The sequence below is a fragment of the Amycolatopsis sp. cmx-4-61 genome, assembly GCF_046548775.1.
Lineage (GTDB): Bacteria > Actinomycetota > Actinomycetes > Mycobacteriales > Pseudonocardiaceae > Amycolatopsis.
The window spans coordinates 114234-169554 of record NZ_JAEBEI010000004.1 but is presented as its reverse complement, the minus strand read 5'-3'; the positions used below and the strand labels follow the sequence as shown (position 1 = coordinate 169554).

Genomic DNA, 55321 nt, shown 5'->3' with positions numbered 1-55321 from the left:
CAGCTGCTTCATCGGATTTCCTCCCGCACAAAGGTTTCGAACGATCGGGCCGGCCGCCCGGTGACCTGCTCGACCACCGGGGTGACGCGGTCTTCGGCGCCGCGGCGGATGTCTTCGTCGAGGGCGGCGAGCACGCGGGCGAACTCGGCCGGAATCCCCGACGCCGTCACGCGCTCGGCGAACTCGGCGGTGGTGACCGCGCGGTGGCGCACCGGGCGACCGAGGTGCGCCGAGACGATCGCGGCGGCTTCGGCGTAGCTCAACGCGGCCGGTCCGGTCAGGACGTGGTCGGTGTTGTGCGGCACCGGATCGGTCAGCGCGCGGACGGCGACCGCCGCGATGTCGCCGGCGTCGACGAACGCGACCCGGGCGTCGCCGGTGGCCGTGACGATTTCGCCGTCCCGCACGCCCTGGGCGACCAGGTGCGCACCCGTGAAGTTCTGCATGAACCAGGACGGCTTCAGCACCGCCCACTCCGGCACCGCACGCACCAGCCGCTGCAGGTCGCCCAGGCCCGGGGTGTCCGACGTGACGGCCGACGAGCTGAGCAGGACGACCCGCCGCACGCCCGCGTCGAGGGCGTCGGCCAAGAAAGGCCGCACCAGCCGCACGGGGTCGACTTCGCCGATCGGGGGCAGCAGGTACACCCCGGAGACACCGCGCAACGCGTCGGCGTGGGTGGCCCGGTCGGTCCAGTCGAACCGGACTTCGCCGGGTTCGCCCGGTTTGCGGGTGGCGGCCCGCACCGGGACGCCGTTCGCGCGCAGGCCCGCGACGACCCGGCGGCCGGTCGTGCCGGTGCCCCCGAGGACCAGGACGTCAGCCACCGAAGGCCGCCGTCAGCTCTTCGACGCCGCCGAAGATCTTTGCCGCCGCGAGCGGGCTCCAGTAGTCGCGGTAGTGGCGGATCTCGCCGTCCTCGACGGTGATCACGGCGATGTACGACAGTTCGTACGGCTTCTGCGTGGCCACCACGACCCCGGCGACGGTGAACTCGCCGACGACCACGGCCGGGTCGGTGGTTTCGTGCACGGTCTTCGCCGTGATTTCGCGGATGTCCAGCAGGTTCGGGTAGTCGCGCAGGTATTCGCGGATCGCGTCGCGCCCCTCGACGCGCTGGGGGTAACCGGGCGCGGCGAACGGGAACTCGAGGACGCCGTCCTCGGCCCAGAGCTCGGCGAACCCGGCCATGTCGTGCTTCAGCAGCAACTCCAGCGCGTGGTCGACGAAGTCACGCATCACAGCCTCCTTCAACGTTTGGACGATACGGTACCGTCCCGACGTAAGCCTAGACGGGACGGTACCGTCCCGTCCACCCGCTAGACTGCGCTCCATGGCACGCACCCCGACCGGCGCCGCGGTCCTCCAGCCCGAGGTCACGCAGGCGATCACCGACGCCGTCCTGCAGGAACTGGCCGGCCAGGGCTACGGCCGGCTGTCGATGGAGGCGGTGGCGAAACGCGCCGGGGTCGGCAAGAGCGCGCTCTACCGGCGCTGGCGGTCGAAGGACGAAATGATCGCCGCGGTGGTCACGGAGTTCAGCGTGACCCGCGCGGCCGTGGTCGACACCGGATCACTGCGCGGCGATCTCCGCGAAACGATGCAGGCCCTCATCGACTGGCTGACGCACCCGCTGTTCTCGCGGATCCTGCCGGACCTCGTCGCGGAGGACGCGCGGAACCCGGAGCGCAACCGCACCGTGCGCGAGCAGATCGGCAGATCGCGGCGTGAGGTCGGCGAAGTGATGCTGCGCCGGGCCGTCGCGCGCGGCGAGCTGCCCGGAGACCTCGACCTGGAGATGGCGCTGGACGTGCTGGCCGCACCGATCTACTGGCGCCTGATCGTCCGGCAGGCACCCGCCGAGCCGGACTACGTCGACCGGCTGGTCGAGTACGCCCTGCGCGCACTGGGCGCGCAGGGCTGAGACAACCGGGGCTCCGCCCCGGGCCGGGGCCACCCGGAGCCCCCGGCCCGGGGGTGACTCACGTCCGGTCGGGGTCGCCGGTGACGCGTTTGATGTTCGCGCCCAGGCGGTTCAGGTTCTCGACGAAGTGCGGGTAGCCGCGGTCGATGTGGAAGACGTCCCAGACCTCGGTGACGCCCTCGGCGCACAGGCCGGCCAGCACCAGGCCCGCGCCCGCGCGGATGTCCGACGCCCAGACCGGCGCGCTCGAGAGCCTCTCGACCCCGCGGACCACCGCGTGGTGGCCGTCCGTGCGGGCGTCGCCCGACAACCTGATCATCTCCTCGATGAACCGGAAGCGCGCCTCGTAGACGTTCTCCGTGATCATCGACGTGCCTTCCGACACCGCCGACAGCGCCACCGCGAACGGCTGCAGGTCGGTCGCGAAACCGGGGTACGGCAGCGTCACCCAGTCGACCGCCTTCGGGCGCTCGGGCTGGACCACGCGGAAACCCTTGTCGTGGTAGGTCTCGACGTGCGCGCCGGCCAGCTGCAGCTTGTTCAGCACCAGGTCGAGGTGGTGCGGGTTGACCCCGCGCACGGTGATGTCCCCGCGGGTCATCGAGGCGGCGAACGCCCAGGTGGCGCCGACGATCCGGTCGCCGATCACGCTGTGGGTGGTCGGGTGCAGCTGCTCCACGCCGTGCACGGTCAGCGTCGAGGTCCCGGCACCCTCGATCTTCGCGCCCATCTCGGTGAGCATCGTGCAGATGTCGACGATCTCGGGTTCGCGCGCGCAGTTGTCGATGACCGTGGTGCCCTCGGCCAGCACGGCCGCCATCAGGATGTTCTCGGTCGCGCCGACGCTCGGGAAGTCCAGCCAGATCTGCGCGCCGACCAGCGTCTCCGCCTTCGCGACGACGCAGCCGTGCTCGATCGTGCTCGTCGCGCCCAGCTTGCGCAGGCCGTTCTGGTGCATGTCCAGCGGGCGCGAACCGATCGCGTCGCCGCCCGGCAGGGCCACGACGGCCTGCTTCAGCCGGCCGACCAGCGGCCCCAGCACGCAGACGGACGCGCGCAGCTTCCCCATGGCCGCCGAGTCGGCGCGGTGCGACAGCTCGGTCGGCGTCGTGATGGTGGCGGTGTCGCCCTCGATGACGACCTCGCAGCCGACGCTCCGCAGCACGTCGCCCATCAGCGGGACGTCGAGGATCTGCGGGCAGTTCGTGATGGTCGTGGTGCCCTCGGCGAGGAGGGCGGCGGCCATCAGCTTCAGCACGCTGTTCTTGGCGCCGACCACGTCGACCTCGCCGACCAGCCGGGCTCCGCCATGCACGTCGAAGTGCTCGCTCATGGCCGCCAATCATGCCCTCTCGCCCGGATTCGGCCCGGGCGGGGGCCGCTATGGTGGGGTCCATGGTCGTTCGCATCAACCGCGTGTACACGAAGGTCGGCGACAACGGCACGACCGCGCTCGGCGACGGGTCCCGCGTGCCGAAGACGTCCCCACGGCTGGGCGCGTACGCGGACACCGACGAGACGAACTCGGTGCTCGGCCTGGCGATCGCGGTCGGCGGGCTGCCGGCCGAGGTGACGGACGTGCTGCGCACGGTGCAGAACGACCTCTTCGACGTCGGCGCGGACCTCTGCCTGCCGATCTCCGACGACCCGCCGTACCCGCCGCTGCGGATCACCGAAAAGTACGTCGAGCGGCTCGAAGGCTGGTGCGACGAGTTCAACGAGCGCCTGCCGAAGCTGACGTCGTTCATCCTGCCGGGCGGCACGCCGGGTGCGGCGTTCCTGCACCAGGCCCGCACGGTGGCGCGCCGGGCGGAGCGGTCGGCCTGGGTCCTGCACGAAGCCGAGCCGGAGACGACGAACCCGGTGGCGATCAAGTACCTGAACCGGCTGTCGGACCTGCTGTTCATCCTGGCCCGGCTGGCCAACCCGGACGGCGACGTCCTGTGGCAGCCGGGCGGGCAGCCCGCCTAGATCCCCCAGCTCTGCCGCAGGGTCCCCAGCGCCTGGTGGAAGCCGGGGAAGGTCTTCTTCACGCAGTCCGGGTCGTCCAGCGTCACGCCCTCGGTCAGCAGGCCCGTGATGCTGAACGCCATCGCGATCCGGTGGTCGCGGCGGCAGGCCACCAGGGTGCCCGTGGGCTGCCCCGGCTGGATTTCGATCCAGTCGCGGCCCGTCTCGACCTCGATGCCCATCGCGCGCAGGTTCTCCTCGCACGCGTCGAGCCGGTCGCACTCCTTGATGCGCGTGTTGTAGACGTCCTCGATGCGGACCGGGCCCGAGGCGAACGGCGCGATCGCCGCCAGGGTCGGGACCGTATCCGAAATGTCGCGCATGTTCACCGTGATGCCGCGCAGGCCGTCCGACGGCCCCGCGACCGTCACCGAGTCCGGCGTTAGCTCAACGTGCGCGCCCATCTCCCGCAGCACGTCCGCGAAGCGCACGTCACCCTGCAGCGCGTCGGAACCCAGACCCGGGATGGTCACCGTGCGGCCGGTGACCGCCGCCGCAGCGAGGAAGTAGCTCGCCGTCGACGCGTCCGGCTCCACCGGGTACTCGGACGCTCGGTACGGCTGCGCCGGGACCACGAACGTCTGCCCTTCGCGGCGGACGTCGACGCCGAAGCGGCGCATCATCTCCAGCGTGATCTCGACGTACGGCACCGACACGAGGTCGGTCACCGTGATCCGCAGGCCCTCCGCGGTCAGCGGCCCGACCAGCAGCAGCGCCGTCAGGAACTGCGACGACAGCCCCGCGTCCAGGGTCAGCGAACCGCCCTTGATGCCGTTCGCGCGGACCGTCAGCGGGTGGTGGCCCGGCTCGCCGCCGAACTCGAGGTCGACGCCCAGTTCCTGCAGGGCGTCGGTCAGCGGCCCGAGCGGGCGGCGGCGCATCTGGCCGGACGCGTCGAAGCGGAACGTCCCGGTGCCGGCCGCGGCGAGTGCGGGCAGGAACCGGGCCGTCGTGGCGCCGTCGCGGCAGAAGACGTCGGCTTCGGCGACGCCCGGGCCCGCGGGGCGGCCCTCGATGGTCCAGGCGTCGGCCTGCCGGTCGACCCGGTAGCCGAGCTTGACCAGGCCCTCGGCGAAGCCCTCGGTGTCGTCCGAGTGCAGCGGGCGGCCGAGGGTCGTGGTGCCGTGCGCGGCGGCGGCCAGGAACAGGCCACGGGCGGTGACGGACTTGGAACCGGGGATCTCGACGAGGGTCACACGGCGAGTTTAGTGCGGGGAGATCTCGGCCATCGGGCCCCAGTCCGAGGCGTCCTGGACGTTGATGATCCGCGGGTTGTCGGAGATGTACTCACCCAGCGTCGCGACCGCCGTCTTGAAGTGCTCCGAGCCGACGTGCGCGACGGCCGCGTCCTGGCCCTCGAAGCCCTCGACCAGCACGTACGTGTTCTTGTCGTCGACGCTGCGGGACCACTCGAAGAACTTGTTGCCCGCCTCGGCCCGGGTGCTGCGCGTGAAGTCCCCGACGATGTCCAGCCAGGAGTCCGCGTACTCGGGCTTCACCGGCCACTTGACCACGATGAGAATCATGGCCTCCACGGTAAGCCCGCGAGGCGCGGACGACCGTCTCGGAATGAGACAGCGTTCAGGAGGCTCGCGGGAGGCGGTGTCCGGGCGGGGCGGACTCGAGCCAGGAGAGGAACCCCGTCAGCGCGCCCGGGCCCATGGCGATCTCGATCGCCTCCTGGGTTTCCGACTCACAGCGCAGCACGGTCGAGCCCTCGGGAACGGCGTAGGCCTCGGTGCCGGACGGGTCCCGGCGATCGGCGATCTGCATGCTTTCGCGCTGGAAGACGCGGTCGGCGCCGGTCCGCAGGCTCCACACGCGGTACCAGACGAACTCGTCGCCTTCGTAGCGGCCCAGCCCCAGGTGCCAACTGGACCGCGGGTTGTCCGGACGCCACCGCAGCGCGACGCTCACGCCCCCGCCGCGGCGCATCCGGATCCACCGCTGGCCGTACCAGGCGGCCAGCACCGCGAGCACGATCAGGAGCCCTGCTACGACCACGGTGATCTTCACGGCCCGGCTCCTGCCCGTCTCGCGCTCAGGCCGACTGGCCCGCGGCGCGGAGCTGGGCCGAGGCCCTCGCTCGCTCGGTCTCATCGTCCCCGGTCAGGGCCGCCTTGGCCGCCTCGACGTCGATCTCGTCGGAGAGCTCGGCGCTCTCGGCGAGGATGCTCACCCCGGTGCCGGTCACGGAGAGGAACCCGCCGTGCACGGCCGCGCAGACCGTCTCGCCGTCGGCGGTCGTCACCTTGACCACGCCACCCTCGACGAGCTGCCCGAGCACGGGTTCGTGACCGGCCATGATGCCGATCTCGCCCTCGGTGGTCTGGGCCACCACGAAAGTGGCAGTACCCGACCAGAGACGGCGCTCGACGGCCACCAGCTCCACGGACATCTCAGCCACGTAGCACTCCTTAACTCGGGGTGTTGCCACCGAGTGTAATAGGTCTGACTCAGACTACGAGAACGGCGGGGGCCTGAGTCCACATAGGACACTGCCCCCGCCGCCCTCGGGAAGTCACTTCTTGGTGATTTCCTTGTACTTCTTCTCCAGGTCTTCGAGGCCACCGATACCCAGGAACGCCTGCTCCGGGTAGTGGTCGAAGTCACCCTTGGTGATGCGGTCGAACGACTCGATGGTCTCCGAGAGGGGCACCGTCGAGCCCGGGATCTGGGTGAACGCCTCGGCGACCAGCATGTTCTGCGACAGGAACCGCTCGATGCGGCGCGCGCGCTGAACGGTCAGCTTATCCTCTTCCGAGAGCTCGTCCATACCGAGGATCGCGATGATGTCCTGCAGCTCCTTGTACTTCTGCAGGATCCGGATGACCTCGGAAGCCACCCGGTAGTGGTCCTCACCGACGATGGCCGGGTCGAGGATCGTCGACGTCGACGCCAGCGGGTCCACCGCCGGGAAGATGCCCTTCTGGAACACCGACCGGGAGAGCTCGGTGGTGGCGTCCAGGTGGGCGAACGTCGCGGCCGGGGCCGGGTCGGTGTAGTCGTCCGCGGGGACGTAGATCGCCTGCATCGAGGTGATCGACCGACCCCGGGTCGAGGTGATCCGCTCCTGCAGCTGCCCCATCTCGTCGGCCAGCGTCGGCTGGTAACCCACGGCGGACGGCATGCGGCCCAGCAGGGTCGACACCTCCGAGCCGGCCTGGGTGAACCGGAAGATGTTGTCGATGAACAGCAGCACGTCCTGGTTCTGGACGTCGCGGAAGTACTCCGCCATGGTCAGCGCGGACAGCGCGACGCGCATGCGCGTGCCCGGCGGCTCGTCCATCTGGCCGAAGATCAGGGCGGTGTCGTTGATGACGCCGTCCTCGGACATCTCCAGGAAGAGGTCGTTGCCCTCACGGGTGCGCTCGCCGACGCCGGCGAACACCGAGGTACCACCGAAGTTCCGGGCGACGCGGGTGATCATCTCCTTGATGAGCACCGTCTTGCCGACGCCGGCGCCGCCGAACAGGCCGATCTTGCCACCCTGGACGTACGGGGTGAGCAGGTCGACGACCTTCAGGCCGGTCTCCAGCATCTCGGTCTTGCCCTCGAGCTGGTCGAAGGACGGCGCGTTGCGGTGGATGCCCCAGCGCTCGAGGTCCTCGCCGTAGCCGGGCTCGTCGAGGCACTCGCCGAGGGCGTTGTAGACGTGGCCCTTGACCTTGTCGCCGACCGGGACCGTGATCGGGCCACCGGTGTCGGTGACCTCGGCGCCGCGGACCAGGCCGTCCTGCGGCTGGAGCGAAATCGTGCGGACGAGGTTGTCGCCCAGGTGGCTGGCGACCTCGAGGGTCACCGTCTTGCGCAGCTGCTCGAACTCGATCTCGACCTTGAGGGCGTTGAACTGGTCGGGCACGGAACCGCGCGGGAACTCGACGTCGACGACCGGACCGGTCACCGACACGATGCGCCCCTTGGCGCGCGGGGCTTCAGTACTGGTCATCAATCATCACTTCCTGCTGCGGTGAGCGCGTTCGCGCCACCGACGATTTCGGAGATCTCCTGGGTGATCTGCGCCTGGCGGGCCTGGTTCATCTCCCGCGTCAGGTTGCCCACGAGTTCGTTCGCGTTGTCCGACGCGGCCTTCATCGCGGTCCGGCGGGCGGCCAGTTCGGACGCCGCGGACTCGAGCATGGCCGCGTAGAGCCGCGTGTTGATGTACTTCGGCAGGAGGGCGTCCAGCAGCTTGTCGGCACTCGGCTCGAACTCGTAGCTGGGGAGCAGCTCGCCGGGCTCCGGCTTCCGCTCCTCGCCCTCCTCCGTGTACTCGACCTCGAGCGGCGCGACGCGCTTGGCGGTCGGCCGCTGCGTCAGCATCGACACGAACTCGGTGTAGACGATGTGGATCTCGTCGACACCCGCGACGCCGTCGGCGTTGCCGTCCGCGTCGTCCGCGCCGCGCATGAACGACTCCACCAGCGCTTCGCCGACGGCGACCGCGTCGGCGTAACCCGGCTGGTCGGAGAAGCCCGTCCAGCTGTTCACGACCGGGCGGCCGCGGAACCGGTAGTAGTTCAGCCCCTTGTTGCCGGTGACGTAGACCTCCGGCTCCTTGCCCTCTTCGCGGAGCAGGGCGAGCAGCTCTTCGGTCGCGCGCAGCACGTTGGAGTTGTAGCCACCGGCCTGGCCCTTGTCGCTGGTCACGACCAGGACGGCGGCCCGCTTCGGGTTCGGGCGCTCGACCAGCATGGGGTGGTCGAGGTTGGCCGCCGCACCGGCCAGCGCCGAGAGCACCTTGGTGATCTCGTCCGCGTACGGCCGGGAAGCGGCGACCTTCGCCCGCGCCTTGGTGATGCGCGCGGTGGCGATGAGCTCCATCGCCTTGGTGATCTTGCCGATCGACTTGGTCGCCTTGATGCGCGACCGGAGTTCCCGGAGTTGTGCGGCCATGAGCTATCAGCTCACTTCTTCGGGGCGGGCTTGTTGACCTTGACGGTCTCGTGCCCGACCTTGTCGGCGTCCATCGCGTCGGCGTCCGCCTCGACCAGGGACTTGCCCTCGGAGGTGGTGAACTCCTTCTTGAACTCGTTGACCGCGGCGACCAGCTTGTCGGCCGTCTCGTCCTCGAACTTCCCGGAGTCGCGGATCGCGCCCAGGATGTCGTCGTGCTTGCGGCGGGCCGAGTCCAGGAACTCCTGGTTGAAGCGGCGGACGTCCTCGGTCGGGACCGAGTCGTAGTGGCCGTTCGTGCCCAGCCACACCGTGCAGACCTGCTCCTCGACCGGGATCGGGGAGTACTGCGGCTGCTTGAGCACCTCGTACAGGCGGGCACCGCGCTCGAGCTGCGCCTTCGAGGCGTCGTCGAGGTCGGAGGCGAAGGCCGCGAAGGCCTCCAGCTCGCGGTACTGCGACAGGTCGATGCGGAGCGAGCCGGAGACCGACTTCATCGCCTTGACCTGCGCGGCACCACCCACGCGGGAGACCGAGATACCCACGTCGATGGCCGGGCGCTGGCCGGCGTTGAACAGGTCCGACTGGAAGAAGCACTGGCCGTCGGTGATCGAGATGACGTTCGTCGGGATGTAGGCCGACACGTCGTTGGCCTTGGTCTCGATGATCGGCAGCCCGGTCAGCGAGCCGGCACCCAGCTCGTCCGACAGCTTCGCGCAGCGCTCCAGCAGGCGGGAGTGCAAGTAGAAGACGTCGCCGGGGAACGCCTCGCGGCCCGGCGGGCGGCGCAGCAGCAGCGAGATCGCGCGGTAGGCGTCGGCCTGCTTGGTGAGGTCGTCGAACACGATGAGGACGTGCTTGCCCTCGTACATCCAGTGCTGGCCGATGGCCGAGCCGGTGTACGGCGCGATCCACTTGAAGCCGGCGGAGTCGGACGCGGGCGCCGCGACGATGGTGGTGTACTCCAGCGCGCCGGCGTCCTCGAGGGACTTCTTCACGGCGGCGATCGTGGAGCCCTTCTGGCCGACCGCGACGTAGATGCAGCGGACCTGCTTCTTCGGGTCGCCGGTCTCCCAGTTGGCCTTCTGGTTGATGATCGTGTCCACGGCGACGGCGGTCTTGCCCGTCTTGCGGTCACCGATGATCAGCTGGCGCTGGCCGCGGCCGATCGGCGTCATCGCGTCGATGGCGGTGATGCCGGTCTGCAGCGGCTCCGACACCGGCTGGCGCTCGACCACCGAAGCGGCCTTCAGCTCCAGGGCGCGGCGGGTGCTGGTCTCGATGTCGCCGAGGCCGTCGATCGGCTGGCCCAGCGGGTTGACGACGCGGCCGAGGTAGCCGTCGCCGACCGGCACCGACAGGACCTGGCCGGTGCGCTTGACCTGCTGGCCCTCTTCGATGCTTTCGAAGTCACCGAGGATCGCGGCACCGATGGAGCGCGCGTCCAGGTTCAGGGCGACGCCCAGGACGCCGCCGGGGAACTCGAGCAGCTCGTTGGCCATGGCCGAGGGCAGGCCCTCGACGTGGGCGATGCCGTCACCGGCGTCCACCACGGTGCCAACTTCTTCCCGGCTCACGTCCGGGGCGTAACTCGAGACGTAGTTCTCGATCGCGCTACGGATCTCATCCGAGGAGATCGTCAGCTCGGCCATGTCTTTCCCGCTCTCGCTTCGTTCTTGCCAGTATGCAAAGTCTTGTGTGACCCCGGCGCTATGCCCGGGCCAGCCGCCTGCGCAACGCCGCGAGCTGGCCCGCCGCGCTCCCGTCGATGACCTCGTCGCCGACGCGGACGACGAGCCCGCCGCCGAGCCGGGGGTCGACCTCGACGTGCAGCGCGATCGGCCGCCCGTAGATGGCGTCGAGCTTCGCGCTCAGCTGAGCGACCTGCTCGTCGGACAGGGCGCTCGCGCTGGTCACGTACGCGACCGAACGCTCACGCCGCTCCGCGGCCAGCTGGACCAGCTTGTCGAGCCCGACGCCGACGCCGCGGCCCTTGGCCCGGCGCACGACCTGCTCGACGAGGGTCTCGGTGACCACGTCCACCTTGTCGGCGAACAGCCCGCGCACCAGCGTGCGCTTGGCGTCGGCGGGACCGGTCAGGTCCGACAGCGCGGCCTCGAGCTCGGGGTGGTGGGCCACCACCCGCGCGACCTGGAAGAGCTGGGATTCGACGGTGTCGACGTTCCCGGTCTTCTCCGCCGAGGTGAGCAGGGCCGAGCGGCCGAGCGACTCGAGCCCGTCGGTCAGCTCACGGGGGCTGGACCAGCGGCTGCCCGCCACGGCGTCGAGCACCTTGAGGGCCGGTTCGGACAGCTTGCCGTCGAACAGCCGGCGCACCAGCGAGGTGCGCGCTTCCGGCGTCGCCGAGGCGTCGCTCACCGCCCGGCGGAGGCCGATCTCCCGGTCCAGCAGGTCGACGACCGAGAGCAGCTCGTCGCCGACCGTGGCGGCATCGGCTCCCGCGTCGGCCAGAACCTCGCCGAGGCGTTCCTCGGCGAGGCCGAGCGCTTCACGGCTCGCAGCATGCAGCGTCATCGTTGGTCTACTTCCCCGCTCCGTTGGAGGCACCGGCGGTCTCCAGCTCCGCCAGGAACCGGTCGACGGTGCCGCGGCGGCGCGCCTCGTCCTCGAGCGACTCGCCGACGATGCGGCTGGCCAGCTCGACGGCGTTGCGGCCCATGTCGGCCCGCAGCTCCGCGATGATCTGCGCCTTCTGGGCCTGCAGCTGGGCCTGGCCCTGGGCGACGATGCGCTGGGACTCGGCTTCCGCCTCGGCCCGCAGCTCCGCCTTGATCTGCTCGGCTTCGAGCCGGGCGTCGTCGCGGATCTTCGCGGCTTCGGTCCGGGCCTCATGCAGCTGGGCCTTGTACTTGGCCAGCGCCTCTTCGGCCTCGGCCTGGGCCCGCTCGGCCTTCTCGATGCCTCCCTCGATCTTCTGCGCACGCTCTTCGTACGCGGCCTCGAAGCGAGGGACGACGTACTTCTTGAGGATGAACAGCAGGATCAAGAAGGCGACGATGCCGAGGATCAGTTCCGAGATGTCCGGAATGATCGGGTTGTGCGCCTTACCCTCTGCGGCGAGGACCAAAGCACTGTTCAGCACGGCGTCTCCTTAAGCGAGATGAGCGGAACTCAGCCTGCGGAGGCGATGAAGTAGATGACGATGCCGATCAGGGCGAGCACCTCGGTCAGGACGAAGGTCGAGAAGCCGATGCCCTGCAGCTTGCCCTGCGCCTCCGGCTGGCGGGCGGTGCCGTTGATGACGGCGGCGAAGATCAGGCCCACACCGATGCCCGGGCCGATCGCGCCCAGGCCGTAACCGATGGCGGCGAGGCCGGGGTTGATGTTGACGGCCTGCTCCGCGGCCTGGGCCAGAACGATGTTGCTCACGTGCATTTCCCTTCACTTCGGTCCACGCGCTCGCGTGGATCGGGGGCTTGTGTTCTCAGTGCTCCGACGCCAGCGCGGCGCCGATGTACCCGGCCGACAGCAGGGCGAAGATGTAGGCCTGCAGCACCTGGATGAAGGCCTCGAGGAACGTCATCCCGATGGCGAAGATCCACGCCACCAGGGAAACCGGCTTCAGCGCCCAGCCCGAGGTCTCGGTCAGCAGGAAGGTGCCGCCGAGGGTGAACACCGCCAGGATCAGGTGACCCGCGAACATGGCGGCGAACACACGGATGGCGAGCGTGAGCGGGTTGAGGAAGAACTTCTCCGCGAACTCGATGAGCGCGAAGAGCGGCAGCACCGGGCCCGGCACGCCCGGCGGCGCGAGTTCCTTCTTGAAGTACCCCTTGAAACCGTGCCGCTTGAACCCGACGAAGTGGTACACCGGGTAGACGACGAGGACCGACAGGGCGACCGGGAAGCCGAAGCGCGCCATGGTCGGGAACTGCAGGAGCGGGATGATCCCGTAGAGGTTGTTCACCAGTACGAAGGTGAACAGCGCGAAAACGAGCGGTACGAACGGCTTGAAGTCCTTCGAACCGATCTGTTCGCGCGCGATGTTGTTGCGGCTGAAGTCGTAGATCGACTCCGCGATGAACTGCCCCTTGCCCGGCACGACCTGCAGCTTGCGGGTCGCCAGCAGGAAGTACGCCGCGATGATGACGACCGAAAGCACGACGAGCAGCATCGGCTTGGTGACTCCGCCGAACAACGCCGGCAACTCGAAGCTTTCGGCGCCGGGCGGCGCGAACGTCGCACCCTCGGCCAATACCAGCGCGCCCACTGGGCTCCTTCCGGTTCTCCCGGCCGGCGTTCACTCCGCCGGGGGAATCGTCACGATCTGGACTTAACGTACCCGATACGTATCGGGACGTCGGAGGCGGCTACCCCACAGTTCGCAGAACACGCCTTCACGTTCTGCACACGGGGTTGTCTCGCGTGAACACTGCCCTGCGGTCTACTTCGGACCAGCGGCCGGACGGCGGAACTACACGGTCGCCACACTGCTGATCGCGGTTCGTCTCGGGAAGCGCGCGGCCGAGGCCGCCACCCTTGACGCGGACCATACCAGCAGGTCAATCACTGCCGGACAGCCGTACTCCTAACCCACCGATCAGCCCAGGACTTAGGTCCCGGGTCGGCCCGGGACCCAGGTCCGGTGCCGGCCGGGACCGGCTCCGGATCGCCGCAGGCGGCGGGTCCCGGTCACCGTGCGCAGCAGCGCACGGAAGCGCACTTTTGTGGTCCCGGTCACACTCAAGCGGCCGCAGGCGGGTGCACGAAGAGTAGCGAAACCGACCGCGTCAGGACGGGATGATCGTCGGGATCTTGGTCTTGCGGAAGGCGGCGAACTCGGCCGCGGCGGCGAGCAGGATGGCCACGATCATCGTGATGCCGAGCGACATCGGGTGCAGCGCGGTGACGCCCTTCAGCAGCGTCAGCGCGCCGAAGAGCAGCACGACCTTCACGACGTACCCGCCGAGCGCGATGACCATGACGAACATCGGGTCCTGGCCCGCGCTGAACTTCATCATGCCCAAAGTGGACAGCGACGCCAGCATCGCGAGCACCCCGCCGACGAGCGAGCCCAGGAAGCCGGGCAGGCCGTTGAGGATGCTGAACAGGGCGATGCAGACGATCACCGCGGGCGGGGTCACCAGCAGCGAGGCCTTCGTCATCGCGCGGGCCGCCCGCAGCACCACCTCGGCGTGCGGGTTCTCCTGCTCGTGCGTTTCGGCTTCGCTCACACCTGGCTCCCTGCTCGGTTGACCCCCGAGTGTAGAGACCCCCGCGGGTCAGGTGCCCGGCTGGTTGCGCGAGCGCAGCCGCGGGACGATCGAAACCACCGCCGCGACGACCAGGCCGATCCCGATGATCCACAGCGCCGCGGCGTCGTCGAACAGCGTCACCGACACCGCGCCGAAGGCCAGGATGCCGGCCCACAGGTAGATCAGCATGACCGCGCGGCGCTGGGAGTGGCCGATCTCCAGCAGCCGGTGGTGGAGGTGCATCTTGTCGGCGGCGAACGGGCTTTCCCCGCGGCGGGTGCGGCGGACGACCGCCATGATCAGGTCCAGCATCGGCACGAACAGCACGGCCGCCACCACCACCAGCGGCGAGAGCAGCGCGATCGCGTCCTTGGCGCTGAACTGCGTGTACGGCACGCGCCCGGAGGCCGACGTCGTCGCGCCCGCGAGCATCAGGCCGATCATCATCGAGCCGGAGTCGCCCATGAAGATCTTCGCGGGCTGGAAGTTGTACGGCAGGAACCCCAGACAGGCGCCCGCGAGGGTGGCCGCGATCAGCGCGGGCGGGTACGTGCCGACGTCGCCGCCGGAGCTGTCGAGCAGGCCGAGCGAGAACGCGCACGTGGCGGCGGCGGCGATGAAGCCGAGGCCGCCGGCGAGCCCGTCGAGGCCGTCGACGAAGTTCATCGCGTTGACCATCACCACGACCATGACGACGGTGAGCAGCGCGCCCTGGTTCTTGTCGAGCACCAGCACCGAGCCGAACGAACCGCCGGTGCCGCCCCACGGCACCCAGAACGACACCCACTGCACACCGAAGATGACGAGGATCCCGGCGCACATGACCTGGCCGGCCAGCTTCGTCCAGGCGTCGAGTTCGAACCGGTCGTCGAGCGCGCCGATGAGGGAGATGACGCCGGCGGCCAGCAGCACGCCGACCGAGTCGAAGGAGGCGTCGAAGCCGTGCGACAGCGCGGGCAGCTGGTGGGCCAGGCCCATCGCGCCGGCGACGCCGAGGTAGATGCCGACCCCGCCCATCCGCGGGATCGGGGCGACGTGCACGTCGCGGGCGCGCGGGTTGGCGATCGCGCCGACGCGGATCGCGACCCGGCGCACGACGCCGGTGAGCAGGTAGGTCACGGCCGTCGCGGTCAGCGCGACGAGGATGTATTCCCGGATGGGGAGCAGACCGGATGTGGGCGGCACGGGGACGTCACGCTCGCGGGGTCGGGGTCACCCGCGACACGCTATCGTGTCGCGGTTTCTGCCGTGATCCGGCTTCAGGCCAAGGATTCCGCGGGCACACCGAGCACCTCCGCGATGGCCTCCTTGCCCACGGCGCCCTCGCGCAGCACGACCGGCTCGGCGCCGGTGAGGTCCACGATGCTCGACGCGACGAGCGCGCCGCTCGAGCCGCCGTCGAGGTAGACCGCGACCGAGTCGCCGAGCTGTTCCTGCGCCTCCTGCGCCGTGCTGGCCGGCGAGCGCCCGGAGACGTTCGCGCTCGAGACGGCCATCGGCCCGACGTCCCGCAGCAGTTCGAGGGCCACGGGGTGCAGCGGCATCCGGAGCATGACGGTGCCGCGGGCTTCGCCGAGGTTCCACTGCAGGCTCGGCGCGTGCGGCAGGACGATGGAGAGGTCCCCGGGCCAGAAGGCTTCGATGAGCGCCCGCGCCTGCGGCGGCACGCCGAGCACCAGGCCGTCCACAGTGGACCAGGAGCCGACGAGCACGCCGACGGGCATGTCCGGCCCGCGGTTCTTGGCGCGCAGCAGCGCCTGCACGGCACCGGCGTCGAAGGCGTCGGCACCGATCCCGTAGACGGTGTCGGTCGGCAGGACGACCAGCCGGCTCGACCGGACCGCCCCGGCCGCGGCGGCGAGCCCATCGGCCCTGGTCTCCCGCTTGCTGCAGTCGTAGACCACGCTCATGGGGGCCAAGGGTAGTCCGGGGGCCGCCGGGGAGGTTCGCCGCGTCACACCGCCCTGGGGTGTGGGGCGGGGAGCGCGCGGACGGGGGTGAGGCGAGGGGCGGGCCGTCTCGCCGTGCGGCGGCCTCGGGGGCGCCCCCCGTCTTCCACGCTACCGGCCACCACCGACAGTTTCCGGCGCTCCCGGCGCGCGCGGCCGGAGTTGTCCACAACGCTCCCCCGCCCGCCCGGGCCTGATCGAGCGTGATCGAGCCGCCAGACTTTCGTCGTGGGGCAAGCGGGTAAACCTCGCCGCGAGGACGAACCGCGACACCGTGGCTCAATACGGTCGATCTTCGGGAACCACCACCCCCGTGGGTTCCCAGTGAAGGAGCCGCAGATGCGCCGCAGAACCCCGAAAGCGCTCGCCCTGCTCGCCGCCGTCGCCGTGCTGTCCGGGCTCGGTGCCGGTACCGCCGCCGCGGAGCCGCTCACCCGTGGCTGGCCCGCCCCGATCGACGCCGCGCACTGGGAGAACCAGGACCACATGACCTGGTCCGACTACCGCAAGGTCCCCGGCACGAACTGGGCCGATCCGAACCTCAAGCCGACCCAGCGCACCTTCAAGGGCGCCATCGTCCTCGCCGACTACCCGGACCAGGACTTCGTCGTCACGAAGCCGGCGCGCTCTACCGTGTTCGGCAACCCCGCGCCGACCGCCGCCGACATCCCGCGGGCGAACGTCGCGCAGTACTACCAGGACTTCCTCAACAAGCCCGAGGCCCTCAACAACGGCCACACGATCAACGAGTACTGGATGGAGGACTCCGGCGGCCGGTTCGGCGTGCAGCTGACCGCCTTCGGGCCGTACCGGATGCCCGGGAAGTCCTACGAGTACGGCATGGAGTTCCAGCCCGGCGCCTGCCCGCCCGGGGCGGACTGCAGCCGCGACCTCCGCAAGGACGCCGGGGACGCCTGGCGCGCCGACGTCGGCGACACCGCGAAGCAGTTCGACTTCGTCTTCTACCTCTCCGCCGGCCAGGACGAGAGCTCGACCTGGCAGGAGTTCGGCGAGATGAAGTTCGGGACGAAGGAGAACGTGCCCGACAGCTTCGGCCCGCCGAACCACGACCTGCCCAACTACGCGGCGACGCGGTACGTGCCGTGGACGTCGTGGGCGTCGGCCGCCAGCATCTGGCCCAACGCCCAGGACGGCAGCTCGGTGCAGGCCGAGAGCTCCGGTCAGTCGACCTACGCCCACGAGTTCAGCCACATCCTGGGCATCGGCGACAACTACAACAACCCGTTCGGGACCCCGCCGTCGCGCTCCTACAGCGGGCCGTGGGACATGCTGTCGCGCGGGACGTTCAACGGGCCCGGCGGCCCGCACACCCGGTGGCAGATCCCGGCGACGCAGGGCAGCTCGATGGGCGCCCAGCACCAGCTCCGCAACAAGCTGAAGCTCGGCATCGTCGACCCCGCCGACGTCCTGCAGCTCGACCGCGACGCGCTCGCTTCGACGGGTCCGGTGTCGGCGCGGCTGACGGCCCGCGAGACCGAGGCGCAGCCCGGCGCGTTCACCGGCCTGAACATCAAGCTCACCGGCGGCGACAAGGCGCCGAAGTGCGACCGGTCGAAGGACCCGTTCTGCGACGGCGGCGGCTACGACAACTACACCGTCGAGGTCGTCGACCGAATGGGCTCGGACTCCTTCGCTCCGGATTCGGGCGTGCTGATCACGAAGACGAAGAACAAGGACAACGCCCCGTTCGACTGGGTGATCGACGCCAACCCGGCCGACATCGGCATCACCGACTACACGAAGCCGGACGGAACGCCGGTGAAGATCACCATCGGTGACTACCGGCAGCTCAACGATGCCCTGTTCAAGGCGGGCACCGAAGCGGCGGCCCCGTACGAATACACCGACACGGCGAACCGCCTGCGGTTCCTGATCACCGACGTGGCCCGCGACCGCCACGGCGTCCTGTCGTACACGGTGACGGTGGCCTCGCTGGACGGCTCGGGCAGCCAGGCCCGCGGGGCGGCGCTGACCCCGGCCCTCCCCGCGATCGCCCACGGCGGCCTCGCGACCTGCGAGTTCGGCTTGCTGAACACGGGCTCGGCCCGCGGCGCGAATGCCCCGTACGACACGGACACGTACCGGCTGAGCGTGTCGACGGACGCCCGCGGCTGGGAGGTCCGCCTCCCGAACGAGCTGGCGACGGCGAAGTTCGGCGGGTTCGCGAAGGTCCCGGCGTACGCGAAGCGCACCCAAGGCGCGGATCTAGCGGCAAGGGTGAAGCTGACGGCGACGTCGGTGAGCGACCCGTCCAAGACGGCGACGGCGAGCTGCACGGCGTTCGGCTTCTGACGGTCGGTCCGGTGGGGCTGTGGACAACTCGTCCACAGCCCCACCGGACCACCGCGAACTGTCGGTGCTCCCCGGTAGCGTGGAAAACGGGGGCTGCTCAGTCCGCGTCAGGCGCGGCTTCGGCCTCCTCGACCATCTCCACGAGCTCGGCGACGTTCCGCCGAGCCCCCTCGTCCCCCGGGAACCACTCCTCGACCGCGCCCGGCAGCGACTCCCGGATCACCATCATGATCTCGGCCGCCTGCGCCTTGGAGTAGCTGGCCAGCGAGAAGAACGCGTAGCCCCCGGCGACGAACTCCCGCAGGTCGCCGGCCAGCGCGGGGTCTTCGACCTCGTCGGCGACGAACTCGAGGACCCGGCGCAGCAGCCCGCGGCTCGGCATCCAGTCGAGGAAGTCCAGGTCGGCCTTCCCCGGCGGATTGACGATGAAATCTCCCGACACGTTTCCCCCTCGGTGTCAGTGGGCCGCTCAGTCCGCGTCCGGCGCGGCTTCGGCCTGCTCGACCATCTCCACCAGCTCGGCGACGTTTCGCCGAGCCATGATGCTTTTCGGGTTAGGTGCTCAGCGAGCTGAACCCGTGATTCCCGGCCACGAAGTCCCGCAGGTCCGCGGCGAGATCCGGGTCATCGACCTCGCCGGCCAGGAACTCGAGCCGGACATTGCTCACCTCGGCATGAACAAAGCCCGTGAACTCGACGAAAAGAGCAGCAGAGACGCTCAGCCCAGCCGGCGGGCGGTGACGAACCGGGCCCGGCCGGTCAGGTCCGCGTGGTCCTCGACGCCGGTCAGCACCCGCCGGGCCCGGACCAGTGCCGGGACCGCCGAACCGTGCGTGTCGTCGTGTTCGATCGCCAGGCCGCCGCCCGGGCGCAGCAGGCGGGCGCCCGCCGCGATCGCGTGGCGGATCACCGCCAGGCCGCTCTCCTCCGCGAACACCGCGCGGGGCGGGTCGTGCTCCGCGACCTCCGGGGGCACCGGCGTGCCCTCCGGGACGTACGGCGGGTTGCACAGCACCAGGTCGACCAGGCCGTCGAGCTCGGCGAACATCGTCGGGTCGCCGATGTCGCCCGAATACAGCCGGATCGGGGTGTTGCCGGCGTCGGCGTGCACGTCGGCGTTGTGGCGGGCCCAGGCCAGTGCCTGCGGGTCGATGTCCACCGCGTAGACCACCGCGTCCGGGCGGGCGTGGGCCACCGCCAGCGCCAGCGCGCCGGAGCCCGTGCACAGGTCCACCACCACCGGGAACTCCCGGCCCTGGAGGAACTTGACCCCCCATTCGAGCAGCAGTTCGGTCTCCGGCCGCGGGACGAACACCCCGGCGCCGACCGCGACCGTGATGTCCCCCAGCGCGGCCCAGCCGGTCAGGTACTGCAGCGGGATGCGCTTCGCGCGCTGCTGGACGAGCTGGCCGATGGCCTCGATGACCGGCGGGTCGACCAGCGGCACCATCGGCAGCCTGCCGCGTTCGACCCCGAGCACGTGCGCGGCGATCACCTCGGCGTCGAACCGCGGCGAGGCGACGCCCGCGCGCTCGAGGATGTGGGTGGCCTCGATGATGGCCAAGCGCAGCGGCTGCCGGTTCACTCGTCGTCCTTCACCTCGTCAAGCCTGGCACACCAGGCGGAACTGCCCCGTGAGGACACGCGCCGGTCCCACGCCGTCCAGCGTATCGAGGCACCCCCGGTCCGCGGGCGACAACTACCCGCCCGGCCGGGTGCCGGGACCGTGAGCGGCCCGATCTTCTAGGATGCAGGTCACCGGATCGGGGATCCGCCTGCTCGACGGCGCCGCCCGACCCGTTCCGCACCGAAACTCCGGGGAGCCCCGCAGTGCCCACAGAGCCGATCACCCGCCGGGTGGCGTTCATCTTCCCGATCTACAACGAGGAAGAGAACATCGACCTGCTGCACCGGACGGTGGACGAGGTGACCACCCCCCTGGCCGGCAAGTACGACTTCAGCTTCCTCTACGTCGACGACGGCAGCCGGGACGGCTCGCTGGCCAGGCTCACCGAGCTCAGCGCCCGCGACGAGCGGGTCACGGTGGTCGAGCTGTCCCGCAACTTCGGCCACCAGATGGCGGTCACCGCCGGGCTCGACCTGGTCGACGCGGACGCGGTGATCATCATGGACAGCGACATGCAGGACCCGCCGCGGGTCGCGCTGGAGCTGATCGAGAAGTGGGAAGAGGGCTTCGACGTCGTCTACGCGCAGCGGCGCTCGCGGCAGGACTCGGCGTTCAAGAAGCTCACCGCCGGCGGGTTCTACTGGTTCCTGCGGAAGATGGCCGCGGTCGACATCCCCAAGAACACCGGCGACTTCCGGCTGATCGACCGCAAGGTGGTCGACGAGCTGCGCAAGTACCGCGAGCGCGACCGCTTCCTGCGCGGGCTGGTCAGCTACATCGGCTTCAAGCAGACGGCCGTGCTGTTCGACCGCGACAAGCGGCACGCCGGCGTCACCGGCTACCCCCTGCGCAAGATGCTGCGCTTCGCCGCCGACGGCATCCTCGGCTTCTCGGTGACGCCGCTGCGGATGATCACGCGCATGGGGTACCTGATCTCGTTCCTGAGCTTCGTCGGGATCCTGTACGTCGGCGGCGTCAAGCTGTTCGCCCCGGAGACCGCGGTGCCCGGGTGGGCGTTCCTCGGGATCGCGATGTTCTTCCTCGGCGGGATCCAGATCATCATGCTCGGCGTGCTCGGCAGCTACATCGGCCGCACGTACTCCCAGGTGCAGAACCGGCCGCTGTACGGCGTCGCCTCGGTGCGCACCGGGGTGCCGGCCGAGGCCCGGGAGGGCGCCGAAGCGGGAAGAGGCACCCGGTGAAGCTGATCTCGGCGACCCAGCTGCGCTTCGGGCTGGTCGGTGTGGCGAACACGCTCGTCGACGCCCTCGGTTACGCGTTGCTGGTGACGCTGGGCGTCCCGCTGTTCGTGGCGAACTTCATCTCGACGTCCACGGGCATGCTGCTCAGCTTCACGCTGAACCGGAACTTCACGTTCCGCGCCAAGGACGGCGACGTCCGCCGCCAGGCGCTGCTGTTCTTCGCCGTCACCGCGTTCGGGCTGTGGGTGGTGCAGGCGGCGATCATCTTCGCGGTCACCAGCGCGTTCCCCGGGGTGCACGTGCTGGTCCCGAAGTTCGCCGGGATCGCGGTCGGCCTGGTCTGGAACTACGTGCTCTACAACAAGGTCGTCTTCCGGCAGCGGCCCGCGAAGGTGCAGGGGCCGGTCCCGGAGGTTACGCATGACTAGCACGGCCGTCCCGTCCCGGGCCGCCGACCGGGTCGAGCCGGAGCGCCCGGAGGAGTCCCGCGCCGGCCGCTGGGCGTGGCTGCACAGCGACTACGCCCGCGTCTTGGCCGTGGTCGTGGCCTGGAACGTGGTGCTGGTCGCGGTGGCGTACCTCTTCGCGCCGTCCAGCCCGGTCGACGAGGGCATCCCGAAGACCGGCATCGGTTCGACGATGAGCCTGCTCGCGCACACCTACCGCTGGGACGCCGGCAACTACGGCCAGATCGCCATGCACGCCTACACCGGCGACTACGCCCCGACGCGGGCGTTCTACCCGGTGTTCCCGATCCTGGTCTGGCTGGTGCAGACGATCAGCTTCGGCACGCTCGGCCTGCTCGTGGCCGGCTTCCTGGTCAACGTGGTGGCCACCTGGCTGGCCGCGGTGGCGCTGCTGAAGATCGCCCGGCACTTCTTCGACGGCGAGCGGGCCCCCTGGCTGGTCGTCGCCGCCTTCCTCACCGCGCCGGCCGCGTTCTTCCTGCACTCGTTCTACAGCGAAGCGGTGTTCTGCGCGCTGGGCTTCTGGGCCTACCTGTTCGCGCTGCGCCGCCAGTGGCTCTGGATGGGACTGACGCTCATCCCCCTGACGGCGTCCCGCATCACGGCGGCGGTGTTCGTCGGCCTGTGCTTCCTGGAGTTCTGGCGGTCGAAGGACTGGAAGCTGCGCGGCCTGCTGTCGTGGAACCTGCTGTGGTTCCCGGCCGCGTTCGCCGGTCTCGCCGCCGTGATGGTCGCGATGAAGATCCAGACCGGCGACTTCTTCGGCAGCTTCAACGCGCTCAAGGGCGTGAAGGCCTGGGCGTACCACAAGTTCAACCCGAACATCTTCGAGACGCTGTGGAACGAAGCCAAGATCACCGGCCACGCCCTGCTCGGGGACACCCGCATGGACGCGTGGACGCTGATGAGCCACGTGCTGCCGATGATCGGCCTGACGCTGCTGTTCGTGTCGTCGGTGTACGTCCTGGTGGCGCTGCGCGCGAAGGGTGTGCCGCTGGCGCTGTTCGGCTTCGCGTCGATCGTGATGCTGACGATGAACAGCAACGTCGTGTCGGTGCACCGCTACCTGCTGCCGTGCCTGGTGATGTACGTGGCCCTGGTCCTGTTCGGCGAGCGCCGCCCGAAGCTGCGCGGCGCGGTGCACGTGGTCCTGTACGCGAACGCGCTGGTCTGCGGAATGATCTACCTGCGCTTCATCACGGGTTTCTGGTCCGGCTGATGCGGATCAGGTACCAGGTCGTCACGTTCGACGCGGCCGACCTCGCGGCCGAAAGCCGCTTCTGGGCGGGCGTCCTCGGCGGCGAGGTCGACGACGACGGTGACTGGCACATGGTGCTGGTGGACGGCGCACCGCGGATCGGCGTGCAACTGGCCCCCGACCACGTGCCGCCGGAGTGGCCCGACGGCCCGACCAAGCAGCAGATCCACCTCGACCTGTGGGTCGAGGACTTCCCCGAAGCGCACGAGCACGTCATGGCGCTCGGCGCGCGGGTGCTGAAACCGGCGGCCGGGAACACGACGGGGGACGACTTCCAGGTGTACGCCGACCCGGCGGGGCACCCGTTCTGCCTGTGTTGGCTGGTCCCGGGCCAGCCGGCACAGGCAAGCTGAGGTGGAAGCAGTCGTCGCCGAAGCGCGGCGGATGATCGAGGGCCGGCGGAGCCTGTTCGACCTCCTCGGCTTCCTGCGGGGAGCCGGCTCCTTCAGCTGCACGCCGTTCAACTTCCTGCGGGTGCTCCGCGAGGCCGCCAGCATCTCCCTGACCGACTCCCGGGAGCTCATGTCGATGTTCGATCCCGGCTGGCGGCCCAACGCCCCGGCAGCCGAGGTCGAACAGAAGTGGGTGGCGGTGCTCAGCGGCCGAAGCTGACCCGCCCTCCGCCCGGGTAAACCGGAGCCGGCTCTCGGGCGTGGTGGCAGCGTGTTCCCGGGGCCCGCCCGGGAGCGCGCCCCCAGGGAGGCAGCAATGCAGTCGTTCATCAAGCGGTTCGCCGTCGTCGCCGGGGTGGTGGCCGCCGCACTCGCCGTGGTGCCCGCCACGCAAGCCGTTGCCGCGCCGGTCGCGACCTGTCCGGGTACCGAAATCCACGACTACGGGTTGCCGAAGCCGCTGAGCAACTCGATCGGGGAACAGGCCGGCGTCCTCCGCCTCTGGTACTCCAGCGCGAACGGCGGCACCAACTGCGCCAAGGTCTACGACAACGTTTCCGGGTCGCACCCCATGTCGGTCAGCATCCGCACCGAACGGATGACCACGCCGGTGACCGACTCGGGCACGTACTCCACCTACGCGGGCGGGGTCGTGGTGACCCACACCGACGGCCTGTGCATCTACGTGTCCGGCACCCTGTCGCTGGGCAGCGGCTCGGTGAACCAGTTCCGCGCCTCCGCAGGGCCCGTGGCCTGCGGCTGACTCCGCCGCGAGCCGCCGCGGGGGGCGGCTCGCGGTCAGCCCGACTGGGACGCCAGACGCTCTTCCCGGTCCGCCGTCGCCAGGGCGTCCAGCACGCCGTCGAGGTCGCCGTCCAGGACCTGGTCGAGGTTGTACGCCTTGTAGTTCACCCGGTGGTCGGAAATGCGGTTCTCCGGGAAGTTGTACGTCCGGATCCGCTCCGAGCGGTCGACCGTGCGGACCTGGGACTTGCGGGCGTCCGACGCCTTCGCCGCCGCCTCCTCCTCCGCGATCGCCTGGAGGCGGGCCTGCAGCACCTGCAGGGCGCGGGCGCGGTTCTGGATCTGGGACTTCTCGTTCTGGCAGGAGACCACGATGCCCGTCGGCAGGTGGGTGATCCGGACCGCCGAGTCCGTCGTGTTGACGCTCTGGCCGCCCGGGCCCGAGGACCGGAACACGTCGATGCGCAGGTCGTTCGGGTCGATCTCGACCTCGACCTCCTCCGGCTCGGGGTAGATGAGCACCCCGGACGCCGACGTGTGGATGCGGCCCTGCGACTCGGTCGCCGGCACGCGCTGGACGCGGTGGACGCCGCCCTCGAACTTCAGGCGGGACCACACCCCGTCGACGTCGGCCGCCTTCGTCTTGATCGACAGCGTGACGTCCTTGAAGCCGCCCAGGTCGGAGTCCACCGAGTCGAGGACCTCCGCCTTCCAGCCGTGGCGCTCGGCGTAGCGCAGGTACATGCGCAGGAGGTCGCCGGCGAACAGGGCCGACTCCTCGCCACCCTCACCGGACTTGATCTCCATCACGACGTCGGAGCCGTCGTACGGGTCGCGCGGGAGCAGCAGCTCGGTGAGCTTCGACTCCAGCTCGGGGACCTTCGCCGCCAGCTCCTCGGCCTCGGCGGCGAACTCCGCGTCCTCCCCGGCCATCTCCCGCGCGGCCGAGAGGTCATCGCGGGCGGTGTCGAGTTCGCGGAAGGCCTTCACCACCGGCGTCAGCTCGGCGTAGCGGCGGCCGAGCTTGCGGGCGCGTGCCTGGTCGGCGTGCACCGCGGGGTCCGCCAGCTGCTGCTCCAGCTCCGCGTGTTCGGCGAGCAGCCCCTTGAGCGAGCTCGAATCCACCTCAGCCACCTCTCAGCCCGGAAACCAACGACAAGAAACGGCGCCCACCCGGAAGTCCGGGTGGGCGCCGTGAAAAAAGCTACTTGGCGTCGGCTTCCTTCTTCTGCCGCTTGCCGTAGCGAGCCTCGAAGCGCGCGACCCGGCCACCGGTGTCCATGATCTTCTGCTTGCCCGTGTAGAACGGGTGGCAGTTCGAGCAGATCTCGACGTGGATGCTGCCGCTGGTCTTCGTGCTGTGCGTGGTGAAGCTGTTCCCGCAGTCGCAGTTCACTTCGGTGACCACGTACTCGGGGTGAATGCCGCTCTTCATGGTGTCCTCTCTCGTTGGCTCCGGGTCCCCAGTCGTTCCCACGGGGTGAACCGGCGCCGGACTTCAGCGGGTAATTCTGCCAGACGCGCTGACGAGTACTGGAACGCACCCCGCTGACCAGCTATTCCCGACGTGGAAGGGGCCTCCCCGGACACCCGGGGAGGCCCCTGCCACAGCCAGGACTCAGTCGTCTTCGCCGCCGCCGAGGGCGGTCTTCGAGACCTGCATGAGGAACTCGACGTTGGTCTTGGTCTTGCGCAGCCGCGAGATCAGCAGGTCGATGGCCTGCTGCGAGTCGAGCGCGTGCAGCACCCGGCTCAGCTTCACGGTGACCGCGAGCTCGTCCGGCGAGAGCAGCAGCTCGTCCTTGCGGGTGCCGGACGGGTTGACGTCGACCGCCGGGAACACGCGGCGCTCGGCGATCTTCCGGTCGAGCTTGAGCTCCGCGTTGCCGGTGCCCTTGAACTCCTCGAAGATGACCGTGTCCATCGTCGAGCCGGTCTCGACCATCGCCGTGGCGAAGATGGTCAGCGAGCCGCCGTTCTCGATGTTGCGGGCCGCACCCAGGAACCGCTTCGGCGGGTACAGCGCCGTCGAGTCGACACCACCGGACAGGATCCGGCCGGACGCCGGGGCCGCCAGGTTGTACGCGCGGCCGAGGCGGGTGATCGAGTCGAGCAGCACGACGACGTCGTGGCCCATCTCGACCAGGCGCTTGGCCCGCTCGATCGACAGCTCCGCGACCGAGGTGTGGTCGGACGGCGGCCGGTCGAAGGTCGAGGCGATGACCTCGCCCTTCACCGAGCGCTGCATGTCGGTGACCTCTTCCGGACGCTCGTCGACCAGGACGACCATCAGGTGGCACTCGGGGTTGTTCGTGGAGATCGCGTTGGCGATGTCCTGCATGATCGTGGTCTTACCGGCCTTCGGCGGCGACACGATCAGGGCGCGCTGCCCCTTGCCGACCGGCATGATCAGGTCGATCACGCGGGTGGTGAGCTTGTGCGACTCGGTCTCGAGGCGCAGCCGCTCGTTCGGGTACAGCGGGGTCAGCTTGGTGAAGTCGGGGCGCCGCTTGGCCTCGTCCGGCTCCAGGCCGTTGATCGAGTCGACGCGCACCAGCGGGTTGAACTTCTGCCGCTGCTGCTCGCCGTCGCGCGGCTGGCGCACGACACCGGTGATGGCGTCACCGCGGCGCAGGCCGTACTTGCGGACCAGCGACAGCGAGACGTAGACGTCGTTTGGGCCGGCGAGGTAGCCGGAGGTGCGGACGAACGCGTAGTTGTCCAGCACGTCCAGGATGCCCGCGACGGGCAGCAGGACGTCGTCCTCGCGGATCTCGGTGTCCGGCGAACCGCCTTCGGCCCGGCCTCCGCCGCTGCCCCGGCGACGGCGGTCGCGGAAGCGACGGCCACGACGGCCGCCTTCCTCGTCGTCGTCCGGCTGGGCGCGGTTGTCGCGGTTGTCCTGGCCGCGGTTGCCGTCCTGCTGGTTGTTGCGCTGGCGGTTGCCGTCGCGGCCGCTGTCCTGGCGGTTGCCGTCCCGGTTGTCACCACGGTTGTCCCCGCGGTTGTCACCACGGTTGCCGCCGCCCTGGCGCTGCTGGTCGCGGTTGCGGTCGCCCTGCTGGCGGTCGCCGCCCTGACCCTGCTGACGGTCGCCCTGCTGGCGGTCGCCCTGCTGACGGTCACCCTGCTGACGGTCACCGCCCTGCTGGCCGTCGGGCGCCCCGGCGGCGCGGTTGGACCCGCGGCGACGCCGGCTGCGGCCGCCCTCCTCGGGCTGGCCGTCCTGGCCCTGGGGGCCGTCCTGCCGGTCCTGCTGCGGGCGCTCGGCCTGCGGCTGGGTGTCCGACGGCGCGGCGGCGGGCGCCTCGGCCTTCGGCTCCGGCCTGGTCTCGGCAGGCGCGGGGGCTTCGGTCTTCGCTTCGGCCTTGGCGGCCTTCGGCGGCTCGCCGACGCCCTCGAGCGGCAGCGTCTCGGCCGCCGCGCGCGGCTTGCGGGACTTGCCCTGGCGCTCGCGGATCGCGGCGATCAGGTCGCCCTTGCGCATGCCCGTCGTCTCGCCGACGCCGAGCTCCCCAGCCAGCGAACGCAGTTCGGCGACGGTCTTACCGGTCAGCCCGCCGACCGCCCGCTTGGGAGCGGGGGCCGTGCCGTTCGATCCGGCCGTGTCGCTACCCACGTCGCTCAAAAGATCGGTGTTGCTCACACATGTCCTTCCTGACCGATCCACGCCTCCAGGCGGATCAGCGGACTGCCGCTCGCTTCTGATCGCGAACCGGCGTATCTGCCCCCCGATACGGGAGATGAGCTCTTCGGCCGTGCGGAACACAGCTGGAGCGCCTCCACCACAGGGGTTTGCATCCTCCATTCGGAGGACACGGAATTCGGCACCGCCGAGACCGGAAACCCGCCTGCGTCCCTCCGCGTTACCCCGCGTGCCAGGCGGTGCGGATTCGGCGGATCGACGAAGGATGCGGATCCGGGGATTCCCCGGGACCGGCATCGGGTGCGGAAACGCACGGTGATCGAACGCCCCCGAGGGTAGACCGCGGCGGTGCCGGGTGCAACAACCACCCCCCGCGTGGCGGGCGTGGCGGCAGGCACGTGACCCAGCCTTTACTGAGCCGCAACCTGCACACCCGTGAGATCCACGGGCAGCTCGAGGACGTCGAAGCCTCCAACGTCGACCCCTGGCGGCAGTATTCCCGTGGTGGTCAGCGCGAGCACCGTGGGACCGGCGCCGGAGACCGCGGCCGCCACTCCCTGTGCACGCAGCGTCGCCACCAGCTCGCCGCTGGCCGGGTACGCCGGGGCCCGGTAGTGCTGGTGGAGCCGGTCCTCGGTGGCCGGGAGCAGCAGCTCCGGCTTCGCGGTCAGGGCGTGGACGGCGAGCGCGGCGCGGCCGGCGCTGTGCGCGGCGTCGACGTGCGGCACGGTCGCCGGCAGCAGGCCGCGGGTGGTCGCGGTGGCCGAGCGCACCGAGGGCACGGCCACGACCGGCTGGATCGACGGGTGCGGCGTCAGCCGTTCGGCGTGGAACTCGCCCCCTGCACACCAGGCCAGGACGAACCCGCCGAGCAGGCTGGCGGCCGCGTTGTCGGCGTGGCCCTCGAAACCGGCGGCCAGCTGCAGGGCGCCGTGCTGGTCGAGCTCGCGGCCGGCCAGCGCGTACCCGGCGGCGACGCCCGACACCACCGCGGCCGCGGACGAGCCCAGGCCGCGCGCGTGCGGGATCGCGTTGAAGCAGCGCAGGTGCAGGCCGGGCGGCTCGACACCCAGGTGCGCGCAGGTCTTCCGGATGGCCCGCACCACCAGGTGGGTTTCGTCGGTGGGGACGTCCTCGACCCCGCCCGCGCCGGCGTCGATGACCTCGACCTTGAGCCCGGTGCCGGTGACCCGCACCTCGACGGTGTCGTACAGGCTCAGCGCCATGCCGAAGGCGTCGAACCCGGGACCGAGGTTCGCCGTCGACGCCGGGACGGTGATCCGGAAACCCACCGCCGACGTACTTTTTCCCGCGGAGGCGGCGTCGGGCACAGTCACCGAAGGTCCAGCGCCGCCGCGACGGCCGAGGGGTCGACGGCGAGGGGTTCGACCTCGACGTTGCCCGCCAGGGCCGTCTGCGGGTCCTTCAGGCCGTGCCCGGTGACCGTGCAGACGACCCGCGACCCGCGCGGCAGCCGGCCGTCCGCCGCCGTGGCCAGCAGGCCCGCCACGCTGGTGGCCGACGCCGGCTCGACGAAGACGCCTTCACGGCCGGCCAGCAGCCGGTAGGCCTCGAGGATCTTCTCGTCGGTGACGGCCTCGAAGAGCCCGTCCGACTCGTCCTTCGCCTTCACCGCGGCGGTCCACGACGCCGGGCTGCCGATCCGGATCGCCGTCGCGATCGTGTCCGGGTCGCGCACCGGTTCGCCGTGCACGAGCGGTGCCGCGCCGGCCGCCTGGAAGCCGAACATCCGCGGCGTGTTCTTCACCACACCGTCGGCCGCGTACTCCGAATACCCCGCCCAGTAGGCGGTGATGTTGCCGGCGTTGCCGACCGGCAGGCAGTGGATGTCCGGGGCCGTGCCGAGCACGTCGCAGATTTCGAACGCGGCGGTCTTCTGGCCGGCGATGCGGACCGGGTTGACCGAGTTGACCAGCGTCACCGGGTAGTCGGCCGCGGTCTTGCGGGCCAGCTCGAGGCAGTCGTCGAAGTTGCCGTCGACCTGCAGGATGCGAGCGCCGTGCAGCACCGCCTGGGCGAGCTTGCCCATGGCGATCTTGCCCTGGGGCACCAGGACCGCGCAGGTGAGGCCGGCGCGGGCGGCGTAGGCGGCGGCCGAGGCGGACGTGTTGCCGGTCGACGCGCAGATCACCGCCTTCAGGCCGCTGGCCAGCGCGTGCGTGATGGCCACGGTCATCCCGCGGTCCTTGAACGAGCCGGTCGGGTTCGCGCCCTCGACCTTGAGGTACACCTCACAGCCGGTCAGCTCGGACAGGTGGTGGGCGGGCAGCAGCGGCGTGTTGCCTTCCCCGAGCGTGACGACCCGTGCGCCGTCCGGCACCGGGACGCGGTCCCGGTACGCCTCGATGAGCCCGGGCCAGGGGTGCCTGATCATGCGATCGCCTCGCTTCGCGAGACAGTGGTCGATTCCTGTTGGCGCATGATGCCCATGGTTCGCTCGCAAGCGTCGCTCACTGGTCTTCGCCTTCCACCCGCATCACACTGACAACTTCGTGGACGACGTCGAGCCGGCCGATCTGGTCCACAGTGGACTGCAGCGCCGCGTCGGGCGCCTGGTGCGTCACCACGACCAGGCTCGCGCGGTCGCCGACGTCGCTCTGGCGCACCGCGGCGATGCTGACACCGTGGTCGGCGAACGCCTGCGCCACCTGGGCGAGCACCCCGGCGCGGTCGGCCACGGACAGGCTCACGTGGTACCGGGTCGGCGTCTGGCCCATCGGCCGGACCGGCAGGGCCGCGTGCGCGGATTCGCGCGGGCCGCGGCCGCCGACTACCCGGTTGCGGGCCACCGCGACCAGGTCGCCGAGCACCGCGCTCGCCGTCGGCGCGCCGCCCGCGCCCTGGCCGTAGAACATCAGCTCGCCGGCGGCGTCGGCCTCGACGTAGACGGCGTTGAACGCGCCGCCGACGCCGGCCAGCTGGTGGCGGCGCGGGATCATCACCGGGTGCACGCGGGCGGACACGGACTCGACGCCGTCGTCGTCGGTGACCCGCTCGCAGATGGCCAGCAGCTTCACCGTGCGGCCGAGCATCCGGGCCGCCGCCAGGTCGGCGGCGGTGACGTCGGCGATGCCCTCGCGGTGCACGTCGGACGCCGTCACGCGGGTGTGGAAGGCCAGCGACGCGAGGATCGCGGCCTTCGACGCGGCGTCGTAGCCGTCGACGTCGGCGGTCGGGTCGGCCTCGGCGTACCCGAGCCGGCTGGCCTCGTCGAGCGTCTCGGCGTAGCCGGCGCCGGTGGAGTCCATCGCGGACAGGATGTAGTTCGTGGTGCCGTTGACGATGCCCATCACGCGGGTGATCCGGTCACCGGCCAGCGACTCGCGCAGCGGGCGCAGCAGCGGGATCGCCCCGGCCACCGCGGCCTCGAAGTACAGGTCGGCGCCCGCGGCGTCGGCCGCCTCGAACAGGTCCGCGGAGTGCTCGGCCAGCAGCGCCTTGTTCGCCGTGACGACCGACTTCCCGGCCTTCAGCGCGGCGAGCAGCCAGCCGCGCACCGGCTCGATCCCGCCGACCAGCTCGACGACGACGTCGACGTCGTCGCTGGTCACGAGCTTTTCGGCGTCGGCGGTCAGCAGCTCCGGCGGCAGCTCCGGGTGCTTGTCCGGGCGGCGGACGGCGATGCCGGCCAGCTCGACCGGCGCGCCCGCCCGCGCGGCCAGCTCGTCGGCCTGCTCGGTGAGCAGCCGGGCGACCTGGCCGCCGACGGTCCCGCAGCCGAGCAGGGCGACGCGGATGGCCGGGCGTTCCTCAGGGGCAGCCACTGTGTTCAGACCTCCAGGCGCAGCATGTCGTCGGTCGTCTCCCGCCGCAGCAGCAGCCGTGAGCTGCCGTTGCGCACGGCGACCACGGCCGGGCGGGGCATCCGGTTGTACGTGCTCGCCATCGAGTAGCAGTACGCGCCGGTCGCCGCGACCGCCAGCAGGTCGCCGGGAGCCAGCGTGTCGGGCAGCCAGCAGTCTCGTACGACGATGTCGCCGGACTCACAGTGTTTTCCCACGACCCGGGACAGCACGGCCTGCACCGGCTGCTCGTTGTCGCCCGCGGAGCGGGAAACGACCCGGACGTCGTACACGGCGTCGTAGAGCGCGGTGCGGATGTTGTCGCTCATCCCGCCGTCGACGCTGACGTACCGGCGCGCCGACTCGTCGCCGAGCGAGACGTCCTTGATGGTGCCGACCTCGTACAAGGTGATCGTGCCGGGTCCGGCGATCGCGCGGCCCGGCTCGCCGGCGATCCGCGGCACCGGCAGGCCCGCGTACGCGCACTCCTTGCGGACGATCTCGCGGATCTGCGTGATCATCTGCGCGGGCGGCGGCGGGTTGTCCTTCTCGGTGTAGGCGATGCCGAAGCCACCGCCGAGGTCGACGAGGCTCAGCTGGTCGAGCAGCTCGGGGCCGTGCTCCTTGGCCAGGTCGGCGAGCAGCCCGACGACCCGGCGGGCGGCGACCTCGAAGCCGTCGGCATCGAAGATCTGCGAGCCGATGTGGCTGTGCAGGCCGACGAGCTTGAGCGAGCGCGCGTTGAGCACCCGGCGCACGGCCTCGGCGGCGTCGCCCGACGCCAGCGAGAAGCCGAACTTCTGGTCTTCGTGCGCGGTCGCGATGAACTCGTGGGTGTGCGCCTCGACGCCGACGGTGACCCGGATCAGCACCGGCTGCACGACGTCGTGGCGGGCGGCGATGTCGGCGAGGCGGGCGATCTCGAAGTAGGAGTCGAGCACGACCGTGCCGACACCGGCGACGACCGCGGCTTCCAGCTCCGCGGGCGACTTGTTGTTGCCGTGGAAGGTGATCCGCTCGGCCGGGAAGTTCGCGCGCTGGGCCACGGCCAGCTCGCCGCCGCTGCAGACGTCCAGGCTCAGCCCCTGCTCGGCCACCCAGCGGGCGACCTCGATGGAGAGGAACGCCTTGGACGCGTAGTGCACGAGCGACGGGTCGTCGAACGCCTCGGCGTAGTCGGCGCAGCGCGACTTGAAGTCGGCTTCGTCGACGACGAACAGCGGCGTGCCGTGCTGCTCGGCCAGTTCGCGGACGTCGACACCGGCGATCCGGACGACGCCGTCGGCGGCGCGGAAGGTGTTGCGCGGCCACACCTTCGCGGGCAGCTTGTCGAGCTCTTCGACCCCGGACGGCTGGAGCCCGGAGGTGTCGGCGTGGGGGTAGACGTCGGCGTGCCTGGGGCCCGCGGGGTGCGCCATTTCTTACATCCGTTCCGGAGCGGAGACACCGAGGAGGGCGAGGCCGTTCGCCAGCACCTGGCGGGCGGCCTCGCACAGCGCGAGCCGGGCGTGCGTCAGAGGGGTCGCCTCTTCGTCGCCCATGGGCAGCACGCGGCCCACGGTGTAGAACTTGTGGTAGGCGCCCGCGAGTTCTTCGAGGTAGCGCGCGATCCGGTGCGGCTCCCGCATTTCGGCGGCGCGGCGCACGGTTTCCGGGAACTCGCCGATGGTGCGGATCAGGTCGCCCTCGGCGGGCAGCGTCAACAGTCCGAATTGGATACTGCCGGCGTCCGAGGTGGACACGGCCTTGATGCCGAGGTCGGCCGCGTTGCGCTGCAGGGACGCCAGCCGCGCGTGGGCGTACTGGACGTAGTAGACGGGGTTGTCGTTGGAGTGCTTGCGCAACAGGTCGAGATCGACGTCCAAAGTGGAGTCGACGGAGTAGCGGATCAGCTCGTAGCGGGCCGGGTCGACGCCGACGGCCTCGACGAGGTCCTCCATGGTGATCACGGTGCCGGCGCGCTTGGACATCCGGACCGGCTTGCCGTCGCTGACCAGGTTGACCATCTGCCCGATGAGCACCTCGACCGTGGCCGGGTCGTCGCCGAACGCGGCCGCCGCGGCCTTGAGCCGGGCGATGTAGCCGTGGTGGTCCGCGCCGAGCATGTAGATGCACAGGTCGAAGCCGCGGTTGCGCTTGTCCTTGAAGTAGGCCAGGTCACCGGCGATGTAGGCCGGGTTGCCGTCCTGCTTGATGACGACCCGGTCCTTGTCGTCGCCGTACTCGGACGACTTCAGCCACCAGGCGCCCTCGTTGAAGTACAGGTTCCCGGAGTCCTTCAGCTGCTGGACGGCGGCGTCGACCGCGCCGGACTCGTGCAGCGAGTTCTCGTGGAAGTAGACGTCGAAGTCGGTGCCGAACTCGTGCAGGCTCTGCTTGATCTCGCCGAACATGAGGTTGATGCCGATCCGGCGGAACGTCTCGTGCCGCTCGGCCTCGGGCAGCGTCAGGGCGCTGGGCTCCTGCTTGAGGACGTTGGCGGCGATGTCGTTGATGTAGCCACCCGCGTAGCCGTCCTCCGGCGCGGGCTCACCCTTGGCGGCGGCGATCAGCGAGCGGACGAACCGGTCGATCTGGGCGCCGGCGTCGTTGAAGTAGTACTCGCGGGTGACGTCGCCGCCCTGCGCGGCCAGCACGCGGCCCAGCGCGTCGCCGACCGCGGCCCAGCGGGTGCCGCCGAGGTGGATCGGGCCGGTCGGGTTCGCCGAGACGAACTCGAGGTTGATCCGGGTACCGGCCAGCGCGTCCCCGCGGCCGTACGCGGCGCCGGCGGCGAGCACCTGGCGCACGATGTCGCCCTGCGCGGCCGCGGCGAGCCGGAAGTTGAGGAAACCGGGCCCCGCGACCTCGGCCGAGGCGACGCCCTCGTCCGCCGAGACCGCCGCGGCGAGCGCGTCGGCGAAGTCACGCGGCTTGAGGCCGGCCTTCTTGGCCACCTGGAGGGCGAGGTTCGTCGCGTAGTCGCCGTGGTCGGGGTTGCGCGGGCGTTCGATGGTCACCTGCTCCGGCAGCACGGCGTCGTCGATGCCGCGTGCGGCGAGCACCTGCACGGCGGAGCTGCGGACCAGGTCGGCGAGAGCGGCGGGAGTCACTTGCCGAATTCTAGGTGTGCCCTGGTCCGGCGCTTGCATCGGTCTCGGCCACGTCACGGTGGGTTGGTCGGTGAGGTGTTAACGGTGATCAGACGGGTGGCCCCTAGACTGGCCCGGGCGGGAATCCGTCCGCAGCCACCAGAGGGAGAACGCGGAAGCCATGGCGAACGGGACAACTCGGAAAAAGGGGTCGGCGGTGAAGGCGGCCCGCGGTTCCGTGGTGAGCAAGAAGGGCACGCCCTGGGGCACGATCATCGCCGTCGTCGCCGTCGTGGCGCTGGCCGCCTCGGTGATCATCTACTACATGGTGCAGTCCGCGCCGAAGCGTGAGCAGAAGGACCGCGAGGCCGCCGCCGCGTCGTTCGCACCGAGCGCGCAGGACCCCGACCCCTCGAAGCGCATCCCCGGCGTGGTGACCGCGACCTACACGGGCAGCGTCCACGTGCTCCCGACCGAGCGCGTCGCCTACGACAAGACCCCGCCGTTCGGCGGCCCGCACGACCAGACGTGGGCCACCTGCACCGGCACCGTGTACCCGACCGCCGTCCGCACCGAGAACATGGTGCACGCGCTCGAGCACGGCGCCGTCTGGATCGCCTACAACCCGCAGCAGGTCACCGGCGACGCGCTCAACCTGCTGAGCGTCCGCGCCAAGGGCAAGCCGTACACGATGATGTCGCCCTACCCGGGCCTGGACAAGCCGATCTCGCTGCAGTCGTGGGGCCACCAGCTGAAGCTGGACGACGCCAACGACCCGCGGATCGACGAGTTCATCGCGGCGCTGCGGAGCAACCCGAACGGCGTCTACCCCGAGGTCGGCGCGTCCTGCGACGCGGTCCCGGGCCAGTTCGACCCGGACAACCCGCCGCCGTTCAACCCGGCGAAGCCGGGCCCGGACGCGAAGCCGATGGACTACAAGGGCAGCACGTCCGCGCAGGGTGAGAACGGCATGCCGGCGTCGTCGGCTCCGGCGCCCTCCGCCCCCGCCTCCCCCACACCGACGAAGAAGTGACCACCGAAGCCGACCTCGGCACCGATGAGGCCACCGAGCAGCCGGCCTGGTCCCGCTGGGTGATCATCGGCGGGACGCTGCTGGCGGTCCTGCTGATCGGCGCGACGGCGGGGATGTTCCTCACCCGGGCCATCGACGACGAGCCGGCCGCCACTCCGGCGGCCGGTTCGGTCGAGGTCGGCTTCGCCCAGGACATGTCGACGCACCACCTCCAGGCGGTGACGATGGCGGGCATCGCCCGCGACCGCACGACCGACCCGGAGATCAAGCAGCTGTCGTTCGACATCGAGCGCACGCAGCTGGAGCAGGTCGGCCGCATGAAGGGCTGGCTCATGCTCTGGGACCGGCCCGAGCAGCCGGTCGGCGCCCCGATGCAGTGGATGACCGAACCGATGACCGGCCACGGTGACATGCCCGGCATGTCGATGGCCCCGGCTTCGGTCAACCCGGCCGGCGGCCCGCTGATGCCGGGCATGGCCACGGACGCGGACCTGAAGAAGCTGCGCTCGCTGTCGGGCCGCGATTTCGACGTCTTCTTCCTGCAGCTGATGTTGCGCCACCACCAGGGCGGCACGTCGATGGCCCAGTACGCGGCGGCGCATTCGACGTTGCCCGCGTTGAAGGCGCTGGTGAACAGCATTCTCGCGTCGCAGGGCGCGGAAATGGACCAGATGAAGCTGATGCTGTCGGGCCGGGGTGCCCAGCCGCTGCCGGCCTGACTACCAGCTGAGTTCCTGGCAGCGTCGCGCACACTGCGGCGCCTCCACCTGCAGGGTCGCGTGGTCGATCGCGTACCGCGAAGACAGCAGGTTCTGCGCGTCGGTCAGCACGTCCGACTGCTTCGCCGGCGGCGCCAGCGTCAGGTGCGCCGACGCGACCTCCATGCCCGACGTCAGCGTCCAGACGTGCAGGTCGTGCACGTCCGCCACGCCCGGCAGGGCCGACAGCTCCGCGTTGATCGCGCCGACGTCGACGCCCTGGGGCGCGTGCTGGAACAGGATGCGCAGCGCCCGGCGGGCCAGCGTCCAGGTGCGGGGCAGCACGAACAGCCCGATCGCCACACCGATGATCGGGTCGGCGTAGCGCCAGCCGGTCAGCAGCGTGACCGCGCCGCTGACCAGGACGCCGACCGAGCCGATCAGGTCGGCCAGTACCTCGAGGTACGCGCCGCGGACGTTGAGGCTCTCCTTGGCTCCCGCGCGCAGCACCGCGAACGACACGAGATTGGCCACCAGGCCCGCCGCGGCGGCCAGCACGACCGGGAGCCCGGGAACGGAGGGCGGGGCGCTGACGCGGCCGATCGCTTCGATGAGGACGTACCCCGCGACGCCGAACAGCAGCAGCGCGTTCGCGAGCGCCGCCAGCACCTCCGCGCGGTAGAGCCCGAAGGTTCGGCTGACCGTCGGCCCGCTGCGGCGCGCCAGGATGATCGCGGTCAGCGCCATGCCGACCCCGAGGACGTCGGTGAACATGTGCGCCGCGTCCGAGAGCAGGGCCAGCGAGCCGGTCGTCACGGCCACGACGAACTCGAGCACCATGAACCCGGCCCCGATGCCCAGCGCGATCGCCAGGCCGCGCACGTGGCGCCCCGACGCGCTCGCCGGCGCGATCGCGTGGCCGTGGCCGTGTCCGTGCCCCATGCCGCCTCCGTTCCCGGTTCACCGTCGGGCCAAACATATAGTCAAATGCGCATATGTGCAACAGAGGGCAGCCTAAGTTCACCCATCCGCAAGCTACCGCGCGCGGCGGGGCCGCCCAATCCACCAGGCGGGGTTTCCCAGCGGGCGGACTCGTCACGCTTCGCCGCCGGGCATCCACCCGAGCAGGTCACGCACCGGGAGGCGGTCCTTCCGGCCACGTTCACCCGGACGGCGCCCGGGACCCCGAGCGGCCGGCTCGCCTAGCGCACGAGCCGGAAGAACCCGCGCACCTGCTCGACGAACAGCTCAGGCTGCTCCATCGCGGCGAAGTGGCCGCCGACGGGCAGCTCCTCGAACCAGCGCAGATCGGTGTAACGCTGCTCCGCCTGCCGCCGCGACGGCCGCACGATCTCCTTGGGGAACACCGAGACCCCGGCGGGTACGTCCACAGTAGACAGATCGCGGTCGTTGTTCTCCCAGTACATCCGCGCGGACGAGGCCGCCGTCGCGGTGAACCAGTACACGGAGATCGCGTCCAGGACGCGCTGCCGGTCGACGGCGTCCTCGAGGTTGCCCTCGTGGTCGGTCCAGGCCCAGAACTTCTCGGCGATCCAGGCGGCCTGGCCGGCGGGTGAGTCGGTGAGGCCGTAGCCGAGCGTCTGCGGGCGCGTGCCCTGCTGGGCGGAGTACCCGCTCCCGGTCCGCCGGAACTCTTCGAGGTCGGCAAGGGCCTGGCGCTCCTCCGGCGTCGGATCGGCGGTGTCCATCCGCACGGGCGCGAAGTTGACGTGCACGCCGGCGACGTGCCCGGACCCCGCGAGCGCGTTCGTGACGGCGGCACCCCAGTCGCCGCCCTGCGCGCCGTAGCGGTCGTAGCCGAGCGACGTCATGAGCCCGTCCCAGAGTTCGGCCACCCGCCGGATCTTCAGCGCGGGCTTGTCGCTCCACCCGAACCCGGGCAGCGACGGCGCGACGACGTGGAAGGCGTCGGCGGGATCGCCCCCGTGCTTCGCGGGATCGGTGAGCGGCCCGAGCACGCGGAGGAACTCGAGCACGGAACCGGGCCACCCGTGGGTGAGCACGAGCGGCAGCGCGTCGGCCTCGGGCGACCGGACGTGCAGGAAGTGCAGGCCCACCCCGCCGACGGTGGCCCGGAACTGCGGGAAGGCGTTGAGCCGGCGGGCGAACCCGAAGTCGTAGTCCTCGCCCCAGTCCCGGCAGAGTTCGCGCACGTAGGCGAGCGGAACCCCCTGCGACCAGTCATCGACGGTCTCGGCCTCGGGCCACCGGGTCCGCCGCAGCCGCTCCCGCAGATCGGCGACCTCGCCCTCGTCGAGAGCTACCTGGAACGGCTCGGCCATCTCGGCTCCTTCAGGTGGGGCTCCCACGCTAGCGAGGACGGATCGAATCGATCAACTTATCGGCGTTGACCAGGGAGAACGTCGGTCGGCCGACCTGCGGGAGGCGGGGTGCGAGGCATGCGCTAAGCTTTCGGAGTCGCCCAGCGATGGGCCCTCGTAGCTCAGGGGATAGAGCACTGCCCTCCGGAGGCAGGTGTCGCAGGTTCGAATCCTGCCGAGGGCACTCTGTTCGAACGCGCAACCCCGGCCCCTACTCGCGAGAACGCGGTAGGGGCCGATTCGTGTCCGCGGCCGGATCCAGGCCGGGCAGCCGACGTCCGACCGGCTCGTGTTACGCAACCGATGCGCGCCCACCGCGGCGGGTCGCCTGCCGCGAAAAGCCGTGGCGCTCCTGGCCGATGGCTTGGCAGGCTGTCGGATTTGCTCGTCCCCTGCCGCCAAAAAGAGGCGACCCGTGACCGACAGCGCGTGAGACCTCGTCGTCACGCCCTGACACCTCGACGAACCCATCCCGGACTTCCGATCCCCGGGACGCGGCCCGCGTCGCCCGCCCGGTTCTTCCGGACGGCTCAGTGCCGCCCGGATGAGCCTGCTGCACCGCGGCGCTCGGCGCCGACCTGGCTTGGCCGGAACCCGCCGGGACCTGAAGGGGCGCTCACACTACGGCTCTGAAAGCGTTTTCAGTACGGACGACCCGCTTGGCCCACTCGGGCCGCCGGGACCCGGTGCTACCGTCGCCTCACCGGAGACCCGCTCCCGCTGGGAGCGCTCCCGGATCCGGTGTCCGGCATGTTCCTGCTCGCAAGGAGGCGCGCATGAGTTCGCACGGAAGCATCAAGAAAGCGCTTGCAGCAAGCGCCGCGTTCGCCACGATCGCTGCGCTCGCACCGGCCGCGGCCGCGGCGGCCAGCACCCTGTACGTTGCCCCCAACGGCAAAGACTCCGCCGCCGGTACGCAGGCGGACCCGACCACCCTGCCCTCGGCGCTCAGCCGGATCACCGATGGTGGCACCATTTCGCTGCGCGGCGGCACCTATTCCTACTCCCAGACCGTCACCATCGCGCCCGGCAACAGCGGCACCTCGAGTGCGCGCAAGACGCTGTCCGCCTACCCCGGTGAGACGCCCGTGCTCAACTTCTCGGCCATGAAAGAAGATCCGGCCAACCGCGGGCTCGCCGTCAACGGCTCCTACTGGCGCGTGGCCGGCATCGTCGTCGAACGCGCCGGGGACAACGGGATCTTCGTCGGCGGCAGCAACAACGTCATCGAGCGCGTGGTGACCCGCTTCAACCGCGATTCCGGGCTGCAGATCTCCCGCATCGCGTCGAGCACGCCGAAGGACCAGTGGCCGTCGAACAACCTGGTCGTCAGCTCCGAATCACACGACAACGCCGACTCCGACGGCGAGGACGCCGACGGGTTCGCCGCGAAGCTCACCGCCGGCCCCGGCAACGTCTTCCGCTACGACGTCTCCCACAACAACATCGACGACGGCTGGGACCTCTACACCAAGACCGACACCGGTCCGATCGGCCCGGTGACCATCGAGGACTCCCTCGCCTACGCCAACGGCACCCTCAGCAACGGCACCGTCAACAAGAACGGCGACCGCAACGGCTACAAGCTCGGCGGCGACAAGATCGCGGTCAACCACATCGTCCGGCGCGACATCGCCTACCGCAACGGCCACCACGGGTTCACCTACAACAGCAACCCCGGCACGATCACCGTTTCCGACAACGTCGGCATCGACAACGCCGAACGCAACTTCTCCTTCGACACGGGGACTTCCGTGTTCCGCAACGACACTTCGTGCCGCTTCACCAGTGGCGGTTCGAACGACAAGACCGTGGGCAGCGTCGACAGCTCGGACCAGTTCTGGACCGGCAAGAACGGGTCCCGCTGTTCGGCCTACGCCGGCACGATGAAGTGGTCCTTCGCCTCCGACGGCCGGCTCGTGGTGACCTTCGGCTGATCGCCACCGGCGGTGACCGCCATCACCCGATCCCGTCGAAATCCGGTGAACCGAACACAACCGGCACTTCCCGCCCACCCCGTGCGTTCTCGGGGTGGGAAGAACGGAGGGGCCATGGGTGCACTCGGAACGCTGCTCGGGTTCGCGCTGAGCCTGTACCTGCTCGTGCTGGTCGCGCGGATGGTGCTGGACTGGGTCGCGGTGGTGGCGGACACCCCGCCGTGGGCGCGCCGCGCCCGTGGGCTGGCGTACGCCGCCACCGAACCGGTGATCGGGCCGGTGCGGCGGGTCGTGCGGCCGGTGCGGATCGGCGGGCTCTCGCTCGATCTGGCCTTCACGCTCGTGTTCGTCGGCGTGATCGTGCTGCGGGCCATCGTGTACGCGCTTTAGAGCGTGCCGCGGAAGCTCGAGGACAACCGGTCGACGCTGCGCTCCAGCTCCGCGCGCAGTCCCGGCAGGTCGACGCCGTCGGGGTCGATGAGCGCCTGCATCGAAATGCCGCGGAGCTGGGCCAGCAGCGCCGAAGCGTAGGAATCGGGGTCGCGGACACCGGTGATGGACCCGTCCGCGACCCCGCTGGCCACGGTCTGCGCGATGGCGAACCGGAACCGGCGGTCGGCCTCCGTCAGCGCGCCGCGCAGGGCCGAGTACTCCGCCGCCGCGTCGCCCCAGAGGACCAGGAACGCCTGGTTGAGCGTCGGCATCGTGCGGATCAGCTCGAAGATGATGTCCAGCAGTGCGCGCAGCATGTCCATCGGCGTCGCGTTCGCCGACCCGGTGCGGGCCGCGACGGCCTCGCTGTAGACGTCGGTGAACGCCTCGACGGCGTGCTCGACGAGCCGTTGTCCCAGCCCGTCCTTGTCGCCGAAGTGCTGGAAGACGACCGACCGCGCGTAGCCGGAGCGGGCGCAGACGCCGCCGATCTTCAACCGGCCGAAGCCCTCTTCGGCGATCAGGTGTGCAGCGGCATCCAGGATGCGTGCTTCGACGACGCCCTCGCCGTCCTCCTGGATCCGGCCGTCGGCGGCGCGGTCCACCCGGGCCATGTTAGCGACGGCGACCGCGCCGCACTGGCCGAGCCGTCAGCGGACCGTGCGCGGACGGTCAGCGGCGGCCCGCAATCTCGGCGTCGGCACCGACCGACCCGAGAGGAACCTTCCGATGACCAGCAAGACCGTGCTCGTATCCGGGGCGGGCATCGCCGGCCCGTCCGCCGCCCACTGGCTGCACCGCGGCGGCTACCGCGTGACCGTCGTCGAGTCCGCGCCCACCCTGCGGCCCGGCGGCCAGGCCGTCGACTTCCGCGGCGAGCAGGTGAAGCTGCTGGCCGCGATGGGGGTGCTCGACGAGATCCGCCGGCACGAGACGGCGATGGGCGACCAGACCGTGATCGGTCTCGACGGCCGTCCCGCGTTCACCGTGCCCGGCGCCGCCTGGAGCGGTGAGGTCGAGATCCTGCGCGGCGACCTCGCACGAATCCTGTACGAGCACACCGCGCGCCACACCGAATACGTCTTCGGCGACCGCGTCACGGGCCTCACCGAGACGGCGGACGGCGTCGAAGTCACCTTCCGCCACGGCGCCCCGCGGAAGTTCGACCTGGTCGTCGGGGCCGACGGCGTGCACTCCGGGGTGCGGGCCGCCGCTTTCGGGCCCGAGCCGGATCTGCGGAAGGACCTGGGTTTCGGCATCGCCGGGTTCACCGCGCCCAACCACCTCGGCCTCGACCACACGAGCGTGATGTACAACGAGCCCGGCCGCGGCGTGAGCGTGGGCAGCCACCGGCTGCCGGACCGGCTGCACGTCAGCCTGGTTTTCGCGGCCGACGACGTCGAATTCCACCGCCGTACCCCCGACGACCAGCGCGTCCTGGTCGCGCAGCTGTTCGCGGGCACCGGCTGGGAGACGCCGAAGCTGCTCGAAGCGCTGCCCGCGGCCGACGACCTGTACGTCGATTCGATCAGCCAGATCCACCTCGAGCGCTGGTCGAAGGGCCGGGTCGTGCTGCTCGGCGACGCCGCGTGGTGCGCCGGGCCGGGCGGGTCCGGCACCGGGCTGGCGATGATGGGTGCCCAGGTGCTGGCCGGGGAACTCGCGGCGGCCGGCGGCGACCACGTGACGGCGTTCGCGAAGTACGAGCAGCGGCTCCGCAAGCCGGCCACGGTCGGGCAGAAGAACGGCAAGGGCGCCGGCAACTTCCTGGCGCCGCGCACGGCGGCGAAGATCCGCAGCCGCAACCGCGGCTACCGGATGCTGAGCACGCGGTTGTTCGGCGGCATCTTCACCTGGATGACCGACCGGGCGGCCAACGCCCTCGAATACCGTGAGTACCCGGCCCTCGATTCCGCTCATCGAGCGACCCGGCTGGCGAGCGGGCGTGAGGTGGGTCACTCTTGAGGCCATGTCAGCACGTCGGGCCGCCGAAGCCCCGGTACGGACGGCGCTCACCGGGTTGACCGTGCTGGCCCTGGGGGTGGTGACGGCACTCGACGCGCGGTCACTGCCGGTGATCGGCGACGGGACGACGTACTCGGCGGAGTTCGCCGAAGCGGCCGGGCTGGGCCCGGGCAACGACGTCCGCATCGCCGGTGTCGAAGTCGGCCGCGTGTCGGACGTCCGGCTCCGCGGCGACCACGTGCTGGTTTCGTTCCGGACCAAGGGTGCGTGGCTGGGCGACGCGACGAGCGCGGCGATCCGGCTGAAGACCGTGCTCGGCCAGAAGTACCTCGCCCTCGACCCGCAGGGCGAGGACCCGCTCGACCCGGGCCGGCCGATCCCGCGTACCCGCACCACGGTGCCGTACGACATCCTCACGGCGTTCGGCACACTCTCGTCCACAGTGGACAGGATCGACACGGCACGGCTGGCGAAGAGCTTCGACACGCTGTCGGCGACGTTGGCGCACACGCCGCAGAGCGTCCGCGCCGCACTGACCGGGCTTTCCCGGCTGTCGGATTCGCTGGCGTCACGCGACAGCCAGCTCGCTGCGTTGCTGGGGAACACGCGGGCGGTGTCGCAGACGCTCGTCGACCGCGACGCGGCGGTGCGCCGCCTCCTGGAGGACGGGAACGAGCTGCTCGCGGAGGTGCGCAACCGCGAGACGGCGATCAGCACCCTGCTCGACGGCTCGCGGCGGCTGGCGACGGAGCTGTCCGGGCTGATCGGCGAGTCGCGGGCCGGCCCGCTGCTCACCCAGCTCGACCGGCTGACGTCGATGCTCCAGCGCAACCAGGACGCGCTGGCCGCGGGAATCCGGGGGTTCGCGCCGTTCGTGCGGCTGGGGACGAACATCCCGGGGACGGGCCGGTGGCTCGACGGATACCTGTGCGGGCTGGTGCTGCCTTCGTTCGGGCCGCTGAACGAGGAAGGTTGCCACGGTTAGGGGTGGCGACCGCCGGGCTCGGCAGTGCTCCGCCACCCCCGGCCGGCGCATTCAGCTCCTGCGGCGCGCACTCCCCTGCGCGGCGGCGCACAACACCGGCTCGCCCCCTCCGTCCACTGTGTACACCTCGCACCGGCAGGTGGCCCGCGACCGCCCGGCCTGCACGACGACCGCGTGGGCGCGCAGGACCTCGCCCACCGCCGGGCGCAGGTAATCGATCGTGAAGCCGGCCGTGAGCAGGGCCGGGCCGAGGATCGTGCCCGCCGCGAACGTCAGCGCGTTGTCGGCCGCGTACGCGAGCACGCCGCCGTGGAGGTAGCCGTTCTGCTGCTGGAGTTCTTCGCGGATGTCCAGTTCGAGCGTGGCCGCCCCGTCGCCGAACTCGGTCAGGCGGGCGCCCAACAGCCGGCTGAACGGCTGACTCGCCAAGCCTTCGCGCGCTGCTGCGAAATCGAGCATGACCCCTCACTTCACTAGCGAAGTGAGAATGGCGCGCCAACGCGCCGGCTGTCAAGATCGGCGCGTGGCCGAACCCGATCAACGTCTGTTCTTCCTGCTCCAGCAGGCCGCCCACCGCTTGCGCGTGGCCGCCGATCGCCGTTGCCTCGCCGCGGCCGGCATCACCAGCGCTCAGCTGGGTGCCCTCTTCGCCGTCGGGGAAGGCGGCTCGACCCAGCGGGAGCTCGCCGAGCGCCTCGGCCAGCGGGAATCCGCGGTGACCGCGATGGTCGCCCGGCTCGTCGAGGCCGGTTTGGTCGACAAGGGGCCGCACCCGCGGGAGCACCGGGCCGTCGTCCTGCGGCTGACCAGGGCGGGTGAGGAAGCACTGGCCCGGGTCGCGCCGGTGGTCGAGGAGTTCAACGCCCGGTTGCTCGCCGTCCTGGGCGAGGCCGGCTTCCGGCACACCGTCGAGGGCGTCGGCCGGCTCGCGCGCAGCGAGTGGTGAGCCTCAGGCCACGATCAGCCGGAAGCCCGCGTCCCACTCCGGCAGCTCCAGCAGCTCCGCGTGCTCCTCCCGCCAGCGGCCGGAGTCCAGGTCCGCCTGCAGCCGGGCCACGCCCCGGGCGACCGCCGCCGGGGCGGTCTGGGCCAGCGCCGAACACGACTGGCGGACCGCCGGGTCGAGGTACGCGTGCGGCCGGCGCCAGTACGCCGGGAAGACGCCGTCGGTGAAGTCCCACGGCACCGGCAACGGCAGCACCGAGACCGCGCCGAGGAACTCCGCGATCTCCGGGGCCGAAGGGCGCGAACGCTCGAGCGAAGCGACCTCCGGCACGTACTCCCGCACCAGCCAGAACTCGTTGTGCAGCGCGGTGTTGTACGCCAGGACGACCTGCCGGGCGGCGACCCGGCGCAGCTCGGCCAGCCCCCGGCGCCAGTCGGCCCAGTGGTGCACCGTCAGCACCGCCAGCGCCGCCTCGAACGCCGCCGTCCCGAACGGCAGCGCCTCCGCGATCGCCTGCACCACCGGTGCGGCCTCGCCGGCGCGTTGCCGGATCATCTCCGCCGACGGCTCGACCGCGACGACTTCCCGCCCGGGTGGCTCGTACGACCCCGTGCCCGAACCGACGTCCAGCACCGAAACCGCCGAGCCCAGCGCGGAGACCACCGGGGCGAGCCAGCGCGGGTCGGTCCGCCGCCCGCGCGCGTAGCCGACGCCGATCTCGTCGTAGCGCGCCATCAGCGCTCGGGTCCGTCGCCGCCGTTCTGCTCGGCCAGGAACCGCTCGAACTGCGAGCCCAGCTCCTCCGCGGTCGGCATGTGCTCGACCGACTCCGCGAGGAGGCTGCCGCGGTCGGACGCCTCGACGAACGTGTCGTACTGGCGCTCCAGGGCGCGGACGACGTCGGCGATCTCGTCGGACTCCGCCACCTGGCGGTTGATCTCCGCGTCGGCGAGGTCGGCGGCCGCACGCAGCTCGCCCTCGGGCAGGCTCAGGCCGGTCGCCCGGCTCAGCGAGTCCAGCACGATCAGCGACGCCGCCGGGTACGTCGACTGCGCCAGGTAGTGCGGCACGTGCGCGGCGAAGCCCATGGCGTCGTGGCCCCATTCGCCGAGCCGGAACTCCAGCAGCGCGGCGAGGCTGCCCGGCACCTGCAGCCGGTTCGGCAGCGGCTGGTTGTCGCCGATCAGGTCCTTGCGGGTGGCGTGCGCGGTGACGCCGAGCGGGCGCGTGTGGGGTGCGCCCATCGGGATGCCGTGGAACCCGGCGGTCAGCCGCACGCCCCAGCGCTCGACGAGGTTCCGGACCGCCGCGCAGAACCGCTCCCAGTCGTGGTCCGGCTCCGGGCCGGTCAGCAGCAGGAACGGCAGGCCGTCGGTGTCGTGCAGCAGGTGCACCACCAGCTCGGGCGCGTCGTAGTCCTCCCAGTGGTCGACCGCGTAGGTCATCGCCGGGCGCCGCGAGCGGTAGTCGATGAGCCGGTCGACGTCGAAGCGGGCGATCACCCGGTGCTCGCCGCCCAGCAGGTGCTCGGCCAGCAGACGGCCCGCCGAGCCGGCGTCCATGAACCCTTCGAAGTGGTGCAGCAGCACCGCGCCGGTCAGGTCGGGGACGTCCGAGTCCACCTCGTACAGGTCGTCGGGATCGAATCCCACCGGATCCTCCTGCTCTCCGCTATACCAATCCGTCAAGCACAACACACCCCGGGAGGGATTCCATTCCGCCGACGGTGTCGCCGATCGTAACGCCACGCGATCGACGCCGGTTCGGATCGCCACCGTGACAAGTGTCGTGGGCGCACAAGTCACCGATCGGGCACGCTTGAGGCGTGAGCGAACACAGCACGAACACGGCGCTCGGCCTGCGGCCGCCGGCGCACCGGGTCAGCCGCCGGGCCATCGGCTACTGGACGGTGACCGCCTCGATCCTGTGGATCGTCCTGATCGGCGTGCAGACGCTCATCGTGGTGACCAGCGACGACGCGCCGGCGTTCCTCACCGTGACGCTGGTGCTCTCCGGCGTGCTCGGCCCGCTGCACCTGATCGTGATGCCGCAGTGGCGCTACCGCGTGCACCGCTGGGAGGTCACCGACGAGGCCGTTTACACGCAGGCCGGCTGGCTGAAGCAGGAGTGGCGGATCGCGCCGGTGTCGCGGATCCAGACCGTCGACATCGAGCGCGACCCGTTCGAGCAGCTCTTCGGGCTGGCGAAGATCACCGTGACGACGGCGTCCGCGGCGGGCCCGCTGCGCATCGCGGGCCTGGCGCACGACCGCGCGCTCGCGCTGGCCGACGAGCTGACGAAGACCACCCGGGCCGTGCGCGGGGACGCGACATGAGCGCCGCCGACGCGCTCTCCCCCACGGAGGCGGCCGGAACCGCGGAAGCCGTCGTGACCCCGCCCGCCGAAGGCACGCCGGACGCGCCGTGGCACCACCTCGACCGGCGCATGCTGCTCATCCGGCCGGTGCTGGACCTGGTGAAGTCGCTGCCGGTGCTGCTGGGCGCCCTGCTGTTCGGGCACGGCGAGCCGTGGCAGTGGATCGGCCTCGTCTTCACCGCGATCGCCGTGTTCACCGGCGTCTCGCACGTGCTGACCTCGCGCTACCGGATCACGGAGTCGCAGGTCGAGTGGCGCACCGGGCTGCTGCAGCGCAAGCACCGGGCCGTCCCGCGCGACCGGATCCGCACGGTCGACGTCACCTCCGAGCCGAAGCACCGGCTGTTCTCGCTGGCCGCGGCGCGGATCGGCACCGGACGCCACTCGCACGGCAAGGGACCCGGCAAGGACGAGCTCGTCCTCGACGCCGTCACCATCGCCGAGGCCCAGCGGCTGCGGACGCTGCTGCTGCACCGCAAGACCGAGGCCGGCGCCACGGCGACCGCCGCCGCGCCGCCGGATCAGCTGATCGCCGCGGTCGACAAACGCTGGCTGCGGTACGCGCCGTTCACGCTGTCGGGGCTGGCCGTGGTCGGCGCGGTCGTCGGCACCGTCTACCACTTCGCGCACGAACTGCACTTCGACCCGATCCAGTTCTCGCTGGTCCAGGCGGTCGTCGGGCACTTCGCCGACACCCCCGTGTGGCTGAGCCTGGTGGTGGCGGCCGTCGGGCTGCTGGTGCTCGTCTCGCTGCTGTCGGTGGGCGGGTACGTGCTGTCGTTCTGGAACTTCCGGCTCACCCGCGAGCCGGCCGGCACGCTGCACGTCCGGCGCGGGCTGATCACCACGCGGTCGGTGTCGATCGAGGAGGACCGCCTGCGCGGCGCCGAAATCCGCGAGCCGCTGCCGCTGCGGCTGGCCGGCGGCGCCCGCTGCGTCGCCATCGCGGCCGGCCTCCGGGAGGGCAAGAGCGCGGACAAGGGCGGCAGCCTGCTGCTGCCGCCGGCGCCGCTGGCACGCGCGCACGAAGTCGTCGCCGAGGTGCTCGGCGAGGACCCGGTCGCGACACCGTTGACGCGGCACCCGCGCCGGGCGCTGCACCGGCGGCTTTCGCGGGCCGTCCTCAGCGTGCTGCTGCTCGCCGCGGCGCTCTACGGCCTGGCGTGGCTCGGAGCGCTGCCGGACTGGCCGTGGCAGGTCGCGCTCGTGCTGGTGCCGTTCGCCGCGCTCGTCGGCTGGGACCGCTACCGCGGCCTCGGCCACGCGCTGACCGGCCGCTACCTCGTGACGCGGTCGGGTTCGCTCGACCGCGGCACCGCGGCGGTCCGCTGTGACGGGATGACCGGGATCGTCGTCGAGCGCTCCTGCTTCCAGCGCCGGGCCGGGCTGGTCACGCTGATCGCGCCGGTCGCCGCGGGCAAGGGGAAGTACCGGGTGCTCGACGTCGGCGAGACCGACGGGCTCGCGCTCGCCGACCGGGCGCTGCCGGGCCTGCTGACGCCGTTCCTCACCGGTGACCGGGACCGCGGCTGACGCTCGGCCCACGCCGCTCCTGACGCGAAAATCCGCCGTCCGAACCCTCGATCCGCGTGCACGGGAGGACGGCATGATGGTGCGCAGGCTCTTCGGTGTGCTCGCCGCGGGGATCATCGCGGCTTCCGCGGCGGCAAACCCCTACGGCGACCCGAATCCGGTTTCGATGTTCGACGGCTCGGACCTGACCGCGTGGACGTCGTCGAAAACCGGCCTGTGGTCGGCGGAAACGGCGTCATCCACGGCAACGGCACCGCGTGCGGTGCCGTTGTACTACAACAAACAGCAGGTCGGCACGTTTCGGTGGATATTCAATGTCCGGCAGTCAAGGGCAACCACAAACCGACCGCGCTGATCCGACAAGACGGCCGGCCGGGTCGGCCCGCTGGCGCTGCAGGTGCACAACTCCGGGACCCAGGAAGAATACCGCGGACTCTACCTCGAGTCACCCGTGGTGACGAAACCGGGCGAATTTCTCACGATGTGACCCCGGTGCGCCGGCGATGGCCCTTTTCCCGGGCCATTGCTGGCCTTCCTTTCACACTACGTGCTAATTTATTCACCCCGTGTGATAGCGAAGGCCGTTTTTATCTCACCGAGAGGTCACGATGACGCCTGCCGTCAGTACCGTCGACGGTTCCGCCTCCACTTCCCCCCGGCGCACCCCCGGGGCCAGCAGTTCCCGGAAGGTCCTCCAGCTGCTGCTGGCCTTTTCGGAGAGCCGGTGGGAGGCGAGCGTCGCCGAGCTGGCCGCGACCATCGGCACCCCGGTGGCGACGACCTACCGCTACGTGGCCCTGCTCAAGGAGCTCCAGCTGCTCGAGGAGGGCCGGGCCGGGCACTACCACCTGACGAGCCAGGTCATGCCGCTGGCGCGGGCCGCGCAGCTGGCGAACGACATGGTGCGGCTGGCGCGGCCGGCGATGGAGGAAGCCGCGCGGGAGCTCGGCGAGACGGTGATGCTGTTCCAGCAGTTCGGCGACTCCGCCGTGTGCGCCGACCGCGTCGAGTGCGACCGCGCGATGCGGTTCACGTTCGAACCGGGGCACTCGCTGCCACTCGGCGTCGGCGCCTCCGGCAAGATGCTGCTCGCGCTGCTGCCGGAGATCGAGCGCGACCGGCGGTGGGCGTCGATCGTCGAGCAGCGCGGGACGGCGGCGCGCGACGAACTCAAGCGGGCACTGGAGAACCGGTACGCGATCAGCTCCGGCGAACTCGACGAAGGCGTCTGGGCCTGTTCGGTGCCGGTGCAGACGATCGGGCGGCGGCCCACGGTGCTGAGCCTGGCCGGCCCGGCCGCCCGGATCACCGAGGAGGCCCGGCACGCGGCGATCACGACCTTGCAGGGGTACGCGATCCGCATCCAGCGGGCGATCTCGTCTTATTCGCTGTGAGAAGTCCGCGCGGGCGCGTAGAACTGCGCGGGTGATCCGGCTCGCGCTCCCCGACGACCTGCCCGCGCTCATCGACGTCGAGCGCGAGGCCGGTGCGCTGTTCCGCGACGTCGGCATGACCGCGATCGCCGACGACGACCCCGGCTCGGTGGCCGAGCTCGCGGTGTACCAGTCCGCCGGCCGCGCGTGGGTGAGCGTCGACGCCGCCGACCGGCCGGTGGCGTACCTCGTCGCCATGATCGTCGACGGCTGCGCGCACGTCGAGCAGGTTTCGGTCCGGCCGTTACACGCCCGGCGCGGGATCGGCCGCGCGCTGATCGAGACGCTGGCCGAGTGGGCCCGGCCGCGGGGGCTGACCGCGCTGACGCTGACGACGTTCGCGGCGGTGCCGTGGAACGCGCCGTACTACGAGCGGCTCGGGTTCCGGGTCGTCCCGGAGGCGGAAATGGGGCCCGGCCTGCGCTCGATCCGCCACGCGGAGGCTGCCCGCGGCCTCGACGCCTGGCCGCGCGTGGCACTGATCCGACCACTCTGACCTGCGGTTTCTTCAATGACTCCCCTGGTCGGGGGAGAGAGTGGCGCGGGTGGTCGAACATGTGTTCTACTGTGCCTGCCGGTCCCGGAGGGGGAAGCTCCGCGGGCCGGCCCACAGACTTCGGGAGGTTGTTGTGGCGGTCAAGATCACCCATCTGACGAACGGCCAGCAGGTGCGGTTCGCCAACGCCGACGGCGCCCGCCGGTACGCCGAGATCATGGGCGGCGGCGTGGACAAGTGGCGTTTCACGGTCGTGCCCGAGGACCCGATGCTCCGGAAAATGTCGGACTCGGTCGTTAATGTGCCGGTATGGCGCATGACTTCCAGGTAGTGGTGGATTCGGCCGACCCGCACGTGCTCGCCGACTGGTGGGCCGAGACGCTCGGCTGGTCCGTGGAACCGACGGACGAGGGCTTCGTCCGCGAGATGATCGCGAAGGGGTACGCGACGGAGTCGGAAACGCGGACGTACCGGGGTTCGCTGGTGTGGAAAGCGGGAGCGGGGATCCGGCACCCGGACTCGCCACCGGAGGGGCCGCCGCGGCGGATCCTGTTCCAGGAGGTCCCGGAGGCGAAGACGGTGAAGAACCGGCTGCACCTCGATGTGTGGGTCGGCGCGGAGAACGTCGAGCCGACGCTGGAGAAGCTGAAGGCGCGCGGGGCGACGTACCTGTGGCGGGGGCGGCAGGGGCCGCACAGCTGGGTGACGATGGCGGATCCGGAGGGGAACGAGTTCTGCGTTTCCTGAGCTCGCCCGGAGCCGATGTCGTGAGTGGCTCTTTCCTGCCGTCGGAGGACAGGAAAGAGCCACTCCTCACTCACACCTGCTTCGCCAAGCGGTCCAAGGCCTTCGGGAGGGCCGCCGCCAGCAGGTCCAGCTCCGGCTCGGCCGCCACCAACGGCGGCGAAACCGCCACTCCCCGGCCCAGGTTGCGGACGATCACGCCTTCGTCGCGGCACGCTCGCTGCAGCTTCACCGGGGCGCCCGGGTCCGCGTCCACGACCTCGGCCGTCAGCTCCACCGCCGCGAGGAAGCCGAGACCGGCCCGGACCTCCTTCACCAACGCGTGCCCGCTGACCGAGGACACCGCGTCCGCCAGGGGTTTCTCCAGCTCGCGGCCCCGGGGGATCAAGCCGTCGCGCTCGTAGATGTCCAGCGTCGCCAAGCCGGCCGCGCACGCCACCGGGTGGCCCGCGTACGTCGGGCCGTGGCGGAAGACCGGGGCTCCCGGCTCGCCCGTCCAGAACGGCTCGGCCACCCGGGGGGCCACCACCAGCGCACCCAGCGGGATCGTGCCGCCCGTGATGCCCTTCGCCGTCGTGATCAGGTCCGGCTGCACCGGCCAGCGATCGATGCCGAACCACGTGCCCAGCCGGCCCCACGCCGCGATCACGCAGTCGGCCACGAACAGCACCTCGTGCCGGCGGCAGATCGCCGCCACCTCCTCGAGGTACCCCTCCGGCGGCAGCAGCACCCCGCCCGCGCCGATCACCGGTTCGCAGAAGAACGCCGCGACGCGGGACGCGCCCACGCGCTGGATTTCCGCCTCCAACGCTGCTGCGTCGTCATAGGCCACGTGCGAAAAATCCGGAGGCTGCGGGCCGACGCCGGCCGCGTTCGCCGGGATCCCGCCCACCGCGGTGCCGAAGCCGTGCGTTCCGTGGTAGCCCTGGGCGCGGCCGATCACGTGGACCTTCTCCGGGCGCCCGGTCTGCGCGAAGTACGCCCGCGCCAGCTTCACCGCCGTGTCGATGACGTCGCCGCCGCCCGAGCCGAAGAACACCTTCGACCCCGGCTCCGGCGCCAGCGCCGCGACGCGGTCCGCCAGCTCGATCGCCGGCCGGTTCGCGTTGTAGCCGAACAGGTTCCACGAGTCGAGCTCCCCCAGCTGGCGGGAGACCGCTTCGGTGATCTCCGGGCGGCCGTGGCCAAAGTTCGCGTACCAGAGCGACGCCGTCGCGTCGAAGTACCTGCGGCCCGCGTCGTCCCAGACGTACGAGCCCTCGCCTCGGGTGATGACCATCCGGTCGCCGTCGACCGCGCCCATGTCGGCGAACGGGTGCCACAGGGCGTGCTGTGCTGACATCGGTCCTCCTCACTCCTGCCCTCATCCCTACCAGGGCGAAGCGGCGAACGCGAACACTCCACCGCGCACAGTTCACGGCTCCGGACTGGCCGGCCGGTCCAGGAACTCCGCGATCTCCGCCGGCGAGTACCCCAGCTCGGCCAGCACCTCGGCGGTGTGCTGGCCCAGTGTCGGCGGGGCGGACGTCGGCCGCGCCGGGGTGTCCGACGCCTTCACCGGGAAGCCCGTGCCCACGTACGTCCCCACCGTCGGGTGCGGCAGCCGCACCACCTGGTCACGCGCCTCCGCCCACGGGTCCGCGTAGACGTCGTCGATCTCGTTGACCGGGGCCGCCGGGATGCCCGCCGCGTCGAACGCCGTCATCCACTGCGCCGCCGTGCGCGTCAGGAGCACCGGTTCCAGCAGCGCGTTCAGCTGCTCGCGGTGGGCCGAGCGCGCAGCGTTGGAGGAGAACCGCGGGTCGGCGGCGATGTCCAGGCCGAGCACCCCGCAGAACGCGTGCCAGAGCTTTTCGCTGCCGACGGCGATGATCAGCCAGCCGTCGGCGACGTGGTAGCCCTGATACGGGACGATGCTCGGGTGCGCCGAGCCCATCCGGCGCGGCCGCGGCGTGTCGTAGAAGTGCGTGCCGGCGGCGTACACGTGCCAGGCCAGCTGGCTGTCCAAAAGGGACACGTCGAGGTACTGGCCGCGACCGGTCGTGTGCCGGGCCTGCAACGCCATCAGGACGCCGATGATCGCCCACGTCCCCGCGTTCAGGTCCGCCACCGGCAACCCGACCTTCGCCGGCGCGCCGCCGGGCTCGCCGGTCAGCGACATGATGCCGCCGAGGGCCTGCGCCACTAGGTCGTACCCCGCGCGGTCGCGGTACGGGCCGGTCTGCCCGAACCCGGTGATCGACACGTGGATCAGCCGCGGGTTCAGCGAAGACAGTTCCGCGTACCCGATGCCCCACTTCTCGAGCGTGCCCGGGCGGAAGTTCTCGACGAGCACGTCGGCGCCGGCGACCAGCCGCCGGAGAGCTTCCCGGCCGCGGTCGCTCTTGAGGTCGAGCACGATCCCGCGCTTGTTGCGGTTCGCCGCCAGGTAGTAGACGGCCTCGTCCCCGACGAACGGCGGCCCCCAGCCGCGGGTGTCGTCGCCGTGCCCCGGCGGCTCGACCTTCACCACGTCGGCGCCCATTTCGCCGAGGTACTGGGTGCAGTACGGGCCGGCCAGGATCCGCGAGAGGTCGACGACCTTGATCCCGTCGAGCGGGCGGACAGCAGGGGGCATCAGCGGCTCCTCGTCGGGCTCGGCGTTCGGTCCCTTTCTACCCGGACTCGAGGAGCGCGACGGCCCGGGCGGTCCGCTGGTAGAGCACGTACCGCCCGTCCCGGACCTTGCCGAGGAGGCCCGCGCGGTGCAGGGCGCCCAGGTGATAGGAGACGGTGCCCGCGCTGTACCCGGTCCGGGCGGCCAGTTCCGCGGTCGACCGCGGCGTCTCGAGATCGGCCAGGAGCGCCGCACGGGCCGCGCCGACGACCGGCGCGAGCCGGCCCGGCGGGCGGCCGGCGCCCGTGCCGACCCCGTGGGCCGGGTAGGAGAGGACGACCTGGCCGGGCACGTCGATCTGGATGCTGATGACGGGCCAGCTGAGCACACCGGGGGCCAGCACCAGCTCCCGGCCGGAGATGTCGGCTTCGCCGTCGAACGGTTTCACGACCGTGATCGCGTCGCCCGCCCAGCCGATGGTCGGGTGGAGCTCGCCGAGCGCCGCGCCGACGCCGCGCGCGGCGATGGTCCGCGCGCGGTGGGTGATGTCCCCCTCGACGACCGACTGCAGCGCCCTCCAGTCCTCGCCCAGCGCGTCCCGCCAGAACCGGGCGAGCCCGTTCGCCAGGCGCCGGGGCAGCGCGCCCGACTCCACGACCCGGCGCGCGCTGACCGGCAGCGGACGCCGCCAGTGGACCTGCGTGTGCGCCAGCACCTGCTCCTCGACGTCGTCCTGCGGGGTCGCCTCGATCCGCGCCAGCTGCTCGTCGAGCAGGTCACCGGGCCGGGTCGCCGTGCCGGGCTGCGGGGTGAGCAGGTCGGGGGTGTAGACCTCGCCGGTCTGCGGCAGCAGGTCCAGCAGCAGGGCGACATCGGGGTGCGTGAGCGCTCCGCGGGCGAGCGGGCCGGGATCGCCGAACACCGGGTGCCGCGCCGACTCGGCCGCGAGCCTCAGCCAGGCCAGGGACTCCGCCGCGAGCGACGGCGAGAAGCGCGTCCTGGCCACCGTCTCCGCGTCGACCCGCAGCGTGAACACCCACCGACGGTAACAGCCGGAACGGCGGATTCGAACCGGCTCGAATCCTTTCCGGTCCGGGGTCGTCCCGCGGTTGAGTGGGAGCCGTGTTCCCCCGACGCGCGACGACCACCGCCGTCGTGGCCGCCGCGCTGCTCGCTTCGGCACCGGCGGCCACGGCGACCACCGGCTACCGCACCTGTTCCGTCGTCCGCACGATCGCCTGGACCGGCTGGGCGGCCGGCCCCGACGGGCGGTACCACGCCGTCACG

The 55321-nt window shown here is 70.9% G+C and carries 61 protein-coding genes and 1 tRNA gene (2 of these 62 only partly in view); 25 read left to right on the top strand and 37 right to left on the bottom strand.

What is annotated here, in order from left to right; translation table 11 throughout:
- The 3 genes in view from ACLJOU_RS15555 to ACLJOU_RS15545 are tightly spaced (each overlapping or abutting the next) and all read right to left on the bottom strand, a layout consistent with a single transcriptional unit that may run on beyond the window.
- On the bottom strand, positions 1 to 12 hold the beginning of the coding sequence (locus ACLJOU_RS15555) for an alpha/beta hydrolase family protein (protein ID WP_410567867.1). Its footprint begins 1179 nt before the window's first position; only the first 12 of its 1191 coding nucleotides appear in the window; the start codon lies at positions 10 to 12; the stop codon falls past the left edge of the window.
- On the bottom strand, positions 9 to 827 hold the full coding sequence (locus ACLJOU_RS15550; protein ID WP_410567865.1) for an NAD(P)H-binding protein: 819 nt from the start codon (positions 825 to 827) through the stop codon (positions 9 to 11). Before ACLJOU_RS15550 ends, ACLJOU_RS15555 begins: the two co-directional genes overlap by 4 nt.
- Entirely contained in the window at positions 820 to 1239 is a 420-nt protein-coding gene (locus tag ACLJOU_RS15545) for a nuclear transport factor 2 family protein (protein WP_410567863.1), read from the bottom strand. The genes ACLJOU_RS15550 and ACLJOU_RS15545 overlap by 8 nt, the downstream gene beginning before the upstream one ends.
- Before the next feature lie 94 nt (positions 1240 to 1333).
- Here ACLJOU_RS15545 and ACLJOU_RS15540 point away from each other — a divergent pair, with 94 nt between their 5' ends.
- The gene (locus ACLJOU_RS15540; protein WP_410567861.1) at positions 1334 to 1924 is read left to right on the top strand and encodes a TetR/AcrR family transcriptional regulator; all 591 of its coding nucleotides are present in this window, start codon (positions 1334 to 1336) and stop codon (positions 1922 to 1924) included.
- Between the two features lie 58 nt (positions 1925 to 1982).
- Here the strand turns inward: ACLJOU_RS15540 and murA are convergent, their stop codons facing one another.
- Complete coding sequence (gene murA, locus ACLJOU_RS15535; protein WP_410567859.1) at positions 1983 to 3257, bottom strand: UDP-N-acetylglucosamine 1-carboxyvinyltransferase; 1275 nt, start codon at positions 3255 to 3257, stop codon at positions 1983 to 1985.
- Positions 3258 to 3319: 62 nt separating this feature from the next.
- On the opposite strand from murA, the gene ACLJOU_RS15530 reads away from it, so the two are divergent.
- Complete coding sequence (locus tag ACLJOU_RS15530; protein WP_410567857.1) at positions 3320 to 3895, top strand: cob(I)yrinic acid a,c-diamide adenosyltransferase; 576 nt, start codon at positions 3320 to 3322, stop codon at positions 3893 to 3895.
- Here ACLJOU_RS15530 and aroA read toward each other — a convergent pair.
- From aroA to ACLJOU_RS15460, 14 genes are all read right to left on the bottom strand, one after another.
- Positions 3892 to 5130, bottom strand: coding sequence for a 3-phosphoshikimate 1-carboxyvinyltransferase (gene aroA / locus ACLJOU_RS15525; protein ID WP_410567855.1), 1239 nt, complete (start codon positions 5128 to 5130; stop codon positions 3892 to 3894). The two genes, ACLJOU_RS15530 and aroA, sit on opposite strands and share 4 nt — an antisense overlap.
- A 9-nt stretch (positions 5131 to 5139) precedes the next feature.
- Complete coding sequence (locus ACLJOU_RS15520; protein WP_093948208.1) at positions 5140 to 5460, bottom strand: putative quinol monooxygenase; 321 nt, start codon at positions 5458 to 5460, stop codon at positions 5140 to 5142.
- A gap of 55 nt (positions 5461 to 5515) precedes the next feature.
- A complete protein-coding gene (locus tag ACLJOU_RS15515; RefSeq protein WP_410567853.1) occupies positions 5516 to 5950 on the bottom strand; it encodes a DUF2550 domain-containing protein in 435 nt (144 codons plus the stop codon).
- Between the two features lie 25 nt (positions 5951 to 5975).
- The gene (locus tag ACLJOU_RS15510; RefSeq protein ID WP_410567851.1) at positions 5976 to 6341 is read right to left on the bottom strand and encodes a F0F1 ATP synthase subunit epsilon; all 366 of its coding nucleotides are present in this window, start codon (positions 6339 to 6341) and stop codon (positions 5976 to 5978) included.
- 114 nt (positions 6342 to 6455) lie between these two features.
- Positions 6456 to 7883 (bottom strand): F0F1 ATP synthase subunit beta, encoded by a 1428-nt coding sequence (atpD, locus tag ACLJOU_RS15505; protein WP_091317407.1) that lies wholly within the window; start codon positions 7881 to 7883, stop codon positions 6456 to 6458.
- Positions 7883 to 8830, bottom strand: coding sequence for a F0F1 ATP synthase subunit gamma (locus tag ACLJOU_RS15500; protein WP_410567849.1), 948 nt, complete (start codon positions 8828 to 8830; stop codon positions 7883 to 7885). Before ACLJOU_RS15500 ends, atpD begins: the two co-directional genes overlap by 1 nt.
- An 11-nt stretch (positions 8831 to 8841) precedes the next feature.
- On the bottom strand, positions 8842 to 10482 hold the full coding sequence (gene atpA, locus ACLJOU_RS15495) for a F0F1 ATP synthase subunit alpha (RefSeq protein WP_410567847.1): 1641 nt from the start codon (positions 10480 to 10482) through the stop codon (positions 8842 to 8844).
- Positions 10483 to 10540: 58 nt separating this feature from the next.
- Positions 10541 to 11365, bottom strand: a complete 825-nt coding sequence (locus ACLJOU_RS15490) for a F0F1 ATP synthase subunit delta (RefSeq protein ID WP_410567845.1) — start codon at positions 11363 to 11365, stop codon at positions 10541 to 10543.
- Positions 11366 to 11372: 7 nt separating this feature from the next.
- Positions 11373 to 11933, bottom strand: coding sequence for a F0F1 ATP synthase subunit B (locus tag ACLJOU_RS15485; RefSeq protein ID WP_410567843.1), 561 nt, complete (start codon positions 11931 to 11933; stop codon positions 11373 to 11375).
- A 29-nt stretch (positions 11934 to 11962) separates the two neighbouring features.
- Positions 11963 to 12220 (bottom strand): ATP F0F1 synthase subunit C, encoded by a 258-nt coding sequence (locus ACLJOU_RS15480; protein WP_043777226.1) that lies wholly within the window; start codon positions 12218 to 12220, stop codon positions 11963 to 11965.
- Between the two features lie 55 nt (positions 12221 to 12275).
- Positions 12276 to 13061, bottom strand: coding sequence for a F0F1 ATP synthase subunit A (gene atpB, locus ACLJOU_RS15475; protein WP_410567841.1), 786 nt, complete (start codon positions 13059 to 13061; stop codon positions 12276 to 12278).
- A gap of 520 nt (positions 13062 to 13581) precedes the next feature.
- Positions 13582 to 14025 (bottom strand): hypothetical protein, encoded by a 444-nt coding sequence (locus tag ACLJOU_RS15470; protein ID WP_410567839.1) that lies wholly within the window; start codon positions 14023 to 14025, stop codon positions 13582 to 13584.
- A 48-nt stretch (positions 14026 to 14073) separates the two neighbouring features.
- A complete protein-coding gene (locus tag ACLJOU_RS15465) occupies positions 14074 to 15231 on the bottom strand; it encodes a glycosyltransferase family 4 protein (RefSeq protein WP_410567837.1) in 1158 nt (385 codons plus the stop codon).
- Positions 15232 to 15305: 74 nt separating this feature from the next.
- Positions 15306 to 15956 carry an L-threonylcarbamoyladenylate synthase gene (locus ACLJOU_RS15460; protein WP_410567835.1) on the bottom strand — a complete coding sequence of 217 codons (651 nt, stop codon included), beginning with the start codon at positions 15954 to 15956 and terminating at the stop codon, positions 15306 to 15308.
- A gap of 378 nt (positions 15957 to 16334) precedes the next feature.
- Between ACLJOU_RS15460 and ACLJOU_RS15455 the strand changes: the two genes are divergently transcribed.
- Positions 16335 to 18308 (top strand): M6 family metalloprotease domain-containing protein, encoded by a 1974-nt coding sequence (locus tag ACLJOU_RS15455; RefSeq protein ID WP_410567833.1) that lies wholly within the window; start codon positions 16335 to 16337, stop codon positions 18306 to 18308.
- Between the two features lie 97 nt (positions 18309 to 18405).
- Here the strand turns inward: ACLJOU_RS15455 and ACLJOU_RS15450 are convergent, their stop codons facing one another.
- Both ACLJOU_RS15450 and prmC read right to left on the bottom strand, forming a co-directional pair.
- Positions 18406 to 18750, bottom strand: coding sequence for a hypothetical protein (locus ACLJOU_RS15450; protein ID WP_410567831.1), 345 nt, complete (start codon positions 18748 to 18750; stop codon positions 18406 to 18408).
- 276 nt (positions 18751 to 19026) lie between these two features.
- Positions 19027 to 19893, bottom strand: a complete 867-nt coding sequence (gene prmC, locus ACLJOU_RS15445; protein ID WP_410567829.1) for a peptide chain release factor N(5)-glutamine methyltransferase — start codon at positions 19891 to 19893, stop codon at positions 19027 to 19029.
- Between the two features lie 245 nt (positions 19894 to 20138).
- Between prmC and ACLJOU_RS15440 the strand changes: the two genes are divergently transcribed.
- From ACLJOU_RS15440 to ACLJOU_RS15415, 6 genes are all read left to right on the top strand, one after another.
- The gene (locus tag ACLJOU_RS15440) at positions 20139 to 21137 is read left to right on the top strand and encodes a glycosyltransferase family 2 protein (protein ID WP_410567827.1); all 999 of its coding nucleotides are present in this window, start codon (positions 20139 to 20141) and stop codon (positions 21135 to 21137) included.
- On the top strand, positions 21134 to 21565 hold the full coding sequence (locus ACLJOU_RS15435) for a GtrA family protein (RefSeq protein WP_410567825.1): 432 nt from the start codon (positions 21134 to 21136) through the stop codon (positions 21563 to 21565). Before ACLJOU_RS15440 ends, ACLJOU_RS15435 begins: the two co-directional genes overlap by 4 nt.
- The gene (locus ACLJOU_RS15430) at positions 21558 to 22823 is read left to right on the top strand and encodes a mannosyltransferase family protein (RefSeq protein WP_410567823.1); all 1266 of its coding nucleotides are present in this window, start codon (positions 21558 to 21560) and stop codon (positions 22821 to 22823) included. Before ACLJOU_RS15435 ends, ACLJOU_RS15430 begins: the two co-directional genes overlap by 8 nt.
- On the top strand, positions 22823 to 23215 hold the full coding sequence (locus ACLJOU_RS15425) for a VOC family protein (protein WP_410567821.1): 393 nt from the start codon (positions 22823 to 22825) through the stop codon (positions 23213 to 23215). Before ACLJOU_RS15430 ends, ACLJOU_RS15425 begins: the two co-directional genes overlap by 1 nt.
- Position 23216: 1 nt before the next feature.
- Complete coding sequence (locus ACLJOU_RS15420) at positions 23217 to 23474, top strand: hypothetical protein (RefSeq protein WP_410567819.1); 258 nt, start codon at positions 23217 to 23219, stop codon at positions 23472 to 23474.
- Positions 23475 to 23570: 96 nt separating this feature from the next.
- Positions 23571 to 24017: a hypothetical protein gene (locus tag ACLJOU_RS15415; RefSeq protein ID WP_410567817.1), complete on the top strand. Its 447-nt coding sequence runs from the start codon at positions 23571 to 23573 to the stop codon at positions 24015 to 24017.
- A gap of 35 nt (positions 24018 to 24052) precedes the next feature.
- Here the strand turns inward: ACLJOU_RS15415 and prfA are convergent, their stop codons facing one another.
- The 8 genes from prfA to argS form a co-directional block, all read right to left on the bottom strand.
- Entirely contained in the window at positions 24053 to 25123 is a 1071-nt protein-coding gene (gene prfA / locus ACLJOU_RS15410; RefSeq protein ID WP_410567815.1) for a peptide chain release factor 1, read from the bottom strand.
- 79 nt (positions 25124 to 25202) lie between these two features.
- Positions 25203 to 25433, bottom strand: coding sequence for a 50S ribosomal protein L31 (gene rpmE / locus ACLJOU_RS15405; protein ID WP_410567813.1), 231 nt, complete (start codon positions 25431 to 25433; stop codon positions 25203 to 25205).
- Between the two features lie 183 nt (positions 25434 to 25616).
- Positions 25617 to 27644, bottom strand: coding sequence for a transcription termination factor Rho (rho, locus tag ACLJOU_RS15400; protein ID WP_410567811.1), 2028 nt, complete (start codon positions 27642 to 27644; stop codon positions 25617 to 25619).
- Positions 27645 to 28054: 410 nt separating this feature from the next.
- The gene (gene thrB / locus ACLJOU_RS15395) at positions 28055 to 28936 is read right to left on the bottom strand and encodes a homoserine kinase (protein WP_410568340.1); all 882 of its coding nucleotides are present in this window, start codon (positions 28934 to 28936) and stop codon (positions 28055 to 28057) included.
- A 41-nt stretch (positions 28937 to 28977) separates the two neighbouring features.
- The gene (gene thrC / locus ACLJOU_RS15390; RefSeq protein WP_410567809.1) at positions 28978 to 30039 is read right to left on the bottom strand and encodes a threonine synthase; all 1062 of its coding nucleotides are present in this window, start codon (positions 30037 to 30039) and stop codon (positions 28978 to 28980) included.
- 76 nt (positions 30040 to 30115) lie between these two features.
- Complete coding sequence (locus ACLJOU_RS15385) at positions 30116 to 31429, bottom strand: homoserine dehydrogenase (protein WP_410567807.1); 1314 nt, start codon at positions 31427 to 31429, stop codon at positions 30116 to 30118.
- Positions 31430 to 31434: 5 nt separating this feature from the next.
- Positions 31435 to 32865 carry a diaminopimelate decarboxylase gene (gene lysA / locus ACLJOU_RS15380; RefSeq protein ID WP_410567805.1) on the bottom strand — a complete coding sequence of 477 codons (1431 nt, stop codon included), beginning with the start codon at positions 32863 to 32865 and terminating at the stop codon, positions 31435 to 31437.
- 3 nt (positions 32866 to 32868) lie between these two features.
- Complete coding sequence (gene argS / locus ACLJOU_RS15375) at positions 32869 to 34539, bottom strand: arginine--tRNA ligase (RefSeq protein WP_410567803.1); 1671 nt, start codon at positions 34537 to 34539, stop codon at positions 32869 to 32871.
- A gap of 196 nt (positions 34540 to 34735) precedes the next feature.
- Between argS and ACLJOU_RS15370 the strand changes: the two genes are divergently transcribed.
- Positions 34736 to 35551: a DUF3105 domain-containing protein gene (locus ACLJOU_RS15370; RefSeq protein ID WP_410567801.1), complete on the top strand. Its 816-nt coding sequence runs from the start codon at positions 34736 to 34738 to the stop codon at positions 35549 to 35551.
- Positions 35548 to 36270 (top strand): DUF305 domain-containing protein, encoded by a 723-nt coding sequence (locus ACLJOU_RS15365; protein ID WP_410567799.1) that lies wholly within the window; start codon positions 35548 to 35550, stop codon positions 36268 to 36270. The genes ACLJOU_RS15370 and ACLJOU_RS15365 overlap by 4 nt, the downstream gene beginning before the upstream one ends.
- Here the strand turns inward: ACLJOU_RS15365 and ACLJOU_RS15360 are convergent, their stop codons facing one another.
- Both ACLJOU_RS15360 and ACLJOU_RS15355 read right to left on the bottom strand, forming a co-directional pair.
- Positions 36271 to 37191: a cation diffusion facilitator family transporter gene (locus ACLJOU_RS15360; RefSeq protein ID WP_410567797.1), complete on the bottom strand. Its 921-nt coding sequence runs from the start codon at positions 37189 to 37191 to the stop codon at positions 36271 to 36273. It lies immediately after the preceding gene.
- A 260-nt stretch (positions 37192 to 37451) separates the two neighbouring features.
- Positions 37452 to 38552, bottom strand: a complete 1101-nt coding sequence (locus ACLJOU_RS15355) for an epoxide hydrolase family protein (protein ID WP_410567795.1) — start codon at positions 38550 to 38552, stop codon at positions 37452 to 37454.
- Between the two features lie 150 nt (positions 38553 to 38702).
- On the opposite strand from ACLJOU_RS15355, the gene ACLJOU_RS15350 reads away from it, so the two are divergent.
- The 3 genes from ACLJOU_RS15350 to ACLJOU_RS15340 all read left to right on the top strand — a co-directional run bounded on the left by ACLJOU_RS15350 (position 38703) and on the right by ACLJOU_RS15340 (position 40918).
- A tRNA-Arg gene (locus ACLJOU_RS15350) sits at positions 38703 to 38775 on the top strand.
- A 592-nt stretch (positions 38776 to 39367) separates the two neighbouring features.
- Positions 39368 to 40528, top strand: a complete 1161-nt coding sequence (locus ACLJOU_RS15345) for a right-handed parallel beta-helix repeat-containing protein (RefSeq protein WP_410567793.1) — start codon at positions 39368 to 39370, stop codon at positions 40526 to 40528.
- 114 nt (positions 40529 to 40642) lie between these two features.
- On the top strand, positions 40643 to 40918 hold the full coding sequence (locus ACLJOU_RS15340) for a YggT family protein (RefSeq protein WP_410567791.1): 276 nt from the start codon (positions 40643 to 40645) through the stop codon (positions 40916 to 40918).
- Here the strand turns inward: ACLJOU_RS15340 and ACLJOU_RS15335 are convergent.
- Positions 40915 to 41574, bottom strand: a complete 660-nt coding sequence (locus ACLJOU_RS15335) for a TetR/AcrR family transcriptional regulator (RefSeq protein WP_410567789.1) — start codon at positions 41572 to 41574, stop codon at positions 40915 to 40917. The genes ACLJOU_RS15340 and ACLJOU_RS15335 overlap by 4 nt on opposite strands.
- 115 nt (positions 41575 to 41689) lie before the next feature.
- Between ACLJOU_RS15335 and ACLJOU_RS15330 the strand changes: the two genes are divergently transcribed.
- Together ACLJOU_RS15330 and ACLJOU_RS15325 are read left to right on the top strand one after the other, a co-directional pair.
- Complete coding sequence (locus ACLJOU_RS15330) at positions 41690 to 42925, top strand: FAD-dependent monooxygenase (RefSeq protein ID WP_410567787.1); 1236 nt, start codon at positions 41690 to 41692, stop codon at positions 42923 to 42925.
- Between the two features lie 4 nt (positions 42926 to 42929).
- Positions 42930 to 43910: an MCE family protein gene (locus tag ACLJOU_RS15325; RefSeq protein ID WP_410567786.1), complete on the top strand. Its 981-nt coding sequence runs from the start codon at positions 42930 to 42932 to the stop codon at positions 43908 to 43910.
- A 51-nt stretch (positions 43911 to 43961) separates the two neighbouring features.
- On the opposite strand, the gene ACLJOU_RS15320 is transcribed toward ACLJOU_RS15325, so the two are convergent.
- A complete protein-coding gene (locus tag ACLJOU_RS15320) occupies positions 43962 to 44369 on the bottom strand; it encodes a PaaI family thioesterase (protein ID WP_410567784.1) in 408 nt (135 codons plus the stop codon).
- Between the two features lie 64 nt (positions 44370 to 44433).
- Between ACLJOU_RS15320 and ACLJOU_RS15315 the strand changes: the two genes are divergently transcribed.
- A complete protein-coding gene (locus tag ACLJOU_RS15315; RefSeq protein WP_410567783.1) occupies positions 44434 to 44856 on the top strand; it encodes a MarR family winged helix-turn-helix transcriptional regulator in 423 nt (140 codons plus the stop codon).
- A gap of 3 nt (positions 44857 to 44859) precedes the next feature.
- On the opposite strand, the gene ACLJOU_RS15310 is transcribed toward ACLJOU_RS15315, so the two are convergent.
- The gene (locus tag ACLJOU_RS15310) at positions 44860 to 45591 is read right to left on the bottom strand and encodes a class I SAM-dependent methyltransferase (RefSeq protein WP_410567781.1); all 732 of its coding nucleotides are present in this window, start codon (positions 45589 to 45591) and stop codon (positions 44860 to 44862) included.
- Complete coding sequence (locus tag ACLJOU_RS15305) at positions 45591 to 46508, bottom strand: proteasome assembly chaperone family protein (protein WP_410567779.1); 918 nt, start codon at positions 46506 to 46508, stop codon at positions 45591 to 45593. Before ACLJOU_RS15305 ends, ACLJOU_RS15310 begins: the two co-directional genes overlap by 1 nt.
- 173 nt (positions 46509 to 46681) lie before the next feature.
- Between ACLJOU_RS15305 and ACLJOU_RS15300 the strand changes: the two genes are divergently transcribed.
- The 7 genes from ACLJOU_RS15300 (at position 46682) to ACLJOU_RS15270 (ending at position 51441) form a co-directional block, all read left to right on the top strand.
- Positions 46682 to 47191, top strand: a complete 510-nt coding sequence (locus tag ACLJOU_RS15300; RefSeq protein ID WP_410567777.1) for a PH domain-containing protein — start codon at positions 46682 to 46684, stop codon at positions 47189 to 47191.
- Positions 47188 to 48765, top strand: a complete 1578-nt coding sequence (locus tag ACLJOU_RS15295; RefSeq protein ID WP_410567775.1) for a PH domain-containing protein — start codon at positions 47188 to 47190, stop codon at positions 48763 to 48765. The genes ACLJOU_RS15300 and ACLJOU_RS15295 overlap by 4 nt, the downstream gene beginning before the upstream one ends.
- A gap of 73 nt (positions 48766 to 48838) precedes the next feature.
- The gene (locus tag ACLJOU_RS15290; RefSeq protein ID WP_410567773.1) at positions 48839 to 49120 is read left to right on the top strand and encodes a hypothetical protein; all 282 of its coding nucleotides are present in this window, start codon (positions 48839 to 48841) and stop codon (positions 49118 to 49120) included.
- A 253-nt stretch (positions 49121 to 49373) separates the two neighbouring features.
- Complete coding sequence (locus ACLJOU_RS15285) at positions 49374 to 50159, top strand: IclR family transcriptional regulator (RefSeq protein ID WP_410567771.1); 786 nt, start codon at positions 49374 to 49376, stop codon at positions 50157 to 50159.
- A gap of 31 nt (positions 50160 to 50190) precedes the next feature.
- A complete protein-coding gene (locus ACLJOU_RS15280) occupies positions 50191 to 50694 on the top strand; it encodes a GNAT family N-acetyltransferase (protein WP_410567769.1) in 504 nt (167 codons plus the stop codon).
- A 133-nt stretch (positions 50695 to 50827) separates the two neighbouring features.
- Entirely contained in the window at positions 50828 to 51025 is a 198-nt protein-coding gene (locus ACLJOU_RS15275; RefSeq protein WP_004561810.1) for a hypothetical protein, read from the top strand.
- Entirely contained in the window at positions 51025 to 51441 is a 417-nt protein-coding gene (locus tag ACLJOU_RS15270) for a VOC family protein (RefSeq protein ID WP_410568338.1), read from the top strand. Before ACLJOU_RS15275 ends, ACLJOU_RS15270 begins: the two co-directional genes overlap by 1 nt.
- A 70-nt stretch (positions 51442 to 51511) precedes the next feature.
- Here the strand turns inward: ACLJOU_RS15270 and ACLJOU_RS15265 are convergent, their stop codons facing one another.
- The 3 genes from ACLJOU_RS15265 to ACLJOU_RS15255 form a co-directional block, all read right to left on the bottom strand.
- Complete coding sequence (locus ACLJOU_RS15265) at positions 51512 to 52780, bottom strand: aspartate aminotransferase family protein (protein ID WP_410567767.1); 1269 nt, start codon at positions 52778 to 52780, stop codon at positions 51512 to 51514.
- Between the two features lie 72 nt (positions 52781 to 52852).
- Positions 52853 to 54055, bottom strand: coding sequence for a CaiB/BaiF CoA transferase family protein (locus ACLJOU_RS15260; protein WP_410567765.1), 1203 nt, complete (start codon positions 54053 to 54055; stop codon positions 52853 to 52855).
- A 37-nt stretch (positions 54056 to 54092) separates the two neighbouring features.
- Positions 54093 to 55070 carry a DUF5937 family protein gene (locus ACLJOU_RS15255; RefSeq protein WP_410567763.1) on the bottom strand — a complete coding sequence of 326 codons (978 nt, stop codon included), beginning with the start codon at positions 55068 to 55070 and terminating at the stop codon, positions 54093 to 54095.
- Positions 55071 to 55156: 86 nt separating this feature from the next.
- On the opposite strand from ACLJOU_RS15255, the gene ACLJOU_RS15250 reads away from it, so the two are divergent.
- A protein-coding gene (locus ACLJOU_RS15250) for a hypothetical protein (RefSeq protein WP_410567761.1) crosses the window boundary here: on the top strand, positions 55157 to 55321 show its 5' portion. Its footprint extends 93 nt past the window's final position; only the first 165 of its 258 coding nucleotides appear in the window; its start codon is at positions 55157 to 55159; its stop codon lies beyond the right edge, outside the window.

Excerpts from the sequence above, each read along its gene's own strand:
- ACLJOU_RS15545 (WP_410567863.1), bottom strand. The coding sequence starts at position 1,239 with ATGCGTGACTTCGTCGACCACGCGCTGGAGTTGCTGCTGAAGCACGAC.
- ACLJOU_RS15540 (WP_410567861.1), top strand. The coding sequence starts at position 1,334 with ATGGCACGCACCCCGACCGGCGCCGCGGTCCTCCAGCCCGAGGTCACG.
- murA (WP_410567859.1), bottom strand. The coding sequence starts at position 3,257 with ATGAGCGAGCACTTCGACGTGCATGGCGGAGCCCGGCTGGTCGGCGAG.
- ACLJOU_RS15530 (WP_410567857.1), top strand. The coding sequence starts at position 3,320 with ATGGTCGTTCGCATCAACCGCGTGTACACGAAGGTCGGCGACAACGGC.
- ACLJOU_RS15520 (WP_093948208.1), bottom strand. The coding sequence starts at position 5,460 with ATGATTCTCATCGTGGTCAAGTGGCCGGTGAAGCCCGAGTACGCGGAC.
- atpD (WP_091317407.1), bottom strand. The coding sequence starts at position 7,883 with ATGACCAGTACTGAAGCCCCGCGCGCCAAGGGGCGCATCGTGTCGGTG.
- ACLJOU_RS15500 (WP_410567849.1), bottom strand. The coding sequence starts at position 8,830 with ATGGCCGCACAACTCCGGGAACTCCGGTCGCGCATCAAGGCGACCAAG.
- atpA (WP_410567847.1), bottom strand. The coding sequence starts at position 10,482 with ATGGCCGAGCTGACGATCTCCTCGGATGAGATCCGTAGCGCGATCGAG.
- ACLJOU_RS15490 (WP_410567845.1), bottom strand. The coding sequence starts at position 11,365 with ATGACGCTGCATGCTGCGAGCCGTGAAGCGCTCGGCCTCGCCGAGGAA.
- ACLJOU_RS15460 (WP_410567835.1), bottom strand. The coding sequence starts at position 15,956 with ATGAGCGTGGTCTACGACTGCAGCAAGCGGGAGACCAGGGCCGATGGG.
- ACLJOU_RS15455 (WP_410567833.1), top strand. The coding sequence starts at position 16,335 with ATGCGCCGCAGAACCCCGAAAGCGCTCGCCCTGCTCGCCGCCGTCGCC.
- ACLJOU_RS15430 (WP_410567823.1), top strand. The coding sequence starts at position 21,558 with ATGACTAGCACGGCCGTCCCGTCCCGGGCCGCCGACCGGGTCGAGCCG.
- ACLJOU_RS15425 (WP_410567821.1), top strand. The coding sequence starts at position 22,823 with ATGCGGATCAGGTACCAGGTCGTCACGTTCGACGCGGCCGACCTCGCG.
- ACLJOU_RS15415 (WP_410567817.1), top strand. The coding sequence starts at position 23,571 with ATGCAGTCGTTCATCAAGCGGTTCGCCGTCGTCGCCGGGGTGGTGGCC.
- rpmE (WP_410567813.1), bottom strand. The coding sequence starts at position 25,433 with ATGAAGAGCGGCATTCACCCCGAGTACGTGGTCACCGAAGTGAACTGC.
- thrC (WP_410567809.1), bottom strand. The coding sequence starts at position 30,039 with ATGATCAGGCACCCCTGGCCCGGGCTCATCGAGGCGTACCGGGACCGC.
- lysA (WP_410567805.1), bottom strand. The coding sequence starts at position 32,865 with ATGGCGCACCCCGCGGGCCCCAGGCACGCCGACGTCTACCCCCACGCC.
- ACLJOU_RS15360 (WP_410567797.1), bottom strand. The coding sequence starts at position 37,191 with ATGGGGCACGGACACGGCCACGGCCACGCGATCGCGCCGGCGAGCGCG.
- ACLJOU_RS15355 (WP_410567795.1), bottom strand. The coding sequence starts at position 38,552 with ATGGCCGAGCCGTTCCAGGTAGCTCTCGACGAGGGCGAGGTCGCCGAT.
- ACLJOU_RS15345 (WP_410567793.1), top strand. The coding sequence starts at position 39,368 with ATGAGTTCGCACGGAAGCATCAAGAAAGCGCTTGCAGCAAGCGCCGCG.
- ACLJOU_RS15340 (WP_410567791.1), top strand. The coding sequence starts at position 40,643 with ATGGGTGCACTCGGAACGCTGCTCGGGTTCGCGCTGAGCCTGTACCTG.
- ACLJOU_RS15335 (WP_410567789.1), bottom strand. The coding sequence starts at position 41,574 with ATGGCCCGGGTGGACCGCGCCGCCGACGGCCGGATCCAGGAGGACGGC.
- ACLJOU_RS15330 (WP_410567787.1), top strand. The coding sequence starts at position 41,690 with ATGACCAGCAAGACCGTGCTCGTATCCGGGGCGGGCATCGCCGGCCCG.
- ACLJOU_RS15325 (WP_410567786.1), top strand. The coding sequence starts at position 42,930 with ATGTCAGCACGTCGGGCCGCCGAAGCCCCGGTACGGACGGCGCTCACC.
- ACLJOU_RS15320 (WP_410567784.1), bottom strand. The coding sequence starts at position 44,369 with ATGCTCGATTTCGCAGCAGCGCGCGAAGGCTTGGCGAGTCAGCCGTTC.
- ACLJOU_RS15310 (WP_410567781.1), bottom strand. The coding sequence starts at position 45,591 with ATGGCGCGCTACGACGAGATCGGCGTCGGCTACGCGCGCGGGCGGCGG.
- ACLJOU_RS15295 (WP_410567775.1), top strand. The coding sequence starts at position 47,188 with ATGAGCGCCGCCGACGCGCTCTCCCCCACGGAGGCGGCCGGAACCGCG.
- ACLJOU_RS15290 (WP_410567773.1), top strand. The coding sequence starts at position 48,839 with ATGATGGTGCGCAGGCTCTTCGGTGTGCTCGCCGCGGGGATCATCGCG.
- ACLJOU_RS15285 (WP_410567771.1), top strand. The coding sequence starts at position 49,374 with ATGACGCCTGCCGTCAGTACCGTCGACGGTTCCGCCTCCACTTCCCCC.
- ACLJOU_RS15265 (WP_410567767.1), bottom strand. The coding sequence starts at position 52,780 with ATGTCAGCACAGCACGCCCTGTGGCACCCGTTCGCCGACATGGGCGCG.
- ACLJOU_RS15260 (WP_410567765.1), bottom strand. The coding sequence starts at position 54,055 with ATGCCCCCTGCTGTCCGCCCGCTCGACGGGATCAAGGTCGTCGACCTC.